The organism is Levilactobacillus paucivorans (assembly GCF_001437125.1).
Lineage (GTDB): Bacteria > Bacillota > Bacilli > Lactobacillales > Lactobacillaceae > Levilactobacillus > Levilactobacillus paucivorans.
This window is the reverse complement of record NZ_JQCA01000037.1, coordinates 1-57671: the sequence shown is the minus strand read 5'-3', so window position 1 is coordinate 57671 and position 57671 is coordinate 1. Positions and strand designations below refer to the sequence as shown.

The 57671-nt window shown below is 50.1% G+C and carries 61 protein-coding genes and 1 other annotated feature (1 of these 62 running past the window's edge); of the genes, 55 read left to right on the top strand and 6 right to left on the bottom strand.

The features are described from left to right. The 5 genes from IV54_RS03285 to IV54_RS03265 all read left to right on the top strand — a co-directional run. A protein-coding gene (locus tag IV54_RS03285; protein WP_057877967.1) for a YceD family protein crosses the window boundary here: on the top strand, positions 1-393 show its 3' portion. It extends 162 nt beyond the left edge of the window; only the last 393 of its 555 coding nucleotides appear in the window; its start codon lies beyond the left edge, outside the window; its stop codon occupies positions 391-393. A gap of 67 nt (positions 394-460) precedes the next feature. Then, a complete protein-coding gene (gene rpmF / locus IV54_RS03280; protein WP_057877966.1) occupies positions 461-649 on the top strand; it encodes a 50S ribosomal protein L32 in 189 nt (62 codons plus the stop codon). 120 nt (positions 650-769) lie between these two features. After that, the gene (locus tag IV54_RS03275; RefSeq protein WP_157054342.1) at positions 770-1597 is read left to right on the top strand and encodes a Cof-type HAD-IIB family hydrolase; all 828 of its coding nucleotides are present in this window, start codon (positions 770-772) and stop codon (positions 1595-1597) included. Between the two features lie 5 nt (positions 1598-1602). Then, complete coding sequence (locus IV54_RS03270; protein ID WP_057877965.1) at positions 1603-2241, top strand: HAD family hydrolase; 639 nt, start codon at positions 1603-1605, stop codon at positions 2239-2241. A gap of 322 nt (positions 2242-2563) precedes the next feature. Beyond that, the gene (locus tag IV54_RS03265) at positions 2564-3139 is read left to right on the top strand and encodes a matrixin family metalloprotease (RefSeq protein ID WP_162259313.1); all 576 of its coding nucleotides are present in this window, start codon (positions 2564-2566) and stop codon (positions 3137-3139) included. A gap of 68 nt (positions 3140-3207) precedes the next feature. On the opposite strand, the gene adhP is transcribed toward IV54_RS03265, so the two are convergent. Then, complete coding sequence (gene adhP, locus IV54_RS03260) at positions 3208-4224, bottom strand: alcohol dehydrogenase AdhP (RefSeq protein ID WP_057877963.1); 1017 nt, start codon at positions 4222-4224, stop codon at positions 3208-3210. A gap of 415 nt (positions 4225-4639) precedes the next feature. Between adhP and IV54_RS03255 the strand changes: the two genes are divergently transcribed. The 3 genes from IV54_RS03255 (at position 4640) to IV54_RS03245 (ending at position 7518) form a co-directional block, all read left to right on the top strand. Continuing rightward, positions 4640-5326, top strand: a complete 687-nt coding sequence (locus IV54_RS03255; RefSeq protein ID WP_057877962.1) for a response regulator transcription factor — start codon at positions 4640-4642, stop codon at positions 5324-5326. Then, positions 5323-6954 (top strand): HAMP domain-containing sensor histidine kinase, encoded by a 1632-nt coding sequence (locus IV54_RS03250; RefSeq protein WP_057877961.1) that lies wholly within the window; start codon positions 5323-5325, stop codon positions 6952-6954. Before IV54_RS03255 ends, IV54_RS03250 begins: the two co-directional genes overlap by 4 nt. Positions 6955-7113: 159 nt before the next feature. Further along, positions 7114-7518 (top strand): YxeA family protein, encoded by a 405-nt coding sequence (locus tag IV54_RS03245; RefSeq protein WP_057877960.1) that lies wholly within the window; start codon positions 7114-7116, stop codon positions 7516-7518. Between the two features lie 218 nt (positions 7519-7736). Here IV54_RS03245 and yidC read toward each other — a convergent pair whose 3' ends face one another. Both yidC and IV54_RS03235 read right to left on the bottom strand, forming a co-directional pair. Then, positions 7737-8642, bottom strand: coding sequence for a membrane protein insertase YidC (gene yidC / locus IV54_RS03240; protein WP_057877959.1), 906 nt, complete (start codon positions 8640-8642; stop codon positions 7737-7739). Positions 8643-8746: 104 nt separating this feature from the next. Continuing rightward, positions 8747-9019 (bottom strand): acylphosphatase, encoded by a 273-nt coding sequence (locus IV54_RS03235; RefSeq protein ID WP_057877958.1) that lies wholly within the window; start codon positions 9017-9019, stop codon positions 8747-8749. Positions 9020-9128: 109 nt separating this feature from the next. Here IV54_RS03235 and IV54_RS03230 point away from each other — a divergent pair, with 109 nt between their 5' ends. The 9 genes from IV54_RS03230 to IV54_RS03190 all read left to right on the top strand — a co-directional run bounded on the left by IV54_RS03230 (position 9129) and on the right by IV54_RS03190 (position 18149). Beyond that, a complete protein-coding gene (locus tag IV54_RS03230) occupies positions 9129-9896 on the top strand; it encodes a TrmH family RNA methyltransferase (protein WP_057877957.1) in 768 nt (255 codons plus the stop codon). Positions 9897-10019: 123 nt separating this feature from the next. After that, complete coding sequence (locus IV54_RS03225) at positions 10020-10517, top strand: HD domain-containing protein (RefSeq protein WP_057877956.1); 498 nt, start codon at positions 10020-10022, stop codon at positions 10515-10517. 33 nt (positions 10518-10550) lie between these two features. Then, positions 10551-10916: a winged helix-turn-helix transcriptional regulator gene (locus IV54_RS03220; RefSeq protein ID WP_057877955.1), complete on the top strand. Its 366-nt coding sequence runs from the start codon at positions 10551-10553 to the stop codon at positions 10914-10916. A gap of 385 nt (positions 10917-11301) precedes the next feature. Beyond that, entirely contained in the window at positions 11302-12348 is a 1047-nt protein-coding gene (pheS, locus tag IV54_RS03215; protein WP_057877954.1) for a phenylalanine--tRNA ligase subunit alpha, read from the top strand. 9 nt (positions 12349-12357) lie between these two features. Further along, the gene (pheT, locus tag IV54_RS03210) at positions 12358-14766 is read left to right on the top strand and encodes a phenylalanine--tRNA ligase subunit beta (protein ID WP_057877953.1); all 2409 of its coding nucleotides are present in this window, start codon (positions 12358-12360) and stop codon (positions 14764-14766) included. Between the two features lie 138 nt (positions 14767-14904). Beyond that, positions 14905-16062: an endolytic transglycosylase MltG gene (gene mltG, locus IV54_RS03205; RefSeq protein WP_057877952.1), complete on the top strand. Its 1158-nt coding sequence runs from the start codon at positions 14905-14907 to the stop codon at positions 16060-16062. Positions 16063-16077: 15 nt separating this feature from the next. Beyond that, on the top strand, positions 16078-16749 hold the full coding sequence (gene udk / locus IV54_RS03200; protein WP_404819859.1) for a uridine kinase: 672 nt from the start codon (positions 16078-16080) through the stop codon (positions 16747-16749). Positions 16750-16979: 230 nt separating this feature from the next. Then, complete coding sequence (gene greA, locus IV54_RS03195; RefSeq protein WP_373875081.1) at positions 16980-17441, top strand: transcription elongation factor GreA; 462 nt, start codon at positions 16980-16982, stop codon at positions 17439-17441. 402 nt (positions 17442-17843) lie between these two features. Then, on the top strand, positions 17844-18149 hold the full coding sequence (locus IV54_RS03190; RefSeq protein ID WP_057877949.1) for a HesB/YadR/YfhF family protein: 306 nt from the start codon (positions 17844-17846) through the stop codon (positions 18147-18149). Positions 18150-18208: 59 nt separating this feature from the next. On the opposite strand, the gene IV54_RS03185 is transcribed toward IV54_RS03190, so the two are convergent. Continuing rightward, positions 18209-20848: a YfhO family protein gene (locus tag IV54_RS03185; protein ID WP_420806168.1), complete on the bottom strand. Its 2640-nt coding sequence runs from the start codon at positions 20846-20848 to the stop codon at positions 18209-18211. A gap of 156 nt (positions 20849-21004) precedes the next feature. Here IV54_RS03185 and IV54_RS03180 point away from each other — a divergent pair, with 156 nt between their 5' ends. The 7 genes from IV54_RS03180 to IV54_RS03155 all read left to right on the top strand — a co-directional run bounded on the left by IV54_RS03180 (position 21005) and on the right by IV54_RS03155 (position 26533). Further along, a complete protein-coding gene (locus IV54_RS03180; RefSeq protein WP_057877947.1) occupies positions 21005-23071 on the top strand; it encodes a peptidoglycan D,D-transpeptidase FtsI family protein in 2067 nt (688 codons plus the stop codon). A 282-nt stretch (positions 23072-23353) separates the two neighbouring features. After that, positions 23354-23503: a 50S ribosomal protein L33 gene (gene rpmG / locus IV54_RS11470; protein ID WP_011667723.1), complete on the top strand. Its 150-nt coding sequence runs from the start codon at positions 23354-23356 to the stop codon at positions 23501-23503. Between the two features lie 61 nt (positions 23504-23564). Further along, positions 23565-24116, top strand: coding sequence for a 5-formyltetrahydrofolate cyclo-ligase (locus IV54_RS03175; protein ID WP_057877946.1), 552 nt, complete (start codon positions 23565-23567; stop codon positions 24114-24116). Between the two features lie 66 nt (positions 24117-24182). Continuing rightward, positions 24183-24815 (top strand): rhomboid family intramembrane serine protease, encoded by a 633-nt coding sequence (locus IV54_RS03170; RefSeq protein ID WP_083488490.1) that lies wholly within the window; start codon positions 24183-24185, stop codon positions 24813-24815. Positions 24816-24858: 43 nt separating this feature from the next. Continuing rightward, a complete protein-coding gene (locus tag IV54_RS03165) occupies positions 24859-25089 on the top strand; it encodes a YqgQ family protein (RefSeq protein WP_057877945.1) in 231 nt (76 codons plus the stop codon). Positions 25090-25093: 4 nt separating this feature from the next. After that, the gene (locus tag IV54_RS03160) at positions 25094-26065 is read left to right on the top strand and encodes an ROK family glucokinase (RefSeq protein WP_057877944.1); all 972 of its coding nucleotides are present in this window, start codon (positions 25094-25096) and stop codon (positions 26063-26065) included. Positions 26066-26110: 45 nt separating this feature from the next. Next, positions 26111-26533, top strand: coding sequence for a rhodanese-like domain-containing protein (locus tag IV54_RS03155; RefSeq protein WP_057877943.1), 423 nt, complete (start codon positions 26111-26113; stop codon positions 26531-26533). A gap of 55 nt (positions 26534-26588) precedes the next feature. Here IV54_RS03155 and IV54_RS03150 read toward each other — a convergent pair whose 3' ends face one another. Next, on the bottom strand, positions 26589-26765 hold the full coding sequence (locus IV54_RS03150) for a DUF3042 family protein (RefSeq protein WP_083488489.1): 177 nt from the start codon (positions 26763-26765) through the stop codon (positions 26589-26591). A gap of 166 nt (positions 26766-26931) precedes the next feature. Here IV54_RS03150 and IV54_RS03145 point away from each other — a divergent pair, with 166 nt between their 5' ends. From IV54_RS03145 to IV54_RS03035, 23 genes are all read left to right on the top strand, one after another. Next, positions 26932-27672: a glycerophosphodiester phosphodiesterase gene (locus tag IV54_RS03145; protein WP_057877941.1), complete on the top strand. Its 741-nt coding sequence runs from the start codon at positions 26932-26934 to the stop codon at positions 27670-27672. Between the two features lie 4 nt (positions 27673-27676). Further along, positions 27677-28594, top strand: a complete 918-nt coding sequence (gene miaA / locus IV54_RS03140; RefSeq protein WP_057877940.1) for a tRNA (adenosine(37)-N6)-dimethylallyltransferase MiaA — start codon at positions 27677-27679, stop codon at positions 28592-28594. A 98-nt stretch (positions 28595-28692) separates the two neighbouring features. Further along, positions 28693-29073: a MerR family transcriptional regulator gene (locus IV54_RS03135; RefSeq protein WP_057877939.1), complete on the top strand. Its 381-nt coding sequence runs from the start codon at positions 28693-28695 to the stop codon at positions 29071-29073. Positions 29074-29120: 47 nt separating this feature from the next. Continuing rightward, entirely contained in the window at positions 29121-30461 is a 1341-nt protein-coding gene (glnA, locus tag IV54_RS03130) for a type I glutamate--ammonia ligase (RefSeq protein ID WP_057877938.1), read from the top strand. Positions 30462-30689: 228 nt separating this feature from the next. Beyond that, positions 30690-31568 carry a hypothetical protein gene (locus IV54_RS03125; protein ID WP_057877937.1) on the top strand — a complete coding sequence of 293 codons (879 nt, stop codon included), beginning with the start codon at positions 30690-30692 and terminating at the stop codon, positions 31566-31568. After that, complete coding sequence (locus tag IV54_RS03120) at positions 31561-32502, top strand: hypothetical protein (protein WP_057877936.1); 942 nt, start codon at positions 31561-31563, stop codon at positions 32500-32502. Before IV54_RS03125 ends, IV54_RS03120 begins: the two co-directional genes overlap by 8 nt. Positions 32503-32515: 13 nt before the next feature. Then, the gene (locus IV54_RS03115; protein WP_057877935.1) at positions 32516-33058 is read left to right on the top strand and encodes a dUTPase; all 543 of its coding nucleotides are present in this window, start codon (positions 32516-32518) and stop codon (positions 33056-33058) included. A 49-nt stretch (positions 33059-33107) separates the two neighbouring features. Next, positions 33108-33743 carry a TetR/AcrR family transcriptional regulator gene (locus IV54_RS03110; protein ID WP_083488486.1) on the top strand — a complete coding sequence of 212 codons (636 nt, stop codon included), beginning with the start codon at positions 33108-33110 and terminating at the stop codon, positions 33741-33743. Positions 33744-33791: 48 nt separating this feature from the next. After that, positions 33792-33870, top strand: a sequence feature (ribosomal protein L21 leader region). Positions 33871-33890: 20 nt separating this feature from the next. Further along, a complete protein-coding gene (gene rplU, locus IV54_RS03105; protein WP_057877934.1) occupies positions 33891-34199 on the top strand; it encodes a 50S ribosomal protein L21 in 309 nt (102 codons plus the stop codon). 26 nt (positions 34200-34225) lie between these two features. Beyond that, complete coding sequence (locus tag IV54_RS03100) at positions 34226-34564, top strand: ribosomal-processing cysteine protease Prp (RefSeq protein WP_057877933.1); 339 nt, start codon at positions 34226-34228, stop codon at positions 34562-34564. A 25-nt stretch (positions 34565-34589) separates the two neighbouring features. Further along, positions 34590-34883, top strand: coding sequence for a 50S ribosomal protein L27 (gene rpmA, locus IV54_RS03095; protein ID WP_057878009.1), 294 nt, complete (start codon positions 34590-34592; stop codon positions 34881-34883). Between the two features lie 96 nt (positions 34884-34979). After that, the gene (locus tag IV54_RS03090) at positions 34980-36044 is read left to right on the top strand and encodes a M24 family metallopeptidase (RefSeq protein ID WP_057877932.1); all 1065 of its coding nucleotides are present in this window, start codon (positions 34980-34982) and stop codon (positions 36042-36044) included. A gap of 75 nt (positions 36045-36119) precedes the next feature. Further along, a complete protein-coding gene (gene efp, locus IV54_RS03085) occupies positions 36120-36680 on the top strand; it encodes an elongation factor P (RefSeq protein WP_057877931.1) in 561 nt (186 codons plus the stop codon). Between the two features lie 37 nt (positions 36681-36717). After that, the gene (locus IV54_RS03080) at positions 36718-37158 is read left to right on the top strand and encodes an Asp23/Gls24 family envelope stress response protein (protein WP_057877930.1); all 441 of its coding nucleotides are present in this window, start codon (positions 36718-36720) and stop codon (positions 37156-37158) included. Further along, on the top strand, positions 37158-37586 hold the full coding sequence (gene nusB, locus IV54_RS03075; protein ID WP_057877929.1) for a transcription antitermination factor NusB: 429 nt from the start codon (positions 37158-37160) through the stop codon (positions 37584-37586). The genes IV54_RS03080 and nusB overlap by 1 nt, the downstream gene beginning before the upstream one ends. A 336-nt stretch (positions 37587-37922) precedes the next feature. Then, positions 37923-38789 (top strand): bifunctional methylenetetrahydrofolate dehydrogenase/methenyltetrahydrofolate cyclohydrolase FolD, encoded by an 867-nt coding sequence (gene folD / locus IV54_RS03070; protein ID WP_057877928.1) that lies wholly within the window; start codon positions 37923-37925, stop codon positions 38787-38789. Further along, positions 38776-40131: an exodeoxyribonuclease VII large subunit gene (gene xseA / locus IV54_RS03065; protein WP_057877927.1), complete on the top strand. Its 1356-nt coding sequence runs from the start codon at positions 38776-38778 to the stop codon at positions 40129-40131. Before folD ends, xseA begins: the two co-directional genes overlap by 14 nt. Further along, positions 40124-40372 carry an exodeoxyribonuclease VII small subunit gene (locus IV54_RS03060; RefSeq protein WP_057877926.1) on the top strand — a complete coding sequence of 83 codons (249 nt, stop codon included), beginning with the start codon at positions 40124-40126 and terminating at the stop codon, positions 40370-40372. The genes xseA and IV54_RS03060 overlap by 8 nt, the downstream gene beginning before the upstream one ends. Next, positions 40362-41267, top strand: coding sequence for a polyprenyl synthetase family protein (locus tag IV54_RS03055; protein ID WP_191980403.1), 906 nt, complete (start codon positions 40362-40364; stop codon positions 41265-41267). Before IV54_RS03060 ends, IV54_RS03055 begins: the two co-directional genes overlap by 11 nt. Further along, positions 41264-42079: a TlyA family RNA methyltransferase gene (locus tag IV54_RS03050; RefSeq protein ID WP_057877925.1), complete on the top strand. Its 816-nt coding sequence runs from the start codon at positions 41264-41266 to the stop codon at positions 42077-42079. The genes IV54_RS03055 and IV54_RS03050 overlap by 4 nt, the downstream gene beginning before the upstream one ends. Before the next feature lie 92 nt (positions 42080-42171). Continuing rightward, complete coding sequence (locus IV54_RS03045; RefSeq protein WP_057877924.1) at positions 42172-42627, top strand: arginine repressor; 456 nt, start codon at positions 42172-42174, stop codon at positions 42625-42627. A 72-nt stretch (positions 42628-42699) separates the two neighbouring features. Continuing rightward, positions 42700-44412 (top strand): DNA repair protein RecN, encoded by a 1713-nt coding sequence (gene recN, locus IV54_RS03040; RefSeq protein ID WP_057877923.1) that lies wholly within the window; start codon positions 42700-42702, stop codon positions 44410-44412. Positions 44413-44585: 173 nt separating this feature from the next. Continuing rightward, entirely contained in the window at positions 44586-47252 is a 2667-nt protein-coding gene (locus tag IV54_RS03035) for an MSCRAMM family protein (RefSeq protein WP_157054341.1), read from the top strand. Between the two features lie 53 nt (positions 47253-47305). On the opposite strand, the gene IV54_RS03030 is transcribed toward IV54_RS03035, so the two are convergent. Beyond that, on the bottom strand, positions 47306-47632 hold the full coding sequence (locus tag IV54_RS03030; protein WP_057877921.1) for a hypothetical protein: 327 nt from the start codon (positions 47630-47632) through the stop codon (positions 47306-47308). Positions 47633-47897: 265 nt separating this feature from the next. On the opposite strand from IV54_RS03030, the gene gmk reads away from it, so the two are divergent. The 8 genes from gmk (at position 47898) to pknB (ending at position 57587) form a co-directional block, all read left to right on the top strand. After that, positions 47898-48512: a guanylate kinase gene (gmk, locus tag IV54_RS03025; protein ID WP_057877920.1), complete on the top strand. Its 615-nt coding sequence runs from the start codon at positions 47898-47900 to the stop codon at positions 48510-48512. A gap of 3 nt (positions 48513-48515) precedes the next feature. After that, positions 48516-48731 (top strand): DNA-directed RNA polymerase subunit omega, encoded by a 216-nt coding sequence (gene rpoZ / locus IV54_RS03020; protein ID WP_020089007.1) that lies wholly within the window; start codon positions 48516-48518, stop codon positions 48729-48731. A gap of 95 nt (positions 48732-48826) precedes the next feature. Further along, entirely contained in the window at positions 48827-50038 is a 1212-nt protein-coding gene (coaBC, locus tag IV54_RS03015) for a bifunctional phosphopantothenoylcysteine decarboxylase/phosphopantothenate--cysteine ligase CoaBC (protein ID WP_057877919.1), read from the top strand. Positions 50039-50048: 10 nt separating this feature from the next. Next, a complete protein-coding gene (gene priA, locus IV54_RS03010) occupies positions 50049-52469 on the top strand; it encodes a primosomal protein N' (protein ID WP_057877918.1) in 2421 nt (806 codons plus the stop codon). Between the two features lie 50 nt (positions 52470-52519). Next, positions 52520-53464, top strand: coding sequence for a methionyl-tRNA formyltransferase (gene fmt / locus IV54_RS03005; protein WP_057877917.1), 945 nt, complete (start codon positions 52520-52522; stop codon positions 53462-53464). Then, a complete protein-coding gene (rsmB, locus tag IV54_RS03000) occupies positions 53464-54807 on the top strand; it encodes a 16S rRNA (cytosine(967)-C(5))-methyltransferase RsmB (protein ID WP_057877916.1) in 1344 nt (447 codons plus the stop codon). The genes fmt and rsmB overlap by 1 nt, the downstream gene beginning before the upstream one ends. Before the next feature lie 12 nt (positions 54808-54819). Further along, entirely contained in the window at positions 54820-55563 is a 744-nt protein-coding gene (locus tag IV54_RS02995; protein ID WP_057877915.1) for a Stp1/IreP family PP2C-type Ser/Thr phosphatase, read from the top strand. Next, on the top strand, positions 55563-57587 hold the full coding sequence (gene pknB / locus IV54_RS02990; protein ID WP_057877914.1) for a Stk1 family PASTA domain-containing Ser/Thr kinase: 2025 nt from the start codon (positions 55563-55565) through the stop codon (positions 57585-57587). Before IV54_RS02995 ends, pknB begins: the two co-directional genes overlap by 1 nt. Positions 57588-57671 lie beyond the last annotated feature (84 nt).

Sequence of the window (57671 nt, the reverse complement as noted above, 5' to 3'; positions counted from 1 at the left end):
GGTGACGTTGTCGTTGACGCACAGGTTACTGCGGACTTAACGGTCCCATCCAGCCGGTCACTTACACCGGTGGACTTACCAGTAGCCTTTAACATGACGGAATTTTATGTGTCCGACCCGGAAGCCACACAGCGGTTTGAGAAAACTGATGTGGTGATGGTGGTCAAAGATGACCTGATCGATTTCGACAAGGCCATCGGGGACAACATTATTTTAGAAATTCCGATGCACATTCTTTCAGACACCGAGAAGCAAGGTGCCGCAATGCCAACCGGTGATGACTGGGCGGTCGTTGCGGAAGCTGATCTTGCTAAGGTCGAGAAGGAAAATCAATCAGTTGATCCACGTCTTGCAAAGTTAAAAGATTTCTTCCCTGATCAGGATGATCAATAATCGCCTTTGTAAGCCTTAAAAATTTTTTCACTAGTGGATATAATTTTATTAAAAGGAGGTGTTTTCTTTGGCTGTACCAGCACGGAAAACGTCTAAGACGAAGAAGCGTATGCGTCGGGGTCACATTAAGTTGGCTACCCCAGGTTTGACTCCTTGCCCAAACTGTGGTGAATTACGTAAGTCACACATGGTTTGCCCAAGTTGCGGTTTCTACGATGGCCGTCAGGTCGTTGCGGTTAAGAACGCAAACAACTAATTTTAACGAATTAGCAATAAGAAACTCCCATGAAGTCCGCGGCTTCTGGGAGTTTTTTTGTCATTTCAATTAAAAAACAGGTATAATGACGTCACTGACTACTATCCGAGGAGTGAAATTTTGGGAACTAAATTAATCGCGACCGACTTAAACGGGACGCTACTACACAATGACCAGAGCTTCAATCAGATCCTCTTTAAGGAAACCCTTCAGGCCCTTGATCAACGGGGGATTCAGCTGGTGTTGTCGTCTGGCAATCAATTTGCCCACCTGAAGCAACTCTTCAAGGACGTCATGGCTGACAACTTAGCGATCGTGGCGGAGAATGGGGCATCTATCTATCTTAAAGGTAAACAGGTCTTTGATGGCAGTCTGACGGACGAACAGGTTCATCAGTTTGTGACGGTTGATCGCCAGCAGGCGGTACTAGCGAATGCGTATATCATCTTGGTGGGACAGAATGGATCTTATACCGAGACTGGTGCCCCGCAAGTGTTGCTTGATGCTGCGGCCAAGTTCTATGACAATCTCCAACAGGTTGATGATCTGGCAACGGTGACCGATCGCATCAAAAAGATCAGTGTCTCAACAGCACCGGGACAGGCGGCTGAACTAGTGACAGCCCTCAATGCCTATTTTGATGGCCGGTTGCGCGCCCATGACAGCGGCTATGGCGTGGTTGATGTCGTCGGGGCAAACGTTGGTAAGCTTCCTGCCGTCCAGTGGTTAGCCCGGCATTTTGACGTGCCGGCTGACGATATCATGGCCTTTGGCGATGGTGATAATGATCTGTCCCTGATCACTTATGCTGGCCAAGGCTGGGCCATGGCCAATGCGCCGGCAAGAATCCGGGAGGCAGCGCCGCAGACCACCAGTCTCGACAACGAGCATGATGGTGTCCTACGAACGATTCAAGCGGTATTGTTCGCAGATGATTTGACGAGGTGAGTGAGATGAAAAACTTCTTTTTTGATTTTGATAGTACCTTGGCAGATACCCGTAATGTTGCGGTGTTGTCGACGCAACGCGCCTATGAAGCGCAAGGGCTAGCCATTCCTAGTCGCGAGGCCGTCGTGAGCTACATGGGCGTGCCGATCGAAGTCTCTTTTGCTAAAATGGCGAAGGAAGATTTGAGCGACCAAGATCTGGAGGACCTTTATACGGTCTTTCGTTCGCAGTACCATGTCACGGAGCAAGAAGGGATTACCTTGTTCGACGGCATAGCAACGGCGTTGGAACAATTAACCCAACGGGGAGCTAACCTCTACGTGGTGTCCAGCAAGCATTCGGTTCCTCTTCGGCGTAATCTCGATCAAGTGGGATTAAACGGGACGTTTGCGGCGGTGAGTGGGTCGGATACGGTAGACCACTACAAGCCGGCCCCGGATGGTATCTGGAATCTGGTCACTCGGTTTGACCTAGACTTGGCGGAGAGTGTCATGATTGGCGATGCCAAGTATGACATGCAGATGGGCCATAATGCTGGGGTAGCTACCGCAGCGGCCATGTGGGGAGCGGCAGATCCCGATTCAGTCAAGGCAGAACAGCCGACGTATCTATTAAAGACCCCAGCAGACTTGCTAACGATATAAATGAGCTTGAAGACGGACCGACTGGTTCCGTCTTTTTTAATTTCAAATTTTTAACAAATTCTCATATGATCGAAAGGTTGTGCACAATTATATAGTTCTGGCGGTCGGCTGATTAAAATATAATAAGACTAATTATCGGCGGCGCAAAAATAAAAGTTAGCGTCGCAGGATTTGGGCATTGGATAAGATATCTCTAGGGATTAGCGGCTAAAGCGGCTAAACTAGTTTTTAATCATAAGAGACAAGGAGATTACCGATGACCAAACGTCGATGGGGACTGCTCGTTATAGTTGTTGTGTCACTCGTATTTTTAATTTGGGAAATGCCGCGTAACTTTCACGCCAGCCTGATTCAGGCTGAACATGCTGTGCGGAAATTAGAGACAGCGCTTCCACGGCCCAAGGATGGCGCACCAACACCAATTGAAAAAATTGCCGGCGAACATCCGCTTCGGCGAACCTATTATTATCATTTTGACGCCAAGGTTCCCAGCGTGGTGCGGCCGGCCTTTAAGAAGGCGGTGGCCGTCTACAATCAAACCGGGGCGGTTCGTTTAATTCCAGGAAAACCGCGGGGACGCCAGAATGGGATTACCTTCTTTACCTATCACCGCGAGGTCGATGACCGGCGACCGGACTATTTAGAATTGGGTGAGGGTGGGCCCGAGATCGAGCACTACGTCGGTCTGGGAACCTACACCATCAATCGGGCCCATGCGGGGATGAACCTGGCGCACCCACAGACCGGGATTCGAGCGTCGGTGGCGATTCACGAGGTCGGGCACGCCATCGGTCTCGACCACAGTCAAAGTCGCCGTTCGGTCATGTATCCCATGGATCAAGGGCACTTAAAACTCTCGGCGGCGGATCTGAAAACACTACACGCTTTGTACATCTAAAAAAGATCAGCAAAAAGCCCGCTCTGTCACGGAGAGCGGGCTTTTCATGGAAGTATTGAAGTTTTTAATTACTTAGTAAAGTCAACGACCATCCGGCCAACAATCTTGTTAGCTTTCATTTCGTCAATGATGTCATTAACTTCATCCAAACGACGGGTCTGAACGATTGGGTGAACTTTACCTTCGGCACCAAATTGGAAGGTTTCGGCTAAGTCTTGACGAGTTCCAACCAGGGAACCACGTACGGAGATACCATCCAAGACAGTCTTGGCAATGTTTAATTCCATGTCACCTTGTGGTAAAGCAACGGCAACTAACTTACCATCTGGCTTCAAAGCGTTAACGGATTGCGTGAAGGCATCCTTGTTAACCGCAGTGACTTGGGCGTTGTTGACACCGCCGACCTTTTCTTGGATCTGTTCAGCAACGTTGTCGTCATGACGGTTGATCAGGAGTTCAGCACCGTTTTCCTTAGCAGCAGCTAATTTGTCAGGGTTACCATCAACGGCAACGACGTGGGCACCGAAGACGTTGTGGGCGTATTGAATAGCCAGGTTACCTAAACCACCGGCACCAACAACTTCAACCCATTGGCCTGGCTTCGTTTCGCCGACCTTGAGGGCCTTGTACATGGTTACACCGGCACAGGTAAGGGAAGTTGCTTCGACTGGGTCCAAGCCTTCTGGAACCTTAACGGCGTAGTTGGCATCAACGATACATTCTTCAGCCATGGCACCGTCAACAGTGAAACCAGAGTTCTTGACGTTACGGCAAAGCGTTTCGCGGCCAGTCAAGCAGTATTCACAGTGGCCACAGCCCTTGAAGAACCAAGCGATAGAAACACGGTCACCGATCTTTAAGTTGTCAACATCGTCGGCAACTTGGATAACACGACCAACACCTTCATGGCCAATGATCCGGCCTGGTTGCTTACCGAAGTCACCAGCGGCAACGTGCAAGTCGGTGTGGCAAAGACCACAATATTCCATCTTAACTAAGGCTTCACCGTGGGTGATGGGACGTAAGGTAACATCTTTAATATCAACGTAACCGTCAACTGAATCGCGAATAACTGCTGCTTTCATAATTTAAGACTCCTTTTTATTTTGTCTACAAGGCTAGTATACTAAATTCGCTCTCAATTTCAAGTGAAAAAATGAACAAAAAATAAATAATTTTCAAATGCCGTCGCCCCGGGGCCCGTCACCACCGGATCAATCAGAATATTCTCTGACTAACCGAATGTGAAGCAACGTGCAGATAGACTTTCAGAAGCAAGATAGCCAAATGGGTACAACCGGTTGCATTTTCCTTTTTGGCTTTTTGACAAGGACCAGAAGGTTTAATAATTAGATAAATATGAAAGGGATGGTGGTTTTCGCATACAATTATGAGAAACTATGATAAAATTAAATGTTGAAATGAATATCGGACGTCCTTGTCGCTGGTGGTTTTGCGGCGACTCGAACGCAGTTAACCAACCAGAGGAGTTAAAGTGCAATGAGTCGAATTTTAATTATCGAAGATGAAAAAAATCTTGCTCGCTTTGTTGAGCTAGAACTAAAGCACGAAGGCTATGAGACCAACGTGCAGTTTAACGGACGGACAGGGTTGGAGGCAGCCTTGTCACAGGATTTTGATGTGATTCTGCTCGACCTGATGCTCCCCGAACTGAATGGGATTGAAGTGGCTCGTCGGGTCCGTGAAGTGAAGAGCACGCCAATTATCATGATGACCGCCCGAGATTCCGTGATCGATCGCGTTTCTGGGTTAGACCATGGGGCCGATGACTACATTGTGAAGCCATTTGCCATTGAAGAACTCTTGGCTCGGGTCCGGGCACTCTTACGGCGGATTCACCTTGAGGGCGAACAAAAGAACACCAAGCAAACTACGGTTAAATTCAAGGACTTAACCATCGAAAAGGAAAACCGGATTGTTCGGCGTGGCGATGAAGTGATCAACCTCACGAAGCGAGAATACGAATTACTCCTGGCCTTAATGGAAAATATCAACGTGGTGTTAGCGCGTGACGTGCTGTTAACCAAGGTTTGGGGTTATGAATCCGAAGTCGAAACCAACGTGGTCGACGTCTACGTGCGTTACCTACGAAATAAAATTGATGTTCCTGGCCAGAAGAGTTACATCCAGACAGTCCGTGGGACAGGGTACGTGATGCGGTCGTGAAAGCAACTGAATTAGAACAGGAAACGGAAGAACAGCCTAAAAAGCGGGGCTTCCGTCTTTCTTTGAAATGGGAATGGACCCTGTCCACCGCACTTGGGGTGCTTGTCATCTTCGCGGTTATCATCATTCTTATTTTTAACAGTTTTATGACGGTGTTAATGCGGCAGGAACGGACTCACGTGGCGGATTCACTGAACGTTGTCGTGGAGCGCTTGAGCAGTCAGAAAAAGGCGTTGTCGAGTGGCCAAGTTGACGAATTGTTGCGACCACGGACAGTCTTGGCTGACGAACCCAGTGGCAAAGGAAAAGGGACCATGCCTTACAACAATGCTGTTTTATCGACATTGTCGCGGGATAGTCAGACGGTGACGGTGTACGATACCCAAGGTCAAATTCTCTATGCGACCGACAAGACCGTGGCCCCATTTAAGACCTCTTCACACCAGCGCATTGGCGTGAAGACGATCAACAAGGTGAAACACCTTGTGGGGCGGATGCCCATCCGCAGTAAGCAAGGAAACCGCTTGTTAGGCTACGTGCAAGTGACCGACAATCTGAAAGATTATCGGGCGACACAGGTGAAACTTTACCAGGTTGCCTTGGTGCTTGGTCTGATTGCGGGACTGGCGGCAGCGATCTTGAGCTACATTTTGGCGTCATTTCTACTGCGGCCAGTAGAAGCCATCAGAGAGACCATACATGCCGTTAGAGAGGACCCACAGACTGACCGGCGAGTACCCGAGATTCGGCATACCGATGAGCTCAGCGACCTGGGAACGCTGTTTAACGACATGTTAGACACAACCCAGGGGTATATGGACCAACAACAGCAGTTCGTGGAGGACGTTTCTCACGAATTGCGAACGCCGGTGGCGATTATTCAAGGCCACATGGAAATGTTGGATCGCTGGGGAAAAGACGATCCAGAGGTCTTAGACGAGTCGATCAAGGCTTCTCTGCAGGAAACGAAGCGGATGAAGAGCCTGGTCCAAGAGATGTTAGATCTCCAACGGGCTGAACAGATTGAAGTCAACTATACCAATGAGGTGACCAACGTCAGTGAGGTTGTCCAACAGGTCTACGATAACTTCAAGATGATTCATCCAGACTTCACGTTTATTCTGGACGACGATGTTCATCGTCCAGTTCAGGTGCAAATTTACCGAAACCATTTGGAACAGATTCTGATTATTCTCCTGGATAATGCGGTCAAGTACACTCAGGCGCGTAAGGAGATTCACCTGACGTTCGAGAGTGACATGCGTAACGTTGAGGTTGCGGTTCAGGACTTCGGTGAAGGGATCTCGCAACAGAATATGGATCGCGTCTTCAATCGGTTCTATCGTGTTGACAAGGCCCGTTCTCGAACCAAGGGTGGTAATGGGTTAGGCTTGGCAATTGCCAAGCGCTTGATTGAGGCCTACCATGGACGAATTAACATCGAAAGTGCGGTCGGTCACGGTTCCGTATTCCGGATTTCGTTACCGATTTTGCCAGATGCGACGGCAAAGATCTTAAATGCCAAAAAAGAACAGGCCCAGGCAATCGCCAATGGTAATGTGCCAACTGGCATTAAGTCGGCCTTGCTGGAAGATGACACCGATCATTCGGAAGATCCAAAGTCCTAATTATCATGAAAGACAGTGTTGTGAGTCGCGGAGGTTTTGTCCGCGACTTTTTTGCTGTCAAAAAAAGCGATCATGGGGTTGACAGGTTAGCCAAGAATGGGTATTCTAAGATAACTAGTTAGTTAGTCTAGTAACTAAGCAACTTGGAGGAAGCTATTCATGAAAATTCTTAAAACGTTATTGACCATTGTGGGGACACTGCTAATTTTGTTGGCAATTGGGGCCATCTTTGCCCCAGCCATGACCCGTAATCGGGGGAGTGAGATGGCTATGGCACTCGACAACGTCAATCCCTGGGTGAAGAATGAAACGGTGTATGCTGACACCACGAGTCAGCCGATCAAACATTTTATCGGGGGTGGCGGTGAGGATGAGTACACCTATGTGTTACAAACTTACAACGAACAAGGTAAATCACGGAAGCTGACTTTTGACGCGCAATGGAAACTCAAACCACATCATTACCTAAAAATTGAAACCAAGGGACAAAATGTCGAAACTTGGAAAGCTGTCGAACGCGAAAGTGTTCCCAGCGGTGTGCGGCAGAACCTGATGATGAGCTAAAATTGCAGGCTATTAATGCTGATGTTAAGCATATTGCTATTAGCAATAAACAATCTATTTATTCCGATAATTTCGTGACTATAATGGGCTGTTAGGCTGCTTATCTAGAGTGATTTGAGATAACTGAATGGATTAAGTCTAAAGGAGAAAATTCAAATATTGTTAGATACAAAAAGGGCCATTACTGAGTTTTCAGTAATGGCCCTTTTGAAATGACTTTATTTGTGATGTTGTTGCTTACCAGCGTTACGTTGGCGATTTTTCTGTTGAACTTGTTTCTTAGCAGCTTTAACTTCAGTTGGCTTGACGATTGGCACCTCAACGACTGGCTTTGGATTCTTGGCCATTTGGTCACTGATTTCACGTCGGATACGGGGCCGGTAGAAGTTAATGATTAAGGTTTGCACACAGGCAAACAGTCCACCGACGAAGAAGTAAAGTCCCAGACCAGCAGGTGAACTCATTGTGAAGAACAAGATCATGATGGGGGACATCAGCATCGCCGTTTGCATTTGCTTCTTCTGTTCAGCAGGCACGCCCAATGTGGAGAGATAACCTTGCAACAGGTAGGCAGCAAAGGACAAGATGGCGAGAATCCAACTGGACTTTCCTAAAGGAATCCCGAAAAAGGCAGCCTTGGAAAGTTCTGGTGAATACCGGATAGCCGCATAGAGGGCAGCGAAGATTGGCATTTGAATCAACAGTGGCAGGCAACCGAGACCACCGGTCATGCTAATTCCATTGTTCTTGTAAACAGCCATAATGGCTTGGCCGGCTGCAGCCTTTTCTTCTTGAGTCTTGGCATTCTTTTGCATTTCTTGGTACTTGGCCAGTTGTGGTCGAATCATTGAAACCTTTTCTTGTTGAACGGTAGCGCTACGCATCTGGCGAACCATGACGGGCAATAGAATCATCCGAACGAGGAAGGTTAGGACGATGATGGCCCAGCCATAGCTACCACCAAAGGCGTTAGCAAGCCAGTCCATGACGTGCTGTCCAGGAACGGCGAGATAATCGTAGACAAAGCCGTATGGTTTACCATTCTTAGTCTGCACACAACCGCTGAGGACTAAGGCTAGTCCCGCCAATGCGGCGGTTACCGAGACCTTTTTGGAAATCTTCATATTTAATTTGAACCCCTTTTTAGTAAACGATGTAGAGCGCGCACGCCCCCAAACGACGAAATCGTCATTAACAGTCAACATATTACTTGATCTGACGCCGTTTTTCAAATAATAATCTGGAAGTCAGAAAACTTATGTAAGGGGAGCGGGGTGACACTGAGCCGATCCACCACAATCCAAGGAGTCAGTCCCCGCTTGAGCTGGACAACGAGTTGGGCAAGTTGGTCTGCTGACCCGGTGGCGATCAGTTCTACTTGACCGTCGCGACGGTTACGCACGGTGCCGGTCAGTCCGATTTGCTGGGCCAATTGGCTGGCCGACCAGCGAAAGCCGACGCCCTGAACCCGGCCAGCAACTATGATTTTTTGCGTTTCCAAGGCGAATAACCTCCTATGAAAAGATTTAGGTTAATCATACCGCGAGTGCTCAGGTCTGCCTAGTGGTGTGGTAAAATTAGAAAAAAGTAACGGATGGGAGTAATCAAAGGTGAGAGAACGGATTACATCGAGTCAAAATAAACGGGTCAAGCAATGGCGGGCCTTAACGACGAAGAAGGGACGCAAGGCCACACAGACGTACCTCTTAGAAGGCTGGCATTTGGTGCAGGAGGCCATTAAGGCTCGTCTTCCACTCACGGCCATCATGGGGACTGAAGAGCAGCTCACGGCACATGAGGGGGCTTTCCCAGCGGTCCCCATTTACGAATTGACGGACAGTATTGCCCAAACGATCGGGGATACCAGTACGCCACAGGGAATCTTTGCAACGGCATCCATGCCTAACGACGACCACGTTGATCCGAAGCAAGCCAGTGGCATCTGGTTATTCTTGGATCAAGTTCAAGATCCCGGAAACATTGGCACCATGGTGCGGACTGCCGATGCGGCCGGCCTGACCGGCGTTGTCTTGGGGCGTGGAAGTGTTAGTCGTTTTCTACCCAAAGTGCTACGTTCCATGCAGGGAAGCCAATTTCACATTCAGTTAGTCGAAGGTGACCTTCACGACTGGATCACGGCTTTTACGGAACGTGATTTACCCGTCTATGGGACCAATCTGGACCCGCAGGCCAAGGACTATCGTGACGTGCCCAGCCTGAGTCAGGGTGCCATTGTTATGGGAAATGAAGGCAATGGGATGGCCCCCGATCTGCAACGGATGACCACACAGAACCTTTACATTCCGATTAAGGGACAGGCAGAGTCATTGAACGTTGCCATTGCTGCTGGGATCGTGATGTTTCGTCTGGCCGAATAAGGTTAAGAAAGGGTTAACCACGGTCGATCACGAGCAATTTGGTTGCTTTTTGCGCCAAAGGCAGTATGATATAGTGTAATTGAGAGACAAAAAATCATAATCTATATGAAAAGGAAGCATTCTATGAACAAACTTACTTGGCGTGATGACCCCGAGTACCTTGCCTTAGTTTCTGACTTGTTGGAAAAGGAGCCGGTCCAACGCCTGGCGAATTACACCCAGCACCACCATTCGACACGCTTGGAACATTCTATTTCGGTGTCGTATAACAGCTATTTGATTGCAAAGAAACTTGGTTTGAATACCCGGGCCACTGCACGAGGTGGTTTGTTACATGATCTCTTCTATTATGATTGGCGAACGACGAAGTTTAACTTAGGGTCCCATGCTTTTATCCACCCACGGGTGGCTTTACGTAATGCTGAGAAGCTGACGGACTTAAGCCCGATGGAAAAGGATATCATTCTGAAGCACATGTGGGGGGCAACCCTGGCTATGCCGAAGTACCGGGAAAGTGCCATTGTGTCGTTGGTCGACGATTACGAAGCTGTCCACGAATTCTGTGGACCAGCACGCAAGCGGGTCCACACGTTGGTTGAAAAGTTAACGCCGAACGCCTAGTTTCGTTGAAACGCGGATGGGGGCGAGTTGAATATGCAAACAGTACCATCAAATACAGCCACGGGTTCCGGAGTGGACTTCTCACTCTGCCCGCGGTTTGAACGAACCTTTTCCTTCCTAGGAAAGAAGTGGAATGGCCTCATTATTGAAGTGCTTCTGCAGGAAGGGCCACAGCGGTTCCGGGATTTGGCCCGGAAAGTGCCCCGCTGTAGCGACCGTGTGTTAGTTGAGCGGCTTAAGGAGTTAGAGGTTAATGGCGTCATTTTACGACGTACCTTTCCTGACAATTCGTTGATTGAATACGAGTTGACCACCAAGGGTGCCGAACTTAAGGATGTCATGACCGCCATTCATGCCTGGTCGGACAAGTGGTCTTGTCCTGTTGAAGAAGACCAGTAGGTGTTGACAGCGACGCCAAAATTCGCTAGGCTATGACATGTAATAATTTAAAGACGATGATAGAAAAGCAGTAGCCGGTGCAATTTGTCAGGAAGAGTTTGCCTTGATTGGAAGCAAACTTCAAATTACTTGGGTGAATTCAGTTCTTGAGTTGTAATCGGGAGTCATGGAGACGTGATGAATGATTGACCGGTGAGTGACCGTTATCACTTCTGAGTGTGGTTGGTGCTTTTTGAGTACCGACTGAATCAGGGTGGTACCGCGAAGCTTCGTCCCTAGTTATGGGGACGGAGCCTTTTTTGTAAAAAGAGGTGCCAATTTTGGCCTCAAATCTCGTCGAAGGGTATGTTAGCTAGATTATTGTTAGATAAATGGAGGATGACGTATGTCGTTAAAAGATAAACTCAGCGAGCTGCGGCAACGCGGTTTAGCAGATATCAAGCAATCAACAGATTTAAAAGACGTTAATCAAGTGCGTGTCCAGCTTTTAGGAAAGAAGGGTCCCATCACCGAAGTTCTTCGGGGAATGCGTGACCTGGATACCGCTGAACGACCAAAGGTGGGGGCGTTTGCCAATGAGATCAGAGATGATCTGACAGCTGCCTTGACGCAACGTAAGGAAGAATTGGAACAAGCCGTTTTGAACGCCCAATTGGCTAAGGAAACCATCGATGTTTCCTTGCCAGGGACACCGGTTGCCAAGGGTGAACCCCACGTGATCCAGCAGATTGTGGATCAGATTGAGGACTTATTCTTGGGGATGGGTTATCAAGTTCTGAGTGGTCCCGAAGTCGAAGAAGACAAGTACAACTTTGAAATGATGAACTTGCCGAAGAACCATCCAGCCCGTGACATGCAGGATACCTTCTACATCACGAAGGAAATCTTGATGCGGACGCAGACGTCACCAATGCAAGCCCGGGCGATGGAAAAGCACGACTTCAGCAAGGGGCCTTTGAAGATGATCTCCCCAGGGGTCGTTTACCGGCGTGATACCGATGATCCAACCCACTCCCACCAATTCCATCAGGTGGAAGGCTTGGTTATCGACAAGCACGTCACCATGGCTGACTTGAAGGGAACGTTGCAGGTCTTGGCCCACGAATTATTCGGGGACAAGTTCGACGTTCGTTTACGGCCAAGTTACTTCCCATTCACTGAACCTTCAGTCGAAGCCGACATTACCTGCTTCAACTGTGGCGGTAAGGGTTGCAAGGTCTGCAAGAATACTGGCTGGATCGAAGTCTTAGGTGCCGGTATGGTTCATCCGAACGTCTTGAAAATGGCTGGCGTGGATCCCGACGTTTACGGCGGATTCGCCTTTGGGGTTGGTCCCGATCGCTTTGCGATGTTGAAGTACGGTGTCGATGACATCCGGAACTTCTACCTCAATGATGTCCGGTTCCTCACACAATTTACGAAGAAAGGATAGTCGCCAACCATGAAGATTTCATACAATTGGATTAAAGAATATTTAGATTTAGACGCTAAGCCCGTTGACTTGGCCGAAAAGATTGAACGGACCTCCGTTGAAGTCGATGACGTGACCAAGCCTAGCGATGGGTTAAAGAAGATCGTGGTCGGCCACGTCCTGTCAGTTGAAGCCCATCCTGATTCCGATCACCTGCACATCTGTCAGGTCGATGTCGGGGAAGCAGAACCCTTACAGATTGTCTGTGGGGCGCCGAACATTGCTGAAGGGCAAAATGTGATCGTGGCTTTACCTGGCTCACGGATCGCCAACAACGTGAAAATTAAAAAATCTAAGATGCGTGGTGTCCCATCTGCTGGGATGATCTGTGCCTTACAGGAAATTGGCTTCAGTGAAGATGTTGTACCTAAGGCGTACGTAGACGGCATTTACGTTTTGCCAGAAGATGCTACTCCCGGGGATGCCGTTTACGACTACCTGGGTATGAACGACAGCCTGATCGACCTGGATGTCACCCCTAACCGTGGGGATATGTTGAGTCTTTACGGGACGTTGCATGACTTGGCTGCCATTTACGACAAACCAGTTGAATTAGACCATCCAGAGGTCAAAGAAGATGGTGCTGCGATTGACGACCAATTGGCCGTTCACGTGGATGACGCGCTGTCCTCACAATACCGGATGCGTCTGGTGAAGAATTTGAAATTGGCCCCAAGTCCAATGTGGCTACAGATTCGTCTGTGGAACGCGGGGATGCGGCCAATCAACAACGTGGTTGATATCACGAACTACATTATGTTGAAATACGGGCAACCCCTGCATGCTTTTGACTATGACAAGTTCAATGGCGAAGATGTTTACGTTCGGACGGCTAAGGCTGGTGAAAAGTTAACCACCTTAGATGAAAATGACCACGACCTCGACGAAAATGACATCGTGATTGCTGACCAAAAGGGGCCTATCGGCTTGGCTGGTGTCATGGGTGGTTTGGACGCTTCGATTCAGGAAGGCACGACCACGGTGGCAATTGAATCCGCCGTCTTCGAACACGACCACATCCGGAAGGCAGCCCAACGGCATCATCTTCATACGGACGCTTCCCAACGCTTTGAACGGGGCGTTAACCAAGCTGGTGTGCAAGAGGCCTTGGACGCTGCCGCTCAGATGATGAACGAACTCGCTGGTGGGGAAGTCCAAAAGGGCACTGTCGTTGGCAGTCACAACATTCCTGAACCCGCCGTTATCAACCTTACATTGACGCATGTCAACGCCATTCTCGGAACGGCATTGACCATGGACCAAGTTTCCCATATTCTGGAAAGCTTAGGCTTCGAAGTCACGATCAGCGCGGATACTCTGACGGTAACGGTTCCGGTGCGTCGTAATGACATTCACATCCCAGCCGACTTGTTGGAAGAAATCGCCCGGATTTACGGGTATGATCAATTGCCAGCAACGTTACCAACTGGCCGGATGACGATGGGTTCCCTGACGGCTAAGCAACGCTTAGTGCGGGCTACTCGGAAGTCTCTGGAAGGTTTAGGCCTCAACCAGGCGATTTCATATGCCTTAACGACGGCCGACAAAGCTAAGATGTTCATGATGCAGGCCAGTGAGACCACTGAATTGGCTTGGCCAATGACGGTGGATCACGCGGTCCTGCGGATGAACCTCATTACCGGCTTGTTAGACGATATCGCCTACAACTCTGCTCGGAAGGTCAAAGATGTGGCCTTATACGAACAGGGGCGGGTCTTCTATCGTGAGGACGGTCAAGATCGTCCCGCTGAAGAGGAACACATCGCCGGTGCCATCACGGGAACCTTACTACCTGCTGCGTGGAACCAACCAGCAAAGCCGGTCGACTTCTTCCAAATGAAGGGGATCGTGGCGGCCTACCTCAAGGATATGGCCGTTAATGGTGATGTGACTTACGTGCCAAATGCTGACATGCCAGAGATGCATCCAGGACGGACCGCGGACATTTTAGTTCACGGCCACCGGATCGGATTCTTAGGTGAGGTTCACCCATCGATTGCCAAGAAGTTCAAGGTCGGCGCAACCTACGTCTTCGAATTAAACCTGCAGGCGATTGTGGATATGCCAAAACAAGAAAATCAATACGATGTTATTTCTCGTTACCCAGCGATCACCCGTGACATTGCGATGCTGGTGGACAACGACATTACCAACGAACAGATCGTGGCGTTAATCGAACGTCGCGGTGGGGCCTTCCTCCAATCCGTCAAGCTGTTTGACGTTTACGATGGGGTTAAGGTGCCGAAGGGCAAGAAGTCCTTGGCTTACACGTTAACGTATCAAGACAAGCATGAGACACTGGTGGACGACGCCGTGACCCAAGCCTTTGACAAGGTGTCCAAGCGTCTTGAAGAAGAACTTGGTGCCGAAATCCGTTAATTTGTTTACTTTAGACGCGTTTGATTCTCTCTTGAGAGTTGAGCGCGTCTTTCCTATAAGTCCTAAAGATTACAATTTTATCAAAGTAGCGCTTTCATGTTTCCGCGAGCGGGGAACTTCTGTATAATGGAGTGGACTATGGCAAAGAACGGAGGAAATAAGTTGGATAATGACAAAAATCCCATCCCGTCACGGCAGGATTCGGGTAACAAACGGTCGTTTGGCCACAAGATTATGGTCGGGGTGATTAGCCTGATAGTAATTTTAGCCGTTGTAATTGGATTCTTTGGGTATCATTTCTTCCAGACGGCGTTAAAGCCCATGGATACGAAGAATACCAATGTGGTACAGGTTCACGTTCCCCTGGGCGCCACATCCAATAAGATTGGCCAGATTCTTCAGGATAAGAAAGTCGTCAAGAGCGGCATGGTGTTTAACTACTACGTTAAATCCAATAAGTTCACGAACTTTCAGGCCGGTTATTATCAACTCAAGCCCTCAATGACCTTGCATCAGATTGTCAAGCAGTTGCAGAAGGGTGGTTCGGCTGAACCCATCCAAAGCACGGCGGGCAAGCTTTTAGTTCGCGAAGGGGAAACGGTGGACCAACTGGCCGCCGAAATCCCAATTCAAACGGACTTCACCAAGACGGAATTTCTCAAGTTGATGGGTGATGAGACCTTCTTCAACCAGCTCGCTGAAAAGTACCCAGACCTGTTGGGTTCCGCTAAGTCAGCGAAGAATGTTCGCTATCGGTTAGAGGGTTACCTGGCACCAGCCACTTATGAGGCTGGCAAGAAGATGACGCTCAAGCAGATCGTGACGCAGATGGTCGCCAAGACCAATCAGAACCTGCAAGGCAACTATGCGACAATTAAGAAGCAAAAGTACAGTGTGCAGGAAGTCTTGACGTTGGCCTCATTGGTTGAACGTGAAGGGGTATCGCAAAACGATCGTGACAAGATCGCGGGTGTCTTCTTTAACCGGCTGAAGGCTGGGATGGCCTTACAGTCAGATATTTCAGTTCAATATGCCTTGAAGACCACCAAGAAGACGTTGACCTACAAGGATTTGAAGAAAAAGTCACCCTACAACCTGTACATTCACACGGGCTTCGGGCCTGGACCTTTTGATAATCCAAGTACCTCGTCGATTACGGCGGTGCTTCACCCGAAGGCCCGTAGCAAGGGGTATTACTACTTCATTGCCAATACCAAGACGGGGAAGGTTTACTTCTCAGAAACCTATGCCCAGCATCAAGCATTAACCAGTTCACTAGCAAGCGATAATAAATAAAGGATGGCGACAGATTTGGCAGGAAAAAAGCGACCGATCATTATTGGTGTTACCGGGGGTTCCGGAAGTGGGAAGACCACTGTTAGTCGGGCAATCTTCAATCAGTTGATTGGACATTCGATCATGATCTTACAACAAGATTCATACTACAATGACCAGTCAGAAATGACCATGGAAGAACGGGCAGCCGTGAACTACGACCACCCACTGGCCTTCGATACGGATTTGTTAATCAGTCAGTTACAACAACTGCTGAACTACCAACCCATCGAAAAACCAGTCTATGACTACAATCTTTCGACGCGAAGCACCAAGACTATCCACCAAGAACCGCGTGATGTCATCATTTTGGAAGGTATTCTAATCTTAGATGACGAACGTCTACGGGATTTGATGGATATCAAAGTCTTCGTCGATACTGACGATGACATCCGGATCATTCGTCGGATCGAACGGGATATGAATGAACGGGGTCGCTCCTTAGATTCCATCATCCAGCAGTACTTAGCGACGGTTAAGCCAACGTACCACCAATTCGTGGAACCAACGAAACGGTATGCCGATCTCATCGTGCCAGAAGGTGGGGAAAACCAAGTGGCAATTGACCTCTTGGTCACGAAGATTCGGGCCATCCTCGAAGCTAATGGGAATCACCAAGTTTTTGACAATCCAGACACAACCATATAGAATAGGACGGGTTAGCTGCAACTGGGCTAACCTTTTGTGAACTTAACCAAAATTCAGTGTGTAAAAGGGACGACTAGCCGGTCAGCACTAATGGCGTTGATTCGGCATCGGCGGCCTTTTTAGCACACTTTTCGGTGAGATAGCATCGACAAAGACTAGCGACCCGCCAGATGGCAGGGCGACTAAATTAAAACTAATAATTAGGGGTGTTCAGCGTGGCACAAGATAAAATGTATCCAATGACTGAAGAGGGTAAAGAAAAACTCGAAAAGGAACTCGAAGACTTAAAGATGGTTCAACGACCTAAGGTTATCGACCGTATCAAGATCGCCCGGTCATACGGGGACCTTTCCGAAAACTCCGAATACGAATCAGCCAAGGACGAACAAAGTATGTTAGAAACCCGGATCAGCACGGTTGAACGGATGATCCAATACGCCCAAATCATTGATAATGATGGCACTGACAAGGACGAGTTAACGGTGGGTAAGAAGGTTACCTTCAAGGAATTACCAGATGAAGAACCTGAAGAATACACCATCGTGGGAGCTGCTGAGGCCGATCCTATGGCCGGCAAGATTTCTAACGACTCGGCCATTGCCAAGGGCCTGTTAGGCCACCGCAAGGGTGATGAAGTCACCTTCCCAACACCTGGTGGGGATATGTCCGTTAAGATCTTGGACGTGGAATAAAAGAGTGTGCCAAAAGGCGCTTAGCTGGCTAGCATTAACGGTGATTTCCGAATAATCCCTTTTTGGGGGATTGTTTGGAAATCAGTGTTAAGCGGAACCAACTGCCTTCTGGCACACGTTTCGACAATTTAAATTCAAAGAGAACCGGGTTAGGTTTAACACGGAACCCGGTTCTCTAAAGCTAATTTCACAGCAAGTCCAAGGGAGGTGACAATCGTTGCCTCCCTTTTGTTATCGGCAATAAGTAGGAATTCGTGACTAATCCCACAAGCATAAGGGTGGTAATGGGGCTGAACTTCCGCCATAATGGAAGCGCAACCATTACCTTGCGTACAGAGCTGCGGACGTGGTATAAATGGTGGTGAAAGCGAGTTCATTAAACGGTAAAGGGAGTCCTACGACATGAAGATTACGGTGACTGATACGGCTAGCAAGTGGTTTCGCGACGAGATGGGTATGACTGGTCGCGGTATTCGGTTCTTCGGCAAAGTTTACGGGAAGACCCCTGTGCACCAAGGCTTTTCACTGGGGATGACCCCCGATGACCATCCCCGTGATCCCATCGTAGCGGAAAAGAAAGATGATGTGACGTACTATATCACCGAGGGTGATGAGTGGTTTTTCGTCGGATACGATTTGACGATTGATTACGACCCTGAAACAGATGGGCCAACGTACATTTATAAGGAAAACGGTGAACTAGATTAAGCTTGATCGAAAAAAGGTCTCAGCGAGTATGCTCGTTGAGGCCTTTCGTTTGTCTGAAATTAGTGACGCCGTCGCCAGAACCAACTGCCACCAATGAGACTCAATGCGGTTATGCCGCTAATTAGGAGCCCCACGTTAAACAAGGGTGGCCAGTAGGATAGAGTAACGCGACTAGTGCCACGTGGTAATTTAAGTGCCGTAAACATGCCCACAGTCTTGTAGGTTTTGACGTGATGACCGTTAACGGTTGCACGCCAGCCAGCGGAATAGGGAATCGACGTGTTGAGGATTTGGTTGTCCTTCTTCGTCGTGACGGTGCCGCTAAATGATCGGCTGTTATGCTTAGTCAACCGCCACGGACTCGTCTTAAGCTGGGTGACCGCAGATTTGAACTGTGCCGTATTCAACCGGTAAAGGGTGAAGTTTTCCAACCACAACGATCCCTTTTTTAGTTGGACCGTGAGTTTGATGGTTTTGCCCTTGGCGTGATCGGCCACACTGACCAGGATGGTGTGCCGGTAAGTCTTGTACTGATTCAACGGCTTTCCGTTTAGAACAAAGGTGGCGTTGTCCGGATTAACCGTCGAGCCAAAAGTCATGTAGATGGCATCGTTGGTCTTCGGTTTAATTGTTAACGTGATACTTCCGGGCTTCAGGAGGTTCTTCTTTTGGAGAACGGCCCCGGTGATCTTGGTCTGTTGGTTAATGTTATCAAAGGTAACCTGATCGAAATTCTCGGCCTGGTATAAGTGCCGATCGGCTGGACGACCGGTCAATGCGGATAGCCAATTTGCCTGATACTGCGCGGGATCGGCGGTCGTGTCTTTCAAGGATAAAATCTTGGAACTTGCCGCATAACCAAGCGGTAAGGCGTAAGGGTTCTGATAGGTCGTGGCCCATTGATCCTGACTTAGGGCGCGATAATCTGCCAGATCGGCTTTATTACTGGTGGCAGGGAGCATGCTAGACCCACTCAATGCGCCGGAAAGCTTCTTGTTTTGGAAGTAGTATTTCATGTTTAGCAAGGAGTCGGTGACCAATGTTCCGTTGCTATAGGCCACGAAACCGTCGCCGTCAGGGTTCCCAGTGTTGCCGTAGAAGGCCGGAACCGCCTTGGGTAGAACGGAGGAGAAGACGCCTCCACCATTGAAGCCAGTTTGGAAGGCATCACCCTTGGTTCGCATGAAGGTTTTACCCATACGGTAGAAGCCATTATCGGTCTTCTGGACGCCGTTGACCAAGCGTTGGAGTTCGTCGGTGTAGTTGCCGTACTCGCCCTGAGAGACGTAACTAATGTTATTTAAGGAGATGAAGGCGTTGGCCGTGACCTCGGTCACCCCAATGACGAAGAAGGTAATCGGATAGATCCAGTGGTGTTTGACCGGCAGGGTCGTTAAGGCCAATGCGAGAATGACGAAGAGTAACCCTAAGAGAACTTGATTGAGTTGAAGAAATTTAAATTGTTTGAGGAAGATGGCGACGTAGGTACTGCCAGCCACGACAATCAGAGTGACCAGGGCAATAGCCAAGGCACTCGGCTGAAAGTCGAGGGTCAACGTCTGAGCCGCCAACCAGATGAGCCAGAAGCTCACGACAAAAGAGAATCGGTAGGGGTACCAGACGGGAAATTGACCAGCATGCCACAACAGATCCAATGGTTGAACGCAGAGTGACAGTGCCAGGAAGACCGTAATCAGACCCGCGGTAATCCGGGTTCGCAGGTGAATGCGGCGATCGCCAAAGTAGAAGAGGGCCCCAATCAAGGCAATTGCCCCGATGAAGAGGTTCGCTGTACCGGATGGCATCTGGTCAAAGTTAAAGGAGCCAAGGAAGAACTTCGCCACCATTTTTGGGGGAAAGAATTCAAACTTCCATTTAAACGACGTGACGGTGTACTGGGCCTTACTCTGGGAGAGTGACCACCAGGTTGGCAGAAGGACGACCGCCGAAAGTAGGCCCGCCGTGATTGAGGTCACCGCGAACTGACCTGCCTGTTTAGCGAATTGACGCCAACCGGTATAACGATCGACGGCAAGAAAAATGAAACTAAGGATCATGAAGAGACAGATCATGTAGGCCATGTAGTAGTTGACGATCAACGCAATCGCCAGCCAAATCACGTAGGACCGCCATTTGCCGGTGTGCATGAGCTGGTAGAGCCCATAGAATACCAGGGGTAACAGGTAGGCGGCATCGAGCCACATGACGTTCAACTGATTCGCAACGGACCATCCCATGAGGGCATAGGCCGTGGCGAAGGTGATCACGAATAAGCCGCGTTGTTTCGTCGTCTTTAATAGTAGCCAGGCGAAGGTCAAACCAGCCAGACCGTATTTGAGGACGGTGATGATGAAGACCCCGCTGGTGAGCGATGACCCAGGGAAGAACAGGAGAATCCAATTCAGGGGACTCAAGAGGTAGTAGGCCCAGGTCCCCAACATTTCGCCACCCAAGCCATTGGCAAAGGAGTAGAAGATACTGCTGGGATCGTGAAGCAGGGCGCGCCGCATGTACGCAAAGAAATCAATATATTGTTGCCCCAAGTCGACGGTCAGGAGGCTACTCGACCCAAAGGGAGCCATTTGCCGGTAAATAAAATAGGCCGTCATTAAAATGAAGGGCGTCAGGAAAGCCCCGATCAGAGTTAATTGGCGTGGTGAAAGCCGTTGACGCTGTTTTCGATCTTGCAAAAAAGCCACCTCAATCTTTAGAAATTATAAAAGTTGCACGTGATCCTGTACATTTTTGATTATGGTCTCTAGAATAGCATAGAAACATTAAATTTCGGTAGCGGGATAGTGGCACGCGGTGAAGTTTGGTAAAATAGTAGCTGTACAATAAGGAGCAGAACTGTTGTGAAGAATTTCTATAATCGAGTAAGCAACCGAAGTCAGCGATCTGGCGGCCCTAAAAAGTCGGAGATTCCGTTTCGGTTAAACTTTCTTTTCATCATTGTTGCCCTATTATTTGCGGCGCTGATTGGTCAGTTGGCGTATCTGCAAGTCTTCTATGGGGCAAAATTCAAGGCTGAGGTGAACTCAACCGACACCACGATTGAAACCACTAACGTTCAACGGGGGATGGTTTACGATTCCACCGGGAAAGTTCTAGTGGGGAACAAAGCGCATCAAGCGATCTCCTATACTAAAGGGGTCAATGTTTTATCGACCAACATGTATCAGATTGCCAATACATTAAGCGATTACTTAACGGTTTCGACGAGTAGCTTAACGCCACGTCAGGCGATTGATTACTACTTAACGGATTCCAAGAACCTGAAGGCCGTGGAAGGTAAATTGTCCGGGACCAAGGGGATGACCGTCACACAGCTCTATGACAAGGCACATAGTTATCTCGAAAATGACTCATCCTTCAAATTGACGAAGTCCCAGCAAAATGCGGCGACAATCTTTGCGAAGATGAGTGGGGCCTATGCTCTGTCTACAACTTACATCAAGGATTCTGGGGTTTCCAATCGTGAAATTGCTGAGATTGGGGAACATTTATCCGAGATGCCTGGGGTTAAGGTTGGGACCAGCTGGTCACGTGACTATCCGAATGGGACGTCGATGAATTCCATCATCGGGACCGTTTCTTCGGAAAAGACTGGGTTACCAAGCGATCGGATTAACGAACTCTTGGCCCAAGGTTATTCACGAAATGACAGTGTCGGGCAATCATACCTGGAAAAGGAATACGAGTCCGTGTTACGCGGAACCAAGGCCGAAAAACAGGTTGAGGTTGCGGGTAACAACACGGTGACAAAGGAAGTTCAGAAGTATGGCGGCCAGAAGGGGGACAACCTTCAACTGACCATCAACTCAAAGTTCCAGAGTCAGCTACAGTCGTTAGTGAAGTCAGCCGAACAAGGTGCTGGTGGCTATTCGACGGGGACCTATGCCGTCGTCATGAATCCGAATACCGGGGGCGTGATTGGGATGGCCGGGGTTGACCGCAATCCATCTTCGGGCAAGATTACCAACAACGCCTTGAGAACCCTTAATAGTGATATTGTTATGGGGTCCGTGGTCAAAGGGGCCATGGTTTCTGGTGCCTTGATGAAGGGGGTCATTACCCCAACGAACAGTACGTTAACCGATATGCCGATCAACGTCGGTGGGGTGAAGAAGTCTTCCTGGTTTAACCATGGTGGCGGCTCGAACATCGCCGTTAACGCTGCCGGGGCGTTGGAAGTGTCGTCTAACTCCTATATGATGCAATTGGCCATGAAGGAAGCCGGATTTAACTATTCATCCGGTGCCGCTCTGACCATGAGCACCAAGGCCTTCGATATCGAACGGGGTTACTTCAAACAGTTCGGTCTCGGGGTTAAGACAGGGATTGACCTGCCTGGTGAAAGTTCCGGGTTGGAAGGGTCTAGCAGTTTCGCCCACATTGGGAATGCTTTGGACTTGTCCTTTGGGAACTACGATGCGTACACGGTCCTTCAAGTGGCCCAGTACATGTCGACGATCGCCAACGGTGGGACGCGAATCGCACCGCACGTGGTCCAGTCGATTCGAGGAACCAAGTCTGATGGGACCCTGGGTGCCGTGAAGTCGACGGTAGAGCCTAAGGTCTTGAACACGATTGATATGACGGCTGCTCAGAAGCGTTTGGTCAAGGAAGGGCTCTATGACGTGGTTCATGGGAGCAATACTTACAAGACCGGTGGGGAGCTGTCATCCATTACACCTAAGATTTCCGCTAAGACGGGGACTGCACAAACGTTCTACAAGGGTAGCGAAACGGTTACCTTGAGTCTGGCGTCTTATGCACCTTCGACGCATCCACAGGTAGTGGTGGCCTTGGCCATGCCTAACCTGGGGGTTAACGCCGAAAGTAACAATATGCAGTTAGCGAAGAAGATTTATGCGGCTTACTGGAAGTCTGTGCAATCGACTTCAACAGTTGATCAATAAGATTTTAGAAGGGTTCTGACCAGTCATACGGTCAGAACCCTTTTTTAGGCTAACGTGTTGAATTATGGACGGGGCGGAAATGTTGAAGGAAAATGGTCATCGGCGTCACGTTCCTTGCCGCAAGGGATAAGCGAACCCGCTCAGGGCCCGATAATTCAGCTGTTAAGTATTTTCCCTTAACATATTTAGAATTTTGACTGGTAATTATCCCGGGATAATGGTAATATATTACAAGTTAAGGCTCTAGCCTGTAATTCTGAAAAAGTTGGGAGGTTACCCACAATGCGTGTACACATCACTTTAGAATGTACTGAATGCCACGAACGCAACTACTTATCCAGCAAGAACCGGCGTAATAATCCGGACCGGGTTGAATTTAAGAAGTACTGCCCACGTGACCGGAAAGTAACTTTGCATCGCGAAACTAAGTAAGGGTACGGGCGGGAGCCCGCACCTTTTTTTATTGAAATTTTCTTAAAGGGGGTCAACTATCATGGCGACTAAAGCAAATCTGCGTCAGCAGACGATCAAGGCTTTGAAGCAGCTTTCTCCTGCAGAACGTGAAATGGGTGCTCAGAGCCTCTATGAGCAGTTGTTTTCCTTGCCCGAGTGGCAACAAGCAACGACCATTGCAACGACCATCAGTACTGATTTAGAGCTGTCTACGGCCCCAATTATTGCTGCCGCTCAGCAAGCTGGTAAGACGGTGGCGGTCCCGCAGACGCTGCCGGCCCGGCAGATGGCGTTTCATACGCTGACTGCCGATACGCATCTGGTCAAGACCGCATTTGGCCTGATGGAGCCGGCAGACGGGAAGATTGTCTCACCGGCTGACTTTGACTTGCTGGTGGTGCCCGGCTTGCTGTACGCTCAGAGTGGCGAACGGGTCGGGTTTGGTGGCGGCTATTATGACCGCTACCTCCCACACACCACGGGAACCAAGGTCGCGTTGGCATTTTCTGTTCAGCAGGTGAGTGCGCCAACCTGGCAAGTTGACTCCTTCGACGTCATTCTCGACCGAGTGCTCGTCGCACCAACCAAGTAGAAAGGGAGCGGCAAGGTGGCACAAAAATTCAAATATCGCTTGAATCGTTTGGATAACCAACCCTTTATGACCGTGGGCTTAATCGCGATCATGGTTGTGGTCTATCTGGCCATGACCGTCAGTGGGGGAAGCACCAATGTTAACGTCCTGATTACGTACGGGGCCAAGGTAAACGTTCTCATCCAACAAGGTGAGTGGTGGCGGTTAGTCACGCCAATCTTTTTACACATTGGCTTTACCCATATCCTAATGAACATGATTACGTTATACTTTGTGGGGATTCAAATTGAAGCGGCCTTCGGACATGCTCGGTTCCTGGGCATCTTCCTGGTTTCGGGAATCGGTGGGAATATTGCAAGTTTCTGTTTCTCCGATAGTTTGTCTGCCGGGGCTAGTACCGCTATATTTGGCCTTTTTGGAGCCTTCCTGATGCTTGGGGAGTCCTTCTGGCAAAATCCCAATATTCGGCAGTTATCACAGACCTTCTTGGGGTTTGTTGTGATGAACATCTTGTTTGACCTCTTTGCGCCAGGGATTGATCTCGCTGGACACATTGGGGGGCTAGCTGCCGGATTCTTGGTAGCGTATACATTAGGTGTTCCAAGAATTGGTCGAGTAAGCACAGTTAAGAGAATCGTAGCGACCGTGGTCCTAATCGTTGGATTGGTCTGGTTGTATATGCATGGGTTAAGCCGCTAAACGGCCAAAATGGCTCGTGCAATTTCATGGAGGTTGTGGGACAATGAAAACGTTATATGATGTTCAGCAGCTACTTAAAAAATTTGATATTTACGTGTACGTGGGCAAGCGAATGTGGGACATCGAGGTGATGGCCTTGGAGTTGAACAATCTGCGAAAAGCCGGGGTGGTTGACACCAAGACCTTCATCGCGGCCAAACTCGTTTTGCGTCATGAACACCGTATTGAAGTCGAAAAAGCAAGAGATCAACACCAATCCATTGGAGGGATTTAGAGTTATGGCACGTAATTTAATCGGAATTGACTTGGGTGGGACAACCACCAAGATGGCCTTCTTGTCCGTTGCGGGCGAAGTCCTTGCAAAGTGGAGCATCCCTACGGATATCACCGATGAGGGTAGCCACATTGTGCCAAACATTGTGACGTCCATCAATCAACACATCAGTAATTCAGAATTCAGTAAGAACGACTTTATTGGTATCGGAATGGGGACCCCAGGTTCCGTCGATATTGAGAATGGAACGGTCATTGGCGCCTTCAACCTGAACTGGACGAAACGTCAACGAGTTCGCGATCAAATTCAGGCCGGTGTCGGCTTACAGTTCATTCTGGACAATGATGCCAATGTGGCGTCACTGGGTGAATACTGGAAGGGTGCCGGGGAAAAGGACGACGATGTTGTCTTTGTGACCTTAGGGACCGGTGTCGGTGGCGGGGTCATTGCCGGTGGACACCTCCTTCATGGGGTAAATGGTGGCGCTGGTGAACTTGGCCACGTGACCGTTCAACCTAATGGTTACCTGTGTACCTGTGGCAAGCGCGGCTGTCTCGAACAGTACGCCTCCGCAACGGGTGTGGTTCATGTCGCCGCTGACATGGCCAAGGACTTCATGGGCACGTCTCGCTTAAAGGAAATGGAAGACAATCAAGAGAGTGTCACGTCTAAGATGGTCTTCTACCTGGCTGATAACGGAGACATCTTGGCTAACCAAGTGGTTGACCGGGTGACCTTCTATCTTGGCTTGGCCTTGGCCAACGTAGCCAACATTTTGAACCCTGCCAACATCATCATCGGTGGGGGTGTGTCAAATGCCGGGAACACCTTGTTACAACCAACGACCCGTTACTTCCAAGAAAATGCCTTCCCTTCAGTTCGGGATTCAACTAAGCTCCGGTTGGCACAATTGGGTAACGACGCCGGGATCATCGGTGCGGCATCCTTAGCACTACGTTTTCAAAAAACAAATTAATAAAAGACTTAACGAGTCTGTGGAATTAGGAAGGGCGAATTAGTTTTGGTTATTGGAGCAGCAGGTACAATTTCAGTATGGACGGTCTACTTGATCATCCTTATCGTTCTCGTCGCAGTTTGGGGCGCTTGGCAATGGTCAACGGTCATTCGGCGTAATCGCGTGGCCAAGGTCATCGATGAAGCGACTTTCCAAGCGGGCATGCGTAAGGCCCAGGTCGTTGATTTACGTGAAAAGAAGGAATTCGACGCCGGCCATATTTTGGGCGCACGGAACATCCCTTATTCAACGTTTAAGGCTTACTACAAGCAATTGCGGGATGACCTTCCCATTTACTTGTATGACCAAAGTAAGGCCTTGAGCACGCGGGCCGCTTTGATTTTGGGTAAGGACGACTATAAAGAAATTTACATCTTGAAATCGGGTTACGCTCGGTGGCAAGGTAAGACCAAGAAAACAAAGTATTAAACCAAAAATGGACGTCCCGGTAATTAACCGAGACGTCCATTTTGTTTGCGGCTGATTAACCGTGGTGAGCTGAATGGCTCTTCCGATTAGCGCGCTTCCGGTTTTCTTCAAACCGGGATTCTTGATCCTCAATTGGTTCCACAACAGTCTTCTTGAAAGAGAAGACGGCACCAGCAACGGCACTAGCAGTTGCCACAACGCCAAAGATAAATCCCTTGGTAAAATGCTTCATCATAACTCGACTCCCATCATCGTAGAATTTAAGTTATCCGCTTCCATTATGCCGTTTATCGGCTAAAATTGCTAGCGATTAGCGGAAGTCGTACGGTAAAAGTTTCGCAAAATGACCGGGATTTTGTGGTAACCTTGCTAGTGGAAAGAAAATGAGGGGTGACGAGATGGGACAAACCCAACGGACACAGGTCTTCGCGCATCGTGGGAGTGCCGGGACTTTACCAGAAAATACCCTGATGGCTTTTGAAGCGGCCTTGACCGCCGGCGCCGATGGTATCGAGACAGATGTTCAGTTGTCCCGAGATGGCCAGCTCGTCATCATTCACGATGAGACGGTCGACCGAACCACGACTGGCACCGGTGCGGTGAAGGATCTGACGCTGGCCCAATTACAGAAGCTGGATGCGGGTGATCCACAGCGACAGTTAACGGCGACCATTCCCACGCTAGATGAGGTGGTGGATCTGTTGAACGACCGGCACTTCACCGGCAGTCTAAACCTCGAATTAAAAACAAATAAGTATCCCTACCCAGGCATTGAGGAGCGCGTGGCCACATATTTTGCGCAACGTTCCCGGTCGTTCAAGCTGGTTTTCTCTAGCTTTCGGCCCCAATCATTGGTTAGCCTGCAACGGCTGTATCCCCAGGCAGAATATGCGCAGCTTTTTCAGACGAATAGTAATTGGGCTAAACGCCTACTGCGGCGGCATCAGGTGGTCGAGTGGCATCCAGATATTCGCTGGGTCAAGGTTCATCGATTTTGGTTGCCCCGGGTACAATTGCGTCCCTGGACAGTCAATCGGCCGGCAGATATGACCTATTGTTTTCGCCATCATTTTCGCGGCATCATCACGGACTATCCGGCGCGGGCAGTCCGGTTACGACGTCACATACAAGGAGACTAGAGTCATGGAAAAGGTTTTAGCAATTGTCGGTCCCACTGCGGCGGGCAAGACGGCACTAGCGATTGCGTTAGCACAAAAATTCAATGGTGAAATTATCTCAGGGGACTCGATGCAGGTCTATCGTCATCTCGACATTGGCACGGCAAAGGCGACGCCAGCAGAACAGGCTCAGGCAACCCACCACCTGGTCGACGTTTGTGATGTCGATGAGCAGTTCACGGTTGCCAAGTTTGTGGCGGCTGCCCAACGCTTGATTACAGAAATTCGTGACCGTGGGCATTTGCCAATCATTGCCGGGGGGACAGGTTTTTACCTACAGGCATTGTTTGATGGCCTGCGGTTAGGATCGTCGGCTCCCGGTGATCCGGCGGTGCGTGAGACCTTTCGCGCCATCGCAGCCGAAGAGGGACCACAAGCCCTGTGGCAACGATTGGCGGATCAGGATCCCTTGGCGGCTAGTAAGATTCCAGTCACCAACGTCCGCCGCACGGTACGTGCCCTGGAAGTGATCACTGTGACGGGACGTCCATTCTCCCATCAAGCAGATAGTGGCGCCCAATATGACGAACTCTATCTGGCGTTGAACACTGACCGAACCCTGCTATACGATCGAATTAATCAACGGGTCGATCTGATGATGACGGCTGGCCTGACGGATGAAGTCGCCTGGCTGGCTGCGCAGGGGGGGACAGCCCTCCCAGCGGCCACCGGAATCGGTTATCGAGAACTATTACCGGTCATCGACCAACCAGATGCCTGGCCCGCAGCGGTCGACCAGATTAAACAGGACTCCCGACACTATGCCAAACGCCAATTGACCTGGTTCCGTAATCAGACGACGGCAACTTGGTATGACTTGGTTCAACATCCCGAACAACGCGCAGCTATTGACGATCAAGTGGGCCAATGGCTAAGGAGTTAATAAAATCTTTTACTTTCATGTTAGAAAAGCTGACATGAAAGCTTGACTCGCGTTGTCCAGGTGGTATGATGGCATCATAAGTTAAGGGGGCCAGTCGAATGAAAGAGAAGGAATTGCGGCGTTCATTAGCCGTTTTGCCGATGGGAACTGTCATGAAACTGACGAGCCTGACTGCTCGGCAGATTCGCTATTACGAAGCACAGGGGTTAATTACGCCTGAACGGAGTGATGGGAATCGGCGTTTGTATTCACTCAACGACGTGGATCGCTTACTGGAAATTCGAGATTACCTGGCTGATGGTGTGAACATCGCTGGTATCAAGGCAATCTACGACCAGCAGAACGCGGCCACAATGGCCAAGCAGTCGGCCCAGCAACAGCCTCTGACCGATGAGGACGTCCGGCGAATCTTGCAGGACGAGTTCATTCGTCAGGGTGGTCTGGGTCATCCCAATTCTGGGATTCAGCGACCCTTTTAACCCGACCGACATTAGACGACAAGATAACTGACAGGGAGCGATTTTGGATGGTAAAAGCAACCAATACGAAGGACGATATTCGCCGCATGGCGAAGGAAGAAAACGTCAAATTTTTACGGTTAATGTTTACGGATTTATTCGGCACGATCAAGAACGTTGAGGTCCCAATCAGTCAATTAGACAAGTTACTTGATAACAAGTTGATGTTTGATGGGTCTTCAATCGACGGTTTTGTCCGGATTGAAGAAAGTGACATGTACTTATACCCAGACCTTTCGACTTGGATGATCTTCCCTTGGAGTACCGAAAGAGGCAAGATTGCGCGGGTCATTTGTGAGGTCTACACCACCGATGGTAAGCCTTTCGAAGGGGACCCACGGAATAACCTGATTCGGGTCTTAGATGACATGCGTAAGGCTGGCTTTACCGACTTCAACATCGGGCCGGAACCAGAATTCTTCCTGTTTAAGATGGATGAAAACGGCAAGCCAACCACAGAACTCAATGACAAGGGGAGTTACTTCGATATGGCCCCAATGGACTTGGGCGAAAACTGTCGTCGTGAAATCGTCTTGACCATGGAAGACATGGGCTTTGACGTCGAAGCGGCGCACCATGAAGTTGCACCCGGCCAACATGAAATTGACTTCAAGTATGCCGATGCCTTGACCGCTGCCGACAACATCCAAACGTTCAAGTTGGTCGTAAAGACCATCGCCCGGAAGTATGGCTTGTATGCAACCTTCATGCCTAAGCCTTTGGCTGGTATCAACGGCTCAGGGATGCATCTGAATATGTCCCTTTTCCACGACCAAGGCAATGCCTTCTATGATGCCAAGGGCAATATGGAACTGTCTGAGGATGCGTTCCACTTCTTAGGTGGGTTACTCAAGCATGCGCGGAGCTTTACTGCCATCTGCAACCCAATCGTCAACAGTTACAAGCGTCTGGTTCCTGGCTACGAAGCCCCAGTTTACGTGGCTTGGTCCGGTTCTAACCGTTCTCCATTGATTCGAGTACCAAACTCTCGTGGGTTGTCCACCCGGTTGGAATTGCGGAGTGTTGATCCTGCTGCCAACCCATACCTGGCTATCGCGGCCGTCTTGGAAGCCGGCCTGGATGGGTTGCGGAACCAATTAGCCCCTCGTGAGGCGGTTGACCGTAACATTTACCGTATGGATGCTTCTGAGCGTCAGGAGAACCACATTACGAACCTGCCAGATACCTTGCACAACGCTTTGAAGGACTTAGCTGCCGATGACGTGATGCGTGGAGCCATGGGTGAACACCTCTTCCAGAGCTTCATCGAAGCCAAGACCTTGGAATACGATTCCTACCGGACCCAAGTTTCCCAGTGGGAACGTGATCAGTACCTGGAACTCTACTAAAAAAACAGCGTTTGACGGCTTGACTGTCAAACTAACGAAGGATCGACCTTGCGGGGTCGGTCCTTTTTGCCGTTTGAGAGGGGACAAAGCGGAAAGCGGTTAAAAAATTCCTTGTTTTCAAGTGAAATTCGGCCAAACTGCTTTATTCTGTTCCCATTTTTGGTAACATGAAGGTATAACCAAATGTTTTCAGCAACGGCTAGGGAACATGAGAATGAGGGATAATCCATGGAAAACCAAGAACAACAAGCTAGTGCAGCCGATATCTTGACGCAAGCGATTGCAAACAAACTAGACTACTTGAGTACCATGCAAGCAGCAGTTCAACACGGCGATGACCGAAAAATCTACGAACTGCTTGATCAAGTTCGCTATTACCAAGAAGTAAAGAAGACGCGGACCAAGCGTGCCGTGAATCATTTAGCCGAACTGGTCGATAACATTCATCCCCAGATTAGCCATTATTTGAGTGACAATTTAATCGATTACTTAGGGCATATTTACCCATTCTTCTACTATGAAGAATATACGACCGGTCTGTTCCACATCTACTTTGGAAACTGGTGGGACCGACGTTTGTTCGGTGATTTGGACGTGGTGAACGTTCGTTTCGACTTTGACAAGACCGAGTACCAGAAGTTACGCGATTCCTTTGCGTTGGAGAGCCAGAATCAGCGGCTCAACACGGCTAAGATTGAAGCCGTCTCTGCCGAAAGTGAACGACTCCAACAGTTAGTAGACGCACAAGACGACCGGGACAGCCAAAAGGCTGAACTCCGTGACCAACTCAAGGAAAACAGTGGCAAGAGCAGTATGCCATGGGAATCCGGGAAGGTTAAGGAAGAGCGGCAAACGATTATTGACCAATTAACCAAGTTAGCCGATGAGGACGAAAAGGCCTTAAATGCTCACAAGGCAATCAAGGCCAACGATGATCGGATCTTAGTTTTGTCCAAGGAAGATACGATTTTGAATTACGAAAAGCAGAGTATTCGTGACGCCTTCGATGACTTCGAACATTTCGAGGCACACAACGCCAGCCTATATGCGGACTACTTGAATAGTCTGTTAGGCAAGAGCGAGGGTGAGGTGACGGTCGATGATTAATGAAAATGACCCATCGACGCTGACCACCAGTGGCCGGCTCCTGAACTATAACGAAGCCATCAAGACGGGGCTTGAGACCGGCTTGACCTTCACCAAGTTAATGGACCAATTGATTCGGACCACGAATCCTGACGAGTTGGTCAGTGCGGCCACGCAGCTAGCTGATTTTCAACTTGACTCGGATTACGTGACGTTTCCTCACCAATACAGTAATGCCGATTACTACTTATTATTCATGTCACGGATGTTGGAATTACACGATCAAGGCAACCAGGTCATCTTACAGTCACAGGATCACCGTGAAGAGTTGACCCAACAACTGACGTCTCTGGGTGACCGGGGCACGTTTAACTTCCGGGTTGAACCTTCCGCAAACGGCGGGGTGTTCTACCGGGAACGGGCCACGGGACAATCCCTGTTCTATCTCAACCTTGAACGTAAGATGTTGCGGTTTAACAGTCATGCTTTAACGCAACTCTTCGTGATTGATTTACACGAGACCGTCCCAGCCGAGACGGTCAAGACCTCTGTTCAGGTCTTAATTGACTTTGCCCGCTACCTGAAGGAAGACTACGGCTACTCTGTGGACTTCAACATTCTGGATGCGGCTAACCGGCAAAACTACGCGGTACGCGCCGCTGACTTGCCAGCTGGGATTGTCGATCGCCTGTTTGTGGTTGCCGCTCAAAATGATTACATGTTAACGAACGGCGTCAACGGCAACGGGGCGGAGATTATTTTGGATGAAGGCGTGGTTGTCGACATCTTTAACAACCAATTGTCCGGTCAACCAGAATGGGTCCTGACGGTGCATGACGATGACCAGAAGATTTCCTGGTTTGATGTGCTCCTGAAATACCCATTCATGCGTGACTGGTACTTAGAAAACCTGACGGACTTGGAGATTAAATCCGATCCGTTGATCTTCGGCTAGGAGGTAAGACAGCGTGTTAGAGTTAGCCAAATTGGTCCAACAATCCATTGCCTTGGACGAGCAGATTACGGCGGACAAGGACATTGAGATGTCCCGCCAGTTGCAGATTGAGAACGCCTATGTGGCGTTAGACGTTGAACTCGCTGAGATTGCCAATACCTCGGAGTGGTTCAAGGTCTGGAAGACCCACCGGGGCAAAGCAACGGATGGTCAGACGGCGCGAGAAACGCTATTGACCGAGTATACCGATGCCATGGATTTCTTCTTTCTGGTTGCGGCCAAGAAGACCTGGACGCATCTGATCATGACGACCGAAGAGGATCTAGCCGGACTTGAAAAGAGTCGTCCAGCCAAGGATCTGGATCAGCAGTACTTAATTTTGAAACGCATGGTGTTTAACAGTCACTTTGCACATCGCCAGGAAGATTTCCGCCATGCTTGGCGGCTCTTTCTGAAATGGGGCTTCGTGGATTTCGGTTTCAGCCAAGACGAAATTCAAGCAGCCTATGAGGCCAAACGTCAGGTCAATCTCGACCGACAGGCTCATAATTACTGATAGATACTGAAGGAATCGTAGCGTAAGTTTCGATTCCTTTTTGCGACTCATGGGAAGGGAGGTCATCATTATCGGACAACAAGACCCGCGTGTCGTACGGACCAATGATCGACTACGACAGGCACTCAGCCAGCTTCTGCAGCAAAAGACTTTTCGGCAGATCTCAGTCCAGCAACTCACCAAAACGGCGGAGATTACCCGCGGCACCTTCTATCTTCACTATAAGGACAAGGCAGATTTCTTGGCTCAGACTGAACAACAGGTGATTACAGAGTGGTTCGACGCAGCGAAGACCACCTTGGCCCCAGATGGCGAGCTGACCCGTGGTTTCGCCCTGGGCCCCGCACTACGTTACGTGGATACCAATCATCAGATCTTGTCGGTGTTATTTGACCCGCAATTTTCACAATTCCGGCCACGGTTGCGGCAACGCTTCTCTCAGGAGTTACAGACCTATAGCCGGCATGTGCCGGTTACGTCAAATCCGCCACTGGACGTTCAAATTACCTTTTTAACGTCCGGCTTCCTGGGGCTGGTTGAGGCCTGGTTGGCAGATAATCGCCGTTATCGACCCGACTTTTTAGCCCAATCCTTTCGACAGTTGGCCGCCAGTGAAGTCACGCTTCTGGCCGATTGGTTCTCGCTAGTCGGCTTGGATTCCGCGTTGGTTACAGAAAAAGCTTGACGTAGAGAATCCCATCAAGTATAATTTTCATGTTGTATTTGTGGACTTCCACAGCTGCAACCGCTCGGAACAAGTTATTAAGTTTTCCCTTGTGGAGCACTTGATTTCGGCGAGTCTAAGTCTAACTATATAAGGAGGTGCACATCCATGTACGCAATTATCGTAACTGGCGGCAAGCAGTACAAGGTCGAAGCAGGCCAACCTGTTTACGTCGAAAAGTTAAACGTTGAAGCTGGTGAAAAGGTTACTTTTGACCAAGTTGTCTTTGTCGGTGGTGACAAGCCTAAGATCGGGACGCCAACTGTTGCAGGCGCAACCGTAACTGGAACTGTTGAAAAGCAGGGTCTGGAAAAGAAGGTTGTTTCTTACAAGTACAAGCCTAAGAAGGGCCAACACACGAAGGTAGGTCACCGTCAACCATATACCAAGGTTGTCGTTGATGCTATCAACGCTTAAGCTCAAAGATTAAAGAGGCGATTGCCGTGATTCATGCGACGTTCCATCATGGAACCAACCGAATCAATTCATTTCAAATCACTGGCCATGCTGACTCAGGTGAGTACGGTCAAGACATTGTTTGTGCTGCGGTATCGGTGCTTGCGATCAGTACTGTCAATGGCTTACAACGGGTCGCTTCGATTCCGGTGCAAGTCGACAATCGAGATCAGGCAGGGGGCTTTCTGGAAGTTACCCTACCACCAAAGCTGGAAGCAACGGCCGAATTAAAGGGACAGACTCTCCTCCAGAGTTTTGAGGATGGATTAAAGGATGTAGCCGAAAATTACGCGGATTTTGTCAAATTCGCTCAAATAAAAGATTAAAATTGCGGAGGTGAAACAGATGCTGATGAACATGAACTTACAATTCTTCTCTCACCATAAAGGGGGTGGGTCCACTGCCAACGGTCGGGACTCAGCTGGTCGTCGTCTTGGAACGAAGGCTGCTGACGGCTCTATCGTTACCGGTGGCTCAATCCTTTACCGTCAACGCGGGACGCACATTTACCCTGGCGTAAACGTTGGCCGCGGTGGTGACGATACTTTGTTCGCTAAGGTTGCTGGTGTTGTTAAATTTGAACGACTCGGCCGCGACAAGCGACAAGTATCCGTTTACCCAGTTGCAGAAGAAGCAGCTAAATAACACGAGGTTTTCCTCGTACGACTGAAGAGCTTGAGGCGAGACCAATTCGCTTTGAGTTCTTCTTTTTTCTCTTAGAAAGCAAGGGAGGTTCGGTCCATGACAACTCGAATTGAACGTTTACAAGCGCAATTTGATCGGTTAAGTATCGATAGTTTCTTGGTTTCCAATGCCAGCAACCAACAGTATCTCGCGGGCGCTAGCTTGGAGGGCGGTGACGGGTATTTGCTCGTCACGGCACATGATGCGGTGTTCATCACGGATGCCCGTTATCAGACGGAGTTTCAGACGACGGTGCCAGAGATGCCACTGGTGATTACCCGTGACTACCTGCAGGCCGTTAATGACCGCTTACAGGCCGCTGGGGCCACGGTACTCGGAATTGAGGATAGTTTACCGTTCAACGAGTATCAGTGGTTAGACGAGCACCTGTTAACGGACATCGTGCCGCTGACTGGGGTGGTTGATAATCTCCGTCAGATTAAGGACGCTACTGAATTGGCTGCGATTCGCCGGGCAACTGCGCTGACGAGTCAAGGCCTAACCGCGTTGTTTGACCAGATTAAGGTCGGTCAGACGGAGCGGCAGGTGGCCAATTGGCTCGGTGAATGGATGTTGGATCATGGTGCGACTGGGACGAGTTTCGAGACGATCGTGGCGAGTGGCAAACGCGCGGCTTGGCCGCATGGATCGGCGAGTGACAAGGTGCTGGCCGACCACGAGATGGTCACCATTGATTGTGGGTTCTACGTTGACGGCTACACGTCTGACGTGACTCGGACCGTCGCTCTGGGCGATCCTGGTGAACACTTGCGATCAGCCTATCAGGCGGTCGCAGATGCCCAACAGGCAATCATTGCCGCCGTCAAGCCGGGCGTTACCGGTGGTGAGCTCGATCGGATTGGTCGTGACTTACTGACGGACCGTGGTTTTGGCGCGGCCTTTATCCACGGAACTGGTCATGGGATCGGACTGGACATCCACGAGGGACCAAACATCGGTCGTCATTGGCCGGATGTGATGGCCGCTAACGAAGTCCTTACGGTTGAACCCGGGGTGTACTTTGCCAACGAGGGTGGCTTGCGAATCGAAGACGATATCTTGGTTACGGCGACTGGGCACGAGATCCTCACGACTGCCCCACGGAATTTAATTATTCTGTAAGTCGGCTACTGTCTTGCTTTTTATGGGTAAGAATTGATATTATAAAGAGGACATATTTTAGGAGGCTACAACATTATGGCAATTTCTACTGCTGATTTTAAAAATGGTTTAACTATCGAAGTCGATCACGCTATCTGGCGGATCGTTGAATTCCAACACGTCAAGCCCGGTAAGGGTGGCGCTTTCGTACGTTCAAAGCTTAAGAACTTACGGACGGGTGCTGTTCAAGAAAAGACATTCCGTTCTGGTGCCAAGATGGAATTAGCTGACATCCAAACGCGTAGCATGCAATATCTTTACGAAGATGGTGACAGTCGTGTCTTCATGGACACGGACAACTTCGAACAAATCGAAGTACCTTCAGATTCCATCAAGGACCAACTCTTGTACTTACAAGAAAACATGGATGTGAACTTGATTCAATACGGTTCCGAAGTCTTAGGAATCGAAGTCCCAAACACGGTTGTCTTGGAAGTTAAGGCTACTGAACCTGGTATCAAGGGGAACACGGCTTCTGGTGGTTCCAAGCCCGCTACGATGGACACTGGTTTAGTTGTTCAAGTGCCTTTCTTCGTTAACGAAGGGGACAAGCTTTCGATCAACACGACCGATGGGACCTACATTTCCCGTGCTTAATTAGTCCAACGTTTAATCAGTAAGGGAGGGTCAATGAATGGCAGAAGATACTAATATCATTTTAGAATCAAAGGAACCCGCACTCGGCAGAATTGAGGTGGCCCCACAAGTCCTCGAAATTATCGTGGGTATTGCGGCCAGCCAAACCGAAGGCGTTGCGCGGATGCGTGGTTCACTGGCAAACAGCGTGACGGAACTCCTTGGTCGTAAGGAACAACACGGCAAGGGTGTCAAGTTGGTGTTTGACGGCGATGAATTAGCAGTTGACGTGTACGTTTACTTGGATTACGGGGTAGCGGTTCCTAAGGTTGCCTTAGCCATTCAAGACAGCGTAAAACAACAACTGTTGTTCATGACCGACCTTGATTTACGTGAAGTTAACGTTCACGTGGAAGGCGTCATTCCCGAAAAGACGGCGCAACAGGTCGATCCCGATCACCTGTTTAACCAGAGCGACGAAGGAGACAGTGACCAATAGTGACACTTACACGACATCAGATTCGGGAACGTGCATTCCAAATGCTATTTGCATTAAATGCCAACCCTGAAGCCGATCATGACGCGCTCTATCAGCGTGTTCTGACCGATGATCCCAACCAAATCGTCCCCGTGCCGGAGTACTTGTCGACGCTGGTTAACGGTGTTCTCCAGTACCAAACAGAACTGGACGCCCAAATCGACCAGTATCTGAGTGCCGGGTGGCAATTAAAACGAATTGCGAAGACTGATCTTGTGATCATGCGACTCGCATTCTTTGAAATTGACCACGTGGATGAGGTGCCCGACCGAGTGGCCGTCAACGAAGCCTTGGAATTAGCCAAGATGTTTAGTGACGACCGTTCACGACGGTTCATCAATGGGGTATTGGCCCACACACTGGACAATGAGCCCAACCAAGAAGATTAATTGAGAAGCCTGAGACCTTATGTCTTGGGCTTTTTTTGTGAGAGTGGGACCAAAGGTGGTTAGCTGGCGAACATTAAGGCTGATAACCGAATAATCCCGGGCTTGGATTGTTTGGTTATCAGGTTTAAGCGGAACCAGCTGCCTTTGGACGCACGTTTCGGCTATATCAGTTTGGAGAAATAAGACGTCTGGGATGCCGTCCCAAACGCCTTTTTATTTGGCCCAAGTCTCACGTCACCCGATCTGAAAGTCCGGGGGAATCGACACCCCGTTTTCAGAAAAGATATGCTAAAATGGAAGTTAAACTTTGCAAGATTTTGGGGAGGATGAGAATTTATGACGACCATTATTGATGGCAAACAATTGGCCAAGGACCTGAACGCACAGACCCAGCAACGCGTCGCTAAGCTAGCGGAACGGGGGATTACGCCCGGACTTGCGGTGATTATCGTGGGGGATGACCCGGCCAGTGCCTTATACGTGCGTAACAAGCATCGTAAGGCCGTGAAGCTGGGAATCAAGTCCGTTGTGCGGGAACTCCCCGCAACGGTTAGTCAGGCCGATCTGATGGGTGTCGTGACCGAGTACAATCAGGACCCGACCATCAATGGAATTCTCGTGCAGTCACCATTACCACGAGGTCTCGACGAACAAGCCGTCGTTGCCGCCATCGATCCTAAAAAGGACGTGGATGGCTTCCATCCCGTTAATGTGGGCCGCCTCTTCAACAATTTACCAGGCAACTATCCCGTATCTTGTACCCCACGGGGAATCATGACGATGTTAGCTTCCCTCCATATTCATTTACGAGGGAAGCACGCCGTGGTGGTGGGTCGCAGCCGCATCGTCGGCCGGCCCATGGCCGCCATGCTGTTGAATGCCGACATGACGGTCACGACTGCCCATGTATATACCAAACATCTGAGTGATGTGACCCGTGAGGCCGATGTTTTGGTCGTGGCAACCGGTGTTGCTCACCTGATTAAGGCCAACGACGTGAAGCCGGGGGCCATCGTGATTGACGTCGGAATGGACCGCGACGACCAGGGAAAACTGACGGGGGATGTCGACTTTGACGGGGTCTTTGACCGTGTCGGAGCCATCACGCCGGTTCCCGGTGGCGTGGGTCCAATGACCATCGCGACTTTGATGCAACAAACCGTGGATATTTGTGAGTGGAGTGAACAACGTGGCAACCAATGATTATTTAACGGTAACGGCCTTAACGCAATACTTAAAACGTAAATTTGACGTTGACCCCTATCTGGGGAAGATTTATCTGACCGGTGAAATTTCCAATTTCCGGTTACGGCCGCATGCGCATCAATACTTCAGCCTGAAGGACGATCACGCCAAGATTAATGCGATTATGTTTCGGTCGGCCTTCGAAAAATTAAAATTTACGCCAGAAACCGGGATGAAGGTTCTGGTGACCGGTCGCATCTCCCTGTATGAACCGAGTGGGAGCTACCAGATCTACGTCGAGCGCATGGAGCCAGACGGGATCGGTCAGCTTTACCAGGCTTATGAACAATTGAAGAAAAAGCTAGAGATTGAGGGTCTATTTAGTGCTCCTAAACGGCCATTACCACGCTTTCCCAAGCGGATTGCGGTGATTACCAGTCCTAGTGGGGCGGTCATTCGCGATATTATTACGACGACTCGCCGACGTTACCCGATTGCTCAGATCGTGTTGTATCCTGCCGTGGTTCAAGGGGATGGCGCGGCCCCGGATCTGGTACGCCAGATCCAGCGGGTGAATGCTGATGGCCGTTATGACACCTTGATTATCGGTCGTGGTGGGGGATCAATTGAAGACCTCTGGCCATTCAATGAAGAGTCGGTAGCGCGGGCCATTGCGGCCAGTCGCATTCCGATTATCTCCTCAGTGGGTCACGAGACGGATACCACGATCGCCGACCTGGTCGCCGATGTTAGAGCGGCGACGCCGACAGCTGCGGCTGAGCTGGCGGTTCCCGTCTTAAATGACGAGATCCTCAAACTTCAGCAACAACGTACCCGGCTATACAATGCCATGGCCAACCGGATTAATTTCCAGCAGGAACGATTGAATAAGCTCCTGAAGGCCTACGTGTTCCAGCAACCGCAACGGCTCTATGAGACTTACGTCCAGCGCTTAGACCACGCGCAGCAAGGTTTACAACGTAACATGCAGGCCCAGTTGCGCCAACAGGGGCAACGTGTGGCACTGGCTAAACAGGGTTTACGCAGTCGTAATCCGTTAACGCGGGTTCAACGTGGACAACAGGACGTGGCCCAATTGCGCACACGGTTGACGGCCGCGGCTACCCGCTACTTGGCGGCTCAACAGGAAAAAGTCGGCCGACTAGCCAATGGTCTGGACTATTTGAGTCCACTGAAGATCATGGGTAGAGGTTACGGATACGTGGTTCAAGACGATCACGTGGTTCGCCACATTACAGACTTAAAGCTGGCGGCAGCCACCATTCATTTAGATGGCGGGACCGCTTCCGCAGAGATTACGGGCATCACACCAGATAAGGAGACCCAACAAGATGACTGAAGAAAAACAACCAACCTTTGAAGAAAATTTAACTACACTTGAACAGATCGTGACTCAATTGGAACAAGGTGATGTGCCGTTGGAAGAAGCCCTCGCCCAATTTAAGAAGGGGGTCGATCTCAGCAAGACCCTCCAGACGACGCTCCAAGGTGCCGAGAAGACCCTGGCCACCATGATGAACGACAACGATCAGGAACAGGCCTTTGAGACCCCTCAAGGAGGCTCTGACAATGCCGATTGAGACTCAGTTGGCAACGTTTGAGGCCGCCTGGTTACCGCGACTGAATGCCCCGCTGGCCGATGCCATTGCGCAGGACACAGGTGACGATCGTTTGGCTGCTGCTATGCAGTATTCGGTTTTGGCTGGGGGCAAACGTTTGCGGCCCTTACTGACGGTAGCAACCTTGCAGACGCTAGGGCAGACCGTCGATCTTAAACGGTTATGGCGGCCGATCATGGCGCTGGAGTTGTTGCATACCTACTCCCTGATTCACGACGATTTACCAGCCATGGATAATGATGATCTGCGGCGAGGTGAACCGACTAACCACGTGAAGTTTGGGGCGGGGATGGCCACACTAGCTGGTGACGGGTTGTTGACGTTGGCCTTTCAATGGTTGACGGCCACCGACCTTGATGCCGCAGTTCAGGCGGAGCTGGTGACCTCACTGGCTCAGGCGGCCGGTCCGGCGGGCATGGTAGCGGGTCAGGCCAAGGACATTCAGTCCGAAGCCGTCGACTTACCGTTAGCCGACCTCCGGGTGCTACATAAGGAAAAGACCGGTGCCTTGCTGCACTATGCGGTCGCGGCGGGACTCATCATGGGTGGTGTCCCAACGGCAGCGCGTGCGGCCTACTTGCGGTTTGCCGATGCCTTTGGCTTGGCCTTTCAGATCTACGACGATATCTTAGATGTGGTGGGTACGGCGGTGGAATTAGGTAAGGCCACTCAGAAGGATGCGGGGGAAGCCAAGAATACCTATCCCGGCAAGCTTGGTTTACAGGGGGCTAATCAGGCCCTCATTAAGACCATTGCGGCCGGACAAGCGGCATTGGACGATCTCCCAGCCGATACCGATGCCTCATTACTACGGGCATTCTTTAGTTATTTTGACACGAAACGGGTGAAGGCATGAAGAAAAAACGAGTCGCGGAGTTATTAGTGGAACAAGGGATCTTTGACGAGCTCGACGAAGCGAAGCGGGCGGTCATGGCCGGAGAAATCCTGGGGACCAATGAAGAACGTTTGGATAAGCCGGGAACGTTAATTCCGGCCGACACCGAATTGCATTTAAAGGGTCACCCCTTACCTTACGTGTCGCGCGGTGGGTTTAAATTAGCGAAGGCCCTCGAGGTCTTTGATATCGATGTGACTGACCGGGTGGTGCTGGATATTGGGTCATCGACCGGGGGCTTCACGGATGTGATGCTTCAAAACGGCGCCAAGCTCAGCTATGCCTTAGATGTCGGCAGTAATCAGCTGGTCTGGAAGCTCCGTGAAGATCCACGGGTCGTGGTGATGGAACACACGAACTTCCGGTACAGCCAGTTGGCCGATTTTACTCATGGTCAGCCAACCTTCAGCTCGATCGACGTGTCCTTTATCTCATTAAAGCTCATCCTGCCACCATTGAAGGGGATTCTAGCTACTGGCGGTGAGGTGGTCGCCCTCATTAAGCCGCAGTTTGAAGCTGATCGTGAGGACGTCGGGGCCCACGGGATTATCCGGGACCGCGCCGTTCATGCCAAGGTGGTCCAGAGTATCATTGATTTTGCTGTGGCCACCGGCTATAGTGTCTTAGGACTGGATTATTCACCAATTAAGGGTGGTGAGGGGAATATTGAGTTTCTCGTACACCTCAAATCAGTTGATAAAAATGCAGTCTGTGTAAGTTCAGTTTCCGTTGAAGACACGCTTGACGCGGCTTACGAAGGCCTAAATAAATAGTTTATGAGAAAATTATGAGAATTTGCTTTCCAAATACTAAGCTCTGGTATATGATAAGATTATGCATTTTATCCGTATAGGGGGGGCCAAGTATGAAGAAACAGGAACGCCAACAGCTATTAAAACGTTTATTAACTGCGCGAGAAATTGAACGACAAGAGGATTTTGTCCACCTCCTAGCCGAGGATGGGATTCACGTGACCCAGGCCACCATCTCACGGGATATTAAAGAGATGCAACTGGTCAAGCTCCCCGCGGAGTCCGGCGGTTATCGCTACAGTCTCCCTGTTCAGAAAAAGATCGATACGCAGAAAAAATTACAACGCACCTTACAGAATGCCTACGTTTCCTTCGCCATTCAAGGCGACCTAACGATCCTGAAAGTGTTACCGGGTAATGGCCCAGTTATTGCGTCGTTACTGACACAGATGCGATATGAATTTGTATTTGGAGCGCTGGGTGACGATAGCTCGGTTCTCACCATTTGTGTTTCCCATCAGGGTGCTTTACAATTGGAAAAGACGATTAACCGCATGATTGCGGATTAGAAACCGACCACGACTGACTAACCAGCACAAGCTGATAAGCAGCGGTGGTCGTTTTATTTAGGGGGTCAACACGTGTTACAAGAACTGTCGATTAAAAATTTTGCAATTATCGACCACCTCGACGTGGCCTTTAAGAATGGGATGACCGTTTTAACCGGGGAAACTGGAGCGGGAAAGTCGATCATCATCGATGCCGTAGGCTTGCTTGCCGGTGGTCGAGGTTCGGCCAACTTTGTGCGGACCGGGACTGATAAGGCGATTATCCAAGGGAGTTTTATCTTTCCAACTGGCGGGACCACTTACCGCGTCTTGGACGATCTGGGGATCGACCATGATGATGGCAGTGTGATTCTCCAAAGAGAGATTCACGCCAATGGTCGCAACACCTGTCGGGTCAACGGCATGCTGGTCAATACCAGTACCCTGAAACGAATTGGTGAGACGGCCGTGGATATTCACGGGCAAAATGAGCATCAGGAGCTGATGCAGCCGGAGAAGCACCTGGGGATGCTCGACGAATTTGCCGGGGCCAAGGTGGCTAAACTCCGCGAAAATTATGGACAGATCTATCGACGCTACACCCAACTTCAATCGACGCTGGAAAATCGGCGGACGAATGAAAAAGAATGGGCGCAACACTTAGACATGTTGACCTTCCAGGTGAATGAAATCGAATCCGCCAACCTCCAACCAGGGGAAGAGGATAAGCTGGTGGCTGAACGGGATCGCTTGGATAATTATCAACGAATCAACGATGCCCTGCAACGCAGTCAGATGACGCTGACGGGGGAGGAAACGGCACCGGGTGTAACCGACCAACTGAGTAGTGCCTTGCAAGCCATGCAGGGCATTGCCGACTTCGACGCGGCCTTCAAACAAATTAGTGACAGCTTAGAAACGGCTTACTACGCGCTGACGGATGCCGTGGGTGCCGTGTCTTCGCAATTGGATTTACTCGAGTGGGATGAGGGGCGGTTAGACGCCATTGAACAGCGTCTGGACGTGATCAATCAACTCAAACGTAAGTACGGCGACTCCGAGTCACAGGTGCTCAAGTACTACGATAAAATTGCGGCGGAATTAAAACAGATGCAGGCGACCGACGAACAAGCCGACGATTTGGAGGAACAGGTAGCTGCGCAGGAAACCAAGCTCCACGAGGTGGGTGAACAGCTGAGTGAAGCTCGGCACCATGCATCCGAGAAGTTGGAAAAGGCCATTCACGCGGAACTCGCGGATCTTTACATGGCCAAAACGGTCTTTGCCGTTCGTTTCTCCCGGCCCAAGAATGAGGGTCTGTTAAGTACTGGCCTCGACCACGTGGAATTTTACCTGCGAACCAACCCTGGAGAAGCAATGCGGCCCCTGGCGAAGATTGCCTCCGGTGGGGAACTGTCCCGGATTATGCTGGCCCTCAAGACCATTTTCTCTGAATCTCAGGGAATTACGTCCATTATCTTTGATGAAGTCGATACGGGGGTCAGTGGCCGAGTGGCGCAGGCGATTGCCGAGAAGATCAGTGGGATTGCCCGAGAGTCTCAAGTCTTGTGTATCACCCATTTACCGCAGGTGGCGGCTATGGCTGATCACCACTACTTTATTGCGAAGAAGATCGTGGGTGAACGGACTGAAACTTCCTTGGCTCGGCTGGATTCGGATGCACGGATCGATGAGATTGCCCGAATGTCTGCTGGGACCCAGGTGACCAAATTGGCCCTGGAACATGCTCACGAATTGCTAAATTTGGCGGATGAAACAAAAAAAAGACAAGCCAAAGAAAAATAATGTTAAAATGAAATGGTGGTTTACCAGTGAGTTTAACTGGGATCACCATTTTTTTAATGGTGAATTAGTTTAAGCCATCTACAAATTTAGGGTTAACTAATTTTCATTTTGGATTATACTAATGATAAGCATTAATAATTGTGATATTAATAAAATGGTTGAGGGTGTACATTATGTGGCGGAGCTTAAAAATAACATTAATGGGGATTGTTCTGGGGGTAATCCTACTTCTGGGGATGGCAGTGCCCGCACATGCGGCGGATATTACCACTAGCACGAAGGGGTTGGATACCCCAGCTTCGATTGAAGAAGAAACTGGATCTAATACTTATACACCGGTGACCGATTTCGATAAATTGTACACTGGCCAAAATTATCAATTGAACTACACCTGGTCAATTGATAACGGGGTAAATGTTAAGGATGGTGACACAGCGAAAGTTTCAGTTCCAACAAATGCGTCACCATCGCCGGCTTACTTTGCCGTGAATGCTGACGATGCCAATAAAACGGTCGTCGGGGATGTGACGATTAACCCTGGTGAAGACTTTGGGACAATTAAATTTAATAGTAAATTGGAGCAGTCAAATGTCGGACGGACGGGGACTCTCCAATTCAATGCCGTGGGTAGGGTTGAAAAGGCCTCAACAGGTGGTGCCACTTTTACCATTAATAAAAATGGTTGGGTCAATAAAAACGATTACGTTAACTTTTTGCCAACTAAAGTGACCTGGAATATTGTTTTTAATCCAAATAACAAAGATATGGGTGAGGTTACTTTAAAGGATCTCATCGGGCCGATGCAGACCTATATTGATGGGTCACTTGGGGCTACAGATAAGGATGGTAATACTGTTACGCCCGACATTACGGTGTCTGGATCGAACTTGAAGATGGTTTTTCACAATGTGACGAGTGAAATTTCCATGACCTATCTGACGACAGTTGATGTTAGCCAGATTACGGGTCAGACCACCGGTGTTTTCAGTAATCAGGTTGATTTATCTAGTACCTCTGGAGATTCCGGTAGTGCGTCGACAGGCTCTGGTTCAGATGCTGGAGGGCCGATCGAAGCTGACTCAATTAAGAATGCTCATTGGGGTGGTGAAGCCGTTCTGAGTAGTGACTACGTTGCCGGATTTAAGCTGACGAAAACAGCTTTTGGGGACACGACCGCACTCTTACCAGGCGCAACCTATCGTGTCGACCAGTTGCAGTCTGATGGTACGACTTATAAGACGGTTCAATCGGGCCTAAAGACAGGTGATGATGGGGTTTTAGATGATCCCTTATTGAAAGTTGGAACCTATCACATTGTTGAAACGCAGGCGCCGGATGGCTATCTGTTGGACCAAAAAGCTATTCCACTTACGATTGCTGCCGACGATGATCCCCAGATTCATGAGCTGTCACAAGTGGATTCGCCCAATGCGGCTACTTTAACCAAGACTGATGCCGTAACCGGTAAGGTCTTGCCAGGAGCCAAGTATGAATTGAAAGATGACGCTGGTGATGTTGTCGGTGATCCTAAGGTCACTGATGCAGAGGGTCATGTGGTCTTCACGAAACTGAACCCAGGAAAGTATTCTTTCGTTGAAACAGAAGCACCAGATGGATACGAGATCAACAATGAGCCTGTTTCATTTACGATTAGTAATACGGATACAGAAGTTGTGACTAAAAGCCAGACAGATTCACCTAGTTCTGCCACTTTGATCAAGACTGATGCGATGACCGGCGATGCTTTGCCGGGTGCCAAATATGAACTGCAAGACGCGGCTGGTAAGGTTATCCGTGATTCTGTAACCACCGATGCCGATGGTAAGGCTGTCTTCACTAAGCTGAGTCCAGGAAAGTACTTCTTTCACGAAACGGCCGCACCGGATGGTTACGAGCTCAATACAGCTTTAGTTCCTGTGATGGTTAGCGATACAGGGACGGATACAGATGCAGCTGCAGCGACCGTAAGTCAAAAGGATTCACCCAATTCTGCGGTTTTGACTAAGACTGATGCGGTAACTGGTGCCGTCGTCAAAGGTGCCACCTATGACCTGGAAGAAAAGGATGGTACTGTTGTTCGTGAAGCCGCGGATACTGATGAGAAAGGCCAGGTCGCCTTTAACAAACTGAACCCTGGGACGTACTACTTTGCTGAAAAGTCCTCTCCCGCTGCATATGAGGTCAATGAGGAAAGGGTTCCCGTTACAATTAGCAGTACAGATACAGCAGCTGTGAACGTCGCTCAAAAGGATCAACCAGTGACATCTAGTTCAAGTTCTAGTTCAAGTTCTAGTTCTGAATCAAGTTCCACTTCGAGCACCAGTTCTAGTTCTGAATCAAGTTCCACTTCGAGCATCAGTTCCAGTTCTGACTCAAGCTCTACTTCGAGCGCCAGTTCCAGTTCTGACTCAAGTTCTACTTCCAGTTCCGATTCTAGTCACAGCAGTGCTTCCAGCTCTATTTCCAGTTCACACTCAAACCATAACTCTGGTTCGAGTTCAGACGCTACCAGTAGCTCAAGTACCAGCTCAAACTCCGGCTCGAGTTCAAGCTCCAGCTCCACGTCCACACCTTCAAGCAAGCCGAACAAGGTCAGCTCGATCAGCAGTTCTAGCTCTTCAATGACTTCTGGCAAGATTGCCAATGGCGGTGTAACGTCAACGAGCAGTAGCCACGGTCCTAAGAGTGGGAGTTCTGCTAAGCCTGGCCTGCAGCGTTACTTGCCACAGACAAATGAGCAGAAGAGTCTGGCCGCTATGATTATTGGCCTGGCAATCTTTGGAATTAGCCTGAGCCTTTGGGAATGGAACCGTGCCTGGTTACGTTCACTGAAACATTAAATTAGTCAAAAAATAGCGCCTCCTAGTCTATGGTCTAGGGGACGCTATTTGCTTTAGAATCTTTGGATTGAACGCAAAAGTCGGGGAGCAACGATTGTCGTTAACCGGTGGTCTTGCTTCAGGACGAGGTGACCAGCGGTGTCTTCTTTCAAATGACCCATAGCCACTGCGGGGGCAATGTCTGGGTTTGAACTCTTAAACTGTAAGCGAACAAAGTAATGCCGGTCTAGCGCCTGACGGATAAAATAGGTCAGTTGCGATTCTGGCATCTGTGCGTCAACGACTTGTCCCTGAACAACGGGACGAGAACTAAATAATTCTTTGTATGCCGTGGCAACCCGATCGGATAGGGCTGCGCGATTAAGATTTAAGTTTTGCATGCTGATCACCTCGAACATTTGTTTGTGTCTTTATTATACGAACATACGTTTGAAAAGGCAAGACTTTTTTATCGGGTAATCGAAATTACCGGTGATCGGGACTTTTTCGGGCTTTTCGGGTGGAATTCAACCTATTCGAGGGTAAATAGTGGTAATATAGTTACCTATAGATTAATAGCAGAGACTGCCAGAGTTGTGAGGTAAGACCAACTCGGTGGTGACCGGCGCTTAAATAAATTTTTTTGGATGAAGGGATTTTTAAACGATGGCTAAACGTGGAATGCTCATTGTGCTCTCGGGTCCTTCCGGAGTAGGTAAAGGAACCGTGCGCAAGGCTCTTTTTGAAACCGGCGCAACCGATTTTTCATATTCGATTTCGATGACAACGCGGCAACCCCGCGAAGGTGAAGTCAATGGGGTCGACTATTACTTTGTTTCTAAAGAAGAGTTCGAAGAAAATATTCGAACGGGTCAGATGCTGGAATATGCCAAGTATGTTGACAACTACTATGGAACCCCGTTAAAATATGTTAATGAGACCCTTGACCAAGGCAAGGATGTCTTTTTGGAAATTGAAGTCAACGGTGCCATGCAGGTTCGGGCAAATTGTCCCGATGCCGTCTTTGTGTTCTTGACACCGCCAGACTTAATGGAATTAAAGCATCGCCTGATTGGTCGGGGAACTGACGCCATGGACGTTATTAATAAACGGATCAAGAAGGCCGTTGGTGAAATTCAAATGATGCGCAACTATGACTACGCCGTGGTTAACGACGAAGTCAACAAAGCAGTTGAGCGGATTCAAATGATTATTCGCAGTGAACGGTTACGCGTAACCCGGGTCATGCCGGATTACGAACAAATGATTGGAGACGAATAGAAGATGCTACTTTATCCCTCAGTTGATGATTTATTGGCACAAGTTGATTCACGTTACTCATTGATCATGTTGGCTAGCAAGCGGGCCCACGAGTTGGACGCCGGTGCCAAGCCACTCTTGACCGATTACAAGTCGCCTAAAACCATTGGTCGTGCCCTGGAAGAAATTGCAGCCGGCGCACTAATGATTGATCCGGACGAAAAGGATTTGAACGCCTAACACGGGCATTTCAGGAAAGACCAGGTTGCCATTGGGTGATCTGGCCTTTTTTATCACGAAAGCTGAGTAATTGCTGTTAAATTGGGAGGGCTACTATGTTTGAAGGAAAACACGTGACGTTAACGGTAAGCGGGAGTGTGGCCGCCTATAAGGCGGCGATCCTGGCTCGGGACTTACAACGCCTCGGCGCAACCGTTCGCGTTGTTTTGACGGCTGCGGCTGCTAAGTTTGTGACGCCGGCAACCTTTGCCGCTTTGACCAAGCAACCGGTACTGACCGATGATCAGTGGTGGCGAGCGGACGGGCAAATTCCCCACATTGAATTAGCTGACTGGACGGATCTGGCCATTGCGGCTCCGGCCTCGGCCAATCTCATGGCCCAATTAGCCAATGGGTTAGCCGATGATATTGCCAGTGCCACTTGGTTGGCAACAGCGGCCCCTAAAGTGGTTGTCCCAGCCATGAACACGCACATGTGGCAGGCCCCAGCCACCCAACGCAACCGGCAGACGTTAATTGCCGATGGCGTGACGGTATTGACCCCGGCGACGGGTGCCTTGGCCGAAGGCTACAGGGGTACGGGACGTTTCTTAGAACCCGCCGAGATTATCCGTCAGCTCCAAGAACTATCACCTCTTGGGCAACAATCCTTGCAGGGTAAATCTGTGATTGTGACTGCCGGGGGAACCCGGGAACGGCTCGATCCCGTGCGCTTTCTAACCAATGATTCTTCCGGTAAGATGGGTTATGCCGTGGCTGAAGCCGCACAACAAGCAGGCGCAACAGTTACCCTGATCACGGCGCCCACCCGGTTGACCCCGCCGGCCGGCGTGACGGTTGTGCCGATTCAGAGCACAAGTGACCTCGCCCAGGCGGTCTTAGATCGTTTTCCACAAGCCGATGCACTCGTCATGGCCGCCGCTGTGGCTGATTTCCAGCCGTTAGACGTGGCCGACCAGAAGATTAAGAAGAGTGCCGATAATGATGGCTTGATCTTAAAATTAAGAAAGACCCCAGATATCCTGGCGGAAGTGGCCAAGATAAAGCAGCCGCACCAGGTGACCGTGGGTTTTGCTGCGGAAACGCAGAATTTATTAGCTAACGCGCAACACAAGCTACACAGCAAGTCATTAGACCTGTTGGCCGCCAATGATGTCTCACGGACCGACATTGGGTTCAACAGTGATGACAATCAGGTGACCTTGATTGACGCCAATGGTGAACAGACGCAGACGCCGAAGACCAGTAAAATTCAGATTGCGACGCTACTGGTTGATCAATTAGCAAAAATTTTAGCAACGAAGTGAGGTGACAACCATGGCCCAAATTGGCCAAATTTTAGTAGATGTACCCACAATGCAGACCAATGACCCATACTCCTATGCGATCCCTGCTGAGTTAGAGCATCAGGTTCAGGTGGGGATGCGGGTAATTGTGCCATTTGGCCGTGGTCACCGTCTGGTAGACGGGGTGGTCGTGGGACTCAGTGATGTCACCAGTTTTGATGGTCAGTTAAAGCCGATTGAAACGGTGCTTGATTTGGCCCCGGTCCTCAACAGCGAATTACGCCAGTTGGCGGATTGGTTGGCGACCAAGACCTATGCCTTTCGAATTACTTGTATTCAAGCGATGTTACCTAACTTACTCAAGACGCAACCAAAACGTCAGGTACGCCCGACGACCACGCTGAGTGACGCCGAAATGGCGACCTACTTTCCAGAGGGTGCCCCCAGGGATTTCGATGCCACCAAGCTCGATGAGGAAACGGTGGCGGGGCTACTTAAACTCCAGCGGGCGGGCGAGGTTGAGGTGGTCTACCAGGTGAAGGACCAGGCCACGGCGAAGACCACGACTGGGATTACACCGGCTTTGCCTCCAACCAAACTCAACGAGATTCGGGAGGCCGTTAGCCAACGGGCCCCGAAGCAGGCAGATCTCTTAGCCTTTCTCGCTCAGATGCCGGCCGATAAGGTGATTGCCCAGAGTGAGGCCCGGAAACAGGCCAACGTGAGTGCGGCAGTCATGACGACCGCTGCTGAGAAAGGGTGGCTGACCCGGTCGACACTGGAGGTCTACCGTGATCCGTTCCATCAACCGGTTACGCCAACGAAGCCTCTGCAGTTGAATGCGGAGCAACAGGTGGCAGTCAGTGCCATCACCACCGCTGTTGACGAGCAACAGACCGAAAATTTCTTGGTTGAAGGGGTCACCGGGAGTGGGAAGACCGAAGTCTACCTGCAAAGTATTGCCGTAGCCTTGGATCAAGGACGGACAGCGCTCATGTTGGTGCCCGAAATTGCCTTGACCCCCCAGATGGTCAATCGGGTGAAAGCCCGGTTTGGCCAGCGGGTGGCGGTTCTGCATAGTGGATTATCCAAGGGGGAGCAGTATGACGAATGGCGGCGGATCGATCGCGGCGAGGCAACGGTGGTTGTCGGTGCCCGGTCTGCTGTCTTCGCGCCCGTGGAGAATCTCGGCATTATCATCATGGATGAGGAACACGAAAGCAGTTATAAACAAGATGAAAATCCACGCTATCATGCCCGTGACGTGGCGTTGTGGCGCGGTGAGTACAATCATTGTCCGGTCGTGCTGGGAAGTGCCACACCGTCCTTAGAGACGCGTGCACGGGCTGCCAAGGGTCTCTACACGCGGTTGGTCCTACCTAAACGGGCGAAGACGCAGGCCATGATGCCCACGGTTCACGTGGTTGATATGCGCGAACAGATGAAACTACAAGGGGACAGTGACTTCTCGGAACCACTCATGACGGCCATCCAAGAACGGTTGGATCGGCATGAGCAAATTGTCTTAATGCTGAATCGGCGGGGTTATTCGTCATTTGTCATGTGTCGGGACTGTGGGTTCGTGTTGAAGTGTCCCAATTGTGATATTTCGCTGACGTTGCACATGGATACCCATAGCATGAAGTGTCACTACTGTGGTCACGAGGAGCCCATTCCGCATGTGTGTCCCAACTGTCACAGCAAGAAGATTCGTTACTATGGGACCGGAACCCAGAAGGTCCAACAAGCCCTAGAGCAGCGCTTGCCAGACGCCAAGATCTTGCGAATGGATGTCGATTCTACCCGCCGGAAAGGCGCTCATGAACGTCTGTTGCGGCAGTTTGGCGAACACAAGGCAGATATCTTATTAGGAACGCAAATGATTGCCAAGGGTCTGGACTTCCCCAACGTGACGTTGGTCGGGGTTCTGAACGCCGATACGGCGCTAGGTTTACCAGACTTTCGGGCGAGCGAACGGACTTTCCAACTGCTGACGCAGGTCAGTGGTCGAGCCGGTCGGGCCAGCAAGCCGGGTGAGGTGTATATCCAGACGTTTAATCCGGACCACTACGCCATTCAGTTGGCTCAGCAGCAGGATTACGAACGGTTCTTCGTGACCGAGATGCACATGCGGCATCAAGGCAGTTATCCGCCATATTACTTTGCGGTTCAGCTGACGGCCAGTCATGAAGAAGAGGCGGTGGCGGCCAAGGCAATGTTTCAGATTGTCGAGGCCTTAAAGCAAGGACTCAGTCCCCAAGCCATTATCCTCGGACCCACGCCCAAGGCGATTGCACGGGTCAAGCGGAAGTATTATTATCAAGTTGTGATTAAATATAAACACGAGCCGAAATTACGGGCGGTGCTCGAACAGATTCGTCAGGCAGCTCAGGTGCCAGCAAGGCACGGGTTAGCCGTGACGATCGATTCGGAACCAATGTCCTTTATGTAGGCGATTAGCCAAATAAAATTGAAACTTAACTATGGAAAGTATGGTGTCCAATGACTTCAGTTATTTTTATGGGAACGCCGCAGTTTTCTGCGCCGATCCTGAGTAGTTTGATTGACCATGGCTACGATGTCCTGGCCGTGGTGACTCAGCCAGACCGGCGTGTCGGCCGGAAGCATGTGTTAACGGCGTCACCCGTCAAACAGGTGGCCGTGGACCACAACATCGAGGTCTTACAACCCGAGAAGATCTCCGGGAGTCCTGAGATGGCTCGGGCCATTGAACTGGCCCCAGACCTGATCGTGACGGCAGCCTTTGGTCAATTTCTGCCAACCAAGCTGCTGAAGGCAGCCAAGGTGGCGGCAGTTAATGTCCATGCCTCACTGTTGCCCAAGTACCGTGGGGGTGCACCCGTACATTATGCCATCATGAATGGTGACAAGGAGACCGGGGTGTCCATCATGTTCATGGAAAAGAAGATGGATGCCGGGGATGTCATCGCCCAAGAAGCCATGCCCATCACGGATCAAGACGATGTGGGCAGTATGTTTGACAAACTGAGCCTGTTAGGTCGCGACCTCTTATTGGCCACGTTACCGAAGCTACTGGCAAATGAAATCACGCCAGTGCCGCAAGATGAGAGTCAAGTGACCTTCTCGCCAACGATTAAGCCGGAAGAAGAACGCGTGGATATCACGCTGAGTGCGCACCTGATTGACTGCAAGGTTCGCGCCCTGCGGCCATTTCCAACGGCCCACGTCTATCTCAATGGCGTGCGGACCAAGTTGTGGCAGGTGAAGGTGCTCGACCAGACGACGGACCTCAAGCCCGGTCAGCTGGTGAGTCATGACAAGCATCACTTGGCTATCGCCACCGGGGATCACGGGGTGCTCGCAATTGAAACGCTCCAACCGGCCGGCAAGCCAAAGCTAAGTATTACCGATTTTCTAAACGGAACTCAAGATGCCCTTAATGTGGGCGAACAGGTGGTTGAATAATGACGAGAAATGTAACGCCCAGAGCGTTAGCGGTTGAAGCACTGACCCGAGTTGCCAATGGGGCATACTCAAACTTACAATTGGAACAGACCCTAAGTAGTCACAACCTCAGTGATGTCGATCGGCGTTTCGTAACCAACTTGGTTTACGGAACGATTCAACATCAATTGACGTTGGAATACTATTTGGAAGGCTTCGTAAAGCCCAACCAAAAGGTTTTACCATGGGTCAAGATGACCCTGTTAGTTGCCCTCTACCAAGAAATTTATTTGGACCGGGTGCCTAAGCGCGCGATCTTTAACGAAGCTATTCAATTGGCTAAGGATCGGGGTCATGAAGGGATTCGGCGCTTCGTTACCGGGGTCTTACATGCCATGGATCGTCAGGGCTTGCCCGATGTTTCCAAAATTAAGGATCCACTGAAGCGTCTTAGCATCACCTATTCCGTCCCGGAATGGTTGATTACCGCACTGCAAGAACAAGTCGGTGAAGAAAAGACGATCAGCATCTTAGAAACTATCAACCAGCCGGCTGCCCAATCTGTGCGAGTCAACCCACTGGTAACCACGCCAGAAGCCGTTAAACAGTCCCTGGAATCCGAAGGCTACGAAGTGATGCCAAGTGTTGTCGCTGCCGGTGCCTTTCGTTTGGATGATCATCCAGCAAGCGAGAGCCGGGTCTTTGAAGATGGTAAGGTCACGATTCAAGACGAGAGTGCCATGTTACCCGTTGAAGCCTTACAAGTCCGTCCCGGTGACCAAGTCTTGGACGCCTGTGCCGCACCTGGGGGCAAGACGACGCAGATTGCTGCCTTACTCGATCCCCATTCTGGGGGTAAAGTGACCGCCTTGGATCTTCACGAAAAGAAGATCCAGGTGATTGAACGGAATGCCGAACGGATGCACGTGGCCGATCGCGTTGACGCCATGGCCTTAGATGCCCGCAAGGTGGACGACAAATTCAAGGATGGCAAGTTTGATCGCATCCTAGTTGATGCACCATGTTCCGGGTTAGGCTTGATTCGTCGGAAGCCTGAGATCCGTTACGAAAAGACGCCGCAGGACATCCAACAACTGCAAAAAGTGCAATTAGGTATTTTGGATGCTGTAGTTCCTAAGCTTAAGGCCGATGGGATTTTGGTCTACAGTACCTGCACGATTTTAAAGACAGAAAATAACGAAGTTGCCGAGAGATTCTTGGCCGAACACCCAGATTTCGAAGCCCTTCGTGTAACCACCAAATTAAACCTTAAGGATGACCGAACGACGGACACCCTGGCAATTTACCCCGATGACTATGATTCAGATGGGTTCTTCGTCAGTGCCTTTCGTCGTAAGAAGTAGGGGGTGACGGTCATGGAAGTGGCCTATCGAACATCAATTGGGAAGCAACGTGTCGATAATGAAGATTACGTGGATGTTTTCACGAATCAAGCCAAGCAACACCTGGCCATCATTGCCGATGGTATCGGCGGAAACCAGGGGGGCGATGTGGCCAGTGCCATGGCGGTGTCTCACTTGGGTCATGAGTTTCAACAGACCACCTTGCCAACGCCAGCGGCGGCCCGCCGATGGATTACCACCGAAATCACTGCCGAAAACCAATCGATCATTGATAAATCGAATCAGTTTGCCGATCTCAATGGGATGGGAACCACGCTGGTGGCCGCACTTTACTATGACGAAGAGGTTGTCATTGCGAACATTGGGGATTCTCGGGCCTACTTGCTACGAGATAACCTATTGCGGCAACTTACCGAGGACCACTCGCTGGTAAATGAACTGGTTAAACGTGGTGAAATTAGTCGTCAGGCCGCGCGCCACCATCCCCAAAAGAACGTGATCATCCGTTCATTAGGGATTTCGGACGACGCACGCTTTGACCTGAATACCTACCCACTAGTGGGTGGTGACCAGCTGTTACTCTGTACGGATGGCCTCACCAACATGGTGGATGATGACCGGATTCAAGAAGTGCTTCTGAGTGACCGAACGGTGACCGAAAAGTGTGACCGGCTGGTTGAACTGGCTAACGACGCCGGGGGATTGGATAATATTACCGTTCTCCTGCTGGCGAAGTCGGCTGGGGAGGTGAGCTGATGCGTGCGGGATATACGCTTAACGGTCGTTACCGCATCGTCCGTGCCTTGGGCGAGGGCGGCATGGCCAACGTTTACCTGGCTCACGATTTGATCTTAGATCGTGATGTGTCAGTCAAATTACTTCGGCTGGATCTGCGTGATGATCCGAGTACGATTCGGCGGTTCCAACGTGAGGCCTTAGCGGCAACGGAATTGGTTCAAGAAAACATTGTTCAGGTCTACGATGTTGGCGAAGAAAATGGCATGCAGTACCTAGTCATGGAATACGTTGAGGGAACCGATCTGAAGGCTTACATCAAGGATCACTTCCCGATTCCTTATCAGGAAGTCATTCAGATCATGGAACAGATTCTCAGGGCCGTGAAGACGGCACATGATCATGACATCATTCACCGTGACCTGAAGCCCCAAAATATTCTGATCGATCATCATCAGATCGCTAAGATTACCGACTTTGGGATTGCGGTGGCGTTGTCGGAGCACAGTTTGACCCAGACCAATACGGTGTTGGGTTCCGTCCATTACCTGTCACCAGAACAGGCCCGTGGGGGGATGGCGACCAAGCAGTCCGACATCTATTCACTCGGAATTATTCTTTATGAAATGTTGACCGGTACCGTGCCCTTTGAAGGGGAAACAGCGGTATCGATTGCCTTAAAACATTATCAAGCGGAGATTCCTTCTGTTCGAGATATTGATCCCCGGATTCCACAGGCCTTGGAGAACGTCGTGTTACAAGCGACGGCCAAACGGCCTGCGGACCGGTACAGCGATATTGAAAGCATGGCTGATGACCTGAAGACGGCATTGTCTCCAACACGAGCGGATGAGGCCCGGTTCATTCCAGAAAACAATGATAATGGTGAGACCAAGGTCTTGCCGATCAGTGCTTTAAAGGAGATGCCGATTCCCCATGTGGTGGTGACCCCGGAAGCGGCGAAGGCTGCGGCCAAGGGTAGCGATGCGTCGGCGACGGAAAACGAGCCGAAGAAGAAACGCTTGAAGTATAAGGATCGTCATCCACGACGGCGGAAATTCATGTTGGCCGGTGGAACCATCTTCCTTCTCATCGTGGGTATCTTGATTGGGATGGCCCTTTTCCGGCCGAAGATGACCAACGTACCGAATGTGGTTGGTCAGCAGGAATCCTTGGCGCGACAGGCACTGGTGTCTTCGCATTTAAAGGTTGGTAAGATCCGGAAAACCACGAGTTCTAAAGTGAGGATCAATCGCGTTGCCCGGACGGAACCGCGCTCAGGGACACAGCTTAAGGAAAATACGGTGGTGGATCTCTGGGTTAGCACCGGGCCGCGCCGCGTCAAATTGGCGGATTATCAAGGCGATTCGTATGCCAGCGCCGCGGCTAAGCTTGAGGCGATGGGCTTCACGGTTCACCGTGAGTCCGTGCACTCGACCAGTGTGCCTTCCGGCCGAATCATTCAGCAGAGTGTGGCCGCTGGTAAACGCGTCGTGCCGTCCAAGACGGACCTGACCTTTACGGTGTCGACGGGATCAGAAACGGTCACGTTGGCCGATCTGACGAATAAGACCAAGGCACAAGCCCAGCGCTACGCCACAGACCACAACTTGAATCTGGCCTTTCGGTACGCCTATTCCAATGACGTCGCCAAGGGCAAGGTCATTCGTCAGTCGCCAGGTGAAGGGGCTGTGGTTCAAGAGGGCGACGAAATCACGTTGACCCTGTCACGCGGTGAACAGACCGACAGTAGCTCGGTCACTGATGAATTCAACGTGAATGTCAAGATTCCTTTTGATGATGGCGATAGCGATGATACCAGTGACGATAGTGGTGCATCTAGCGGGACAAACAAGAGTAATTTGATTCAGATTTACTTAAAGGATCAGGACCACTCGTTCAGCACAATCTACAAGCAAATGACAATTACTGCGGATACTTCGGTCACCTTACCGTTTACCGTGGCATCGGGCAAGGCGGGGGCCTATAAGGTCGTTCGCGATGGCCATGTCATTGCATCGGACAGTCATGTGACGAAAAATTAATAAAAAACCTGCATTTACGGCTCAGTTCTGGTTCTAAAATAACTGTTGTTGGTAATCAAGATTATTTCTTGATTACTAACAACA

Bases quoted from the DNA above. Each gene is read 5' to 3' on its own strand.
- priA (WP_057877918.1), top strand. From the start codon at position 50,049: ATGGCCCAAATTGGCCAAATTTTAGTAGATGTACCCACAATGCAGACC.
- rplU (WP_057877934.1), top strand. From the start codon at position 33,891: ATGTACGCAATTATCGTAACTGGCGGCAAGCAGTACAAGGTCGAAGCA.
- IV54_RS03090 (WP_057877932.1), top strand. From the start codon at position 34,980: ATGACAACTCGAATTGAACGTTTACAAGCGCAATTTGATCGGTTAAGT.
- IV54_RS03190 (WP_057877949.1), top strand. From the start codon at position 17,844: ATGAAGATTACGGTGACTGATACGGCTAGCAAGTGGTTTCGCGACGAG.
- gmk (WP_057877920.1), top strand. From the start codon at position 47,898: ATGGCTAAACGTGGAATGCTCATTGTGCTCTCGGGTCCTTCCGGAGTA.
- IV54_RS03030 (WP_057877921.1), bottom strand. From the start codon at position 47,632: ATGCAAAACTTAAATCTTAATCGCGCAGCCCTATCCGATCGGGTTGCC.
- IV54_RS03055 (WP_191980403.1), top strand. From the start codon at position 40,362: ATGCCGATTGAGACTCAGTTGGCAACGTTTGAGGCCGCCTGGTTACCG.
- IV54_RS03125 (WP_057877937.1), top strand. From the start codon at position 30,690: ATGGAAAACCAAGAACAACAAGCTAGTGCAGCCGATATCTTGACGCAA.
- glnA (WP_057877938.1), top strand. From the start codon at position 29,121: ATGGTAAAAGCAACCAATACGAAGGACGATATTCGCCGCATGGCGAAG.
- mltG (WP_057877952.1), top strand. From the start codon at position 14,905: ATGGCAAAGAACGGAGGAAATAAGTTGGATAATGACAAAAATCCCATC.
- folD (WP_057877928.1), top strand. From the start codon at position 37,923: ATGACGACCATTATTGATGGCAAACAATTGGCCAAGGACCTGAACGCA.
- IV54_RS03110 (WP_083488486.1), top strand. From the start codon at position 33,108: ATGGGAAGGGAGGTCATCATTATCGGACAACAAGACCCGCGTGTCGTA.
- IV54_RS03045 (WP_057877924.1), top strand. From the start codon at position 42,172: ATGAAGAAACAGGAACGCCAACAGCTATTAAAACGTTTATTAACTGCG.
- pheT (WP_057877953.1), top strand. From the start codon at position 12,358: ATGAAGATTTCATACAATTGGATTAAAGAATATTTAGATTTAGACGCT.
- IV54_RS03120 (WP_057877936.1), top strand. From the start codon at position 31,561: ATGATTAATGAAAATGACCCATCGACGCTGACCACCAGTGGCCGGCTC.
- IV54_RS03135 (WP_057877939.1), top strand. From the start codon at position 28,693: ATGAAAGAGAAGGAATTGCGGCGTTCATTAGCCGTTTTGCCGATGGGA.
- IV54_RS03265 (WP_162259313.1), top strand. From the start codon at position 2,564: ATGCCGCGTAACTTTCACGCCAGCCTGATTCAGGCTGAACATGCTGTG.
- pheS (WP_057877954.1), top strand. From the start codon at position 11,302: ATGTCGTTAAAAGATAAACTCAGCGAGCTGCGGCAACGCGGTTTAGCA.
- IV54_RS03145 (WP_057877941.1), top strand. From the start codon at position 26,932: ATGGGACAAACCCAACGGACACAGGTCTTCGCGCATCGTGGGAGTGCC.
- IV54_RS03080 (WP_057877930.1), top strand. From the start codon at position 36,718: ATGGCAGAAGATACTAATATCATTTTAGAATCAAAGGAACCCGCACTC.
- rpmA (WP_057878009.1), top strand. From the start codon at position 34,590: ATGAACATGAACTTACAATTCTTCTCTCACCATAAAGGGGGTGGGTCC.
- IV54_RS03245 (WP_057877960.1), top strand. From the start codon at position 7,114: ATGAAAATTCTTAAAACGTTATTGACCATTGTGGGGACACTGCTAATT.
- rpmG (WP_011667723.1), top strand. From the start codon at position 23,354: ATGCGTGTACACATCACTTTAGAATGTACTGAATGCCACGAACGCAAC.
- IV54_RS02995 (WP_057877915.1), top strand. From the start codon at position 54,820: ATGGAAGTGGCCTATCGAACATCAATTGGGAAGCAACGTGTCGATAAT.
- coaBC (WP_057877919.1), top strand. From the start codon at position 48,827: ATGTTTGAAGGAAAACACGTGACGTTAACGGTAAGCGGGAGTGTGGCC.
- IV54_RS03270 (WP_057877965.1), top strand. From the start codon at position 1,603: ATGAAAAACTTCTTTTTTGATTTTGATAGTACCTTGGCAGATACCCGT.
- miaA (WP_057877940.1), top strand. From the start codon at position 27,677: ATGGAAAAGGTTTTAGCAATTGTCGGTCCCACTGCGGCGGGCAAGACG.
- greA (WP_373875081.1), top strand. From the start codon at position 16,980: ATGTATCCAATGACTGAAGAGGGTAAAGAAAAACTCGAAAAGGAACTC.
- rsmB (WP_057877916.1), top strand. From the start codon at position 53,464: ATGACGAGAAATGTAACGCCCAGAGCGTTAGCGGTTGAAGCACTGACC.
- IV54_RS03060 (WP_057877926.1), top strand. From the start codon at position 40,124: ATGACTGAAGAAAAACAACCAACCTTTGAAGAAAATTTAACTACACTT.
- IV54_RS03035 (WP_157054341.1), top strand. From the start codon at position 44,586: ATGTGGCGGAGCTTAAAAATAACATTAATGGGGATTGTTCTGGGGGTA.
- IV54_RS03255 (WP_057877962.1), top strand. From the start codon at position 4,640: ATGAGTCGAATTTTAATTATCGAAGATGAAAAAAATCTTGCTCGCTTT.
- IV54_RS03050 (WP_057877925.1), top strand. From the start codon at position 41,264: ATGAAGAAAAAACGAGTCGCGGAGTTATTAGTGGAACAAGGGATCTTT.
- IV54_RS03150 (WP_083488489.1), bottom strand. From the start codon at position 26,765: ATGAAGCATTTTACCAAGGGATTTATCTTTGGCGTTGTGGCAACTGCT.
- rpoZ (WP_020089007.1), top strand. From the start codon at position 48,516: ATGCTACTTTATCCCTCAGTTGATGATTTATTGGCACAAGTTGATTCA.
- efp (WP_057877931.1), top strand. From the start codon at position 36,120: ATGGCAATTTCTACTGCTGATTTTAAAAATGGTTTAACTATCGAAGTC.
- IV54_RS03220 (WP_057877955.1), top strand. From the start codon at position 10,551: ATGCAAACAGTACCATCAAATACAGCCACGGGTTCCGGAGTGGACTTC.
- IV54_RS03160 (WP_057877944.1), top strand. From the start codon at position 25,094: ATGGCACGTAATTTAATCGGAATTGACTTGGGTGGGACAACCACCAAG.
- yidC (WP_057877959.1), bottom strand. From the start codon at position 8,642: ATGAAGATTTCCAAAAAGGTCTCGGTAACCGCCGCATTGGCGGGACTA.
- adhP (WP_057877963.1), bottom strand. From the start codon at position 4,224: ATGAAAGCAGCAGTTATTCGCGATTCAGTTGACGGTTACGTTGATATT.
- IV54_RS03225 (WP_057877956.1), top strand. From the start codon at position 10,020: ATGAACAAACTTACTTGGCGTGATGACCCCGAGTACCTTGCCTTAGTT.
- IV54_RS03165 (WP_057877945.1), top strand. From the start codon at position 24,859: ATGAAAACGTTATATGATGTTCAGCAGCTACTTAAAAAATTTGATATT.
- IV54_RS03170 (WP_083488490.1), top strand. From the start codon at position 24,183: ATGACCGTGGGCTTAATCGCGATCATGGTTGTGGTCTATCTGGCCATG.
- IV54_RS03175 (WP_057877946.1), top strand. From the start codon at position 23,565: ATGGCGACTAAAGCAAATCTGCGTCAGCAGACGATCAAGGCTTTGAAG.
- fmt (WP_057877917.1), top strand. From the start codon at position 52,520: ATGACTTCAGTTATTTTTATGGGAACGCCGCAGTTTTCTGCGCCGATC.
- pknB (WP_057877914.1), top strand. From the start codon at position 55,563: ATGCGTGCGGGATATACGCTTAACGGTCGTTACCGCATCGTCCGTGCC.